Consider the following 55,307-nt stretch of genomic DNA (forward strand, 5'->3'; position numbering starts at 1 on the left):
GCAGGAGCAGGTGCTGGAGCTGCCCGAGCACGTCCTGCTGCTGCACTCCGCCGACGAGCCCGCCGTGTGGTACCTCGTGGTCGACGGCAGCATCGAGTACGTGCTGGACGAGGTGGAGAACCCCGACTGGCTGCGGTTCCTGCACGCCCTGGACGGCAAGCGGCCCTACGGCGAGCTGGTCGCCGCGCTCGGCGCCGATCCCGCCGCCGTGACCCCGCTGGCGGCCGAGGCCCTGGAGCTGGGACTGCTGACGTCGGTGGTCCGCGCGGAATGACCAGGCGTGGCCAGGTGCGCAACCCCGACACCGCCCTGGTGCAGGGCCCCTGGGAAGCGCTGGCGGCGAAGTCGGCCCTGCTCGGCTGCCTGGAGGGACTGGAGGAGCTCGGGCTGCTGCCCGTCGTCCACCTCGCCGTGACGTGTGCGGGGTCCGTCGCCCGCGGCTGGGCCAACGAGGGCAGCGACTACGACTTCAACGTGATCGCCACCGGACCCTGGCACGGGCCCGCCCTGCACGCCATCCCGGTGCCGCTGCGGCCGGCCTCGGTGCCCGTGGCGGTGGCGGACGTCGACGGACGCCGCTGGGAAGTCACGTACTGGCTCGACACCCAGGTGGACCAGATGCTGGCGAAGGTGACCTGGGAGCGGTTCGAGGAGCGCACCGTCGCCTCCGACGTGCTGACCGGGGCGGAGGAGCGGTTCCTGGAGCAGCTGGCCACCTGTCTCACGCTCAGCGGCACCTCATGGGTGCGCGGCCGGCGGCTGGAACTCGGGGCGACCGCCTTCCGCGCCTTCGTGACGGCACGTTCGCTCGCCGAGGCGGACGCCTCGATCGAGGACGCGCTCGGCCAGCTCGCCGCCGACGACGCCGACAGCGCCGTGCTGTCCGCCCGCAAGGCGTTCGGCCACGTGGTCGACGCACTCCTGGAGAGCCACGGGGCGTTCGGCTCCCGCACGCCCAAGTGGCGGGCCCGGCGGTTCCACGAGGTACGGCCCCGGCAGCTGTCGTACGAGGACTACTGGGCGGTGGAGACCATGCGCGACCTCCCCCACGACCGGCCCGGAGGCTGGGTCACCCGAGTCGTGCAGCTATGCAGAGATCTGTCGATCGATGTGGAGATTCACTGATGAGAGACCCGGAGTTGCAGCCGGACAGCGTGGTGCGCCGCCGGATGGAAGCCCGTACCCGCAAGTACCGCGGGAAGCTGTACATCGCCGTGCAGGACCAGGCCCTGGAACTGGACGACGTCGCCCAGGCCATCTTCCGCCGCATCGACGGCACGTCGACGCTGCGGCAGGTCGCGGCCGGGCTCGCGGAGGAGTACGGCGTCGGGGTCGACGAGGCCACCGCGGACACCGTGGACTTCGCCGTCCAGCTGCTCGGTCACGGAGTCGTGGAGGTCGTGGCGTGACCGCGGCCGCACGCGGGGGCTTCTCCGGGAAGGGCCCGGCATGTGCGGGACGGTAGGGATGTTCGTCGGCTGCTCGGCCCTGTCGTACTGTCCCCGGCGCCTGCTGCGCGCGCCGTCGCCCGATCCGGGGACGGCGCAGGGGACGGAGGGCGGCGAGACCTCCGCGGAGGCCGACGGCGCCGATCCGGCCGTCGCGAGCGGCGAGCCGGCCCCCTACCGCAGTCCCTTCCGCAGCTGGTACGAGCGCTCCAGCGTGCGCAGCGCCCCCCGGCGGCTGCTCGACGCCGATCCCCGCGACGGCGGTCCGGCACCCTGGCTGTTCCCGCCCGACCTGGTACCGGTCACCCGGCACCCGCTCGTCCGCGACCTGCCCGCGCCGCAGTTCCAGGAGGTGCTGGTCCAGCACCTGTACCGGTACCTGGACTTCACCGCCAAGCTCGAGTACCTGGTCGTCAACCGCACCGTGCTGGGCATCGCGCGCGGCACGGTGGGCGTCCCGGTGCCCGGCGAAATGCGCCTCGACGCCTACAAGATGTACTGCGACGAGGCGTACCACGCGCTGTTCTCCGCGGATCTCGCGGACCAGGTGCAGGCGGTGACCGGCACGACCCCCCGACTGCCCGGGGAACCCTTCTTTCTGCGGCGGCTGAGCCATCTGCTGGCCGAGCTGCCGGCCGGTGAACGGCCCCTGGCCGAACTGCTGTTCGTGATCGTCTCGGAGACCCTGATCTCGGCGAGTCTCGCCGAGATCCCGCAACGCGAGGCGGTGGCCCCCGCCGTCACCGGCACGATCCGGGACCACGCCCTCGACGAGGGCCGCCACCACGCCTACTTCGCACACTTCCTGCACCGCCTGTGGGCGCACCTCGAACCGGCGGAGCGCGAAACGGCCGGCCGGCTGGTGCCGGCGCTGATGGACGCCTTCCTGCGGCCCGATCTCGACGCGCTGCGCGAGGAACTCACCGCTTACGAGCTGACCGGCGACGATGCCGAGCAGGTCCTCGCCGAGGTGTACACGCCCGAGGTGCTGAGCAGCCACGCCCGTGCCACCTCCCAGCAGACCCGGCGCTACTTCCGGGAACTCGGCGCCTTCGAGAGCGCCGCCGCCCGGGACGCGCTGGCGGCGTACGGCCTGCTCGACTGAGGCGGGCCGGACCGGACGCCGGCCGGCTGCGCCCCGCCCACGGGCCGGCGGGCGGTGCCGGGTGTCCAGCTCCCCGGCACCGCCCGCCACACATCAGCCGCGGCGGGCCGCCGTCACCCGTTCGCCCCGTGCTCGACCACCGAGCCGTCCTCGCGCGTCAGCAACGGCATCTCGCCCTTCAGTACGGTCCGCTCGGTGACCGTCACCCGTGCCACGTCCTCCAGCGACGGCACGTCGTACATCACCGGCAGCAGCGCCTCGTCGAGGATGGCCCGCAGACCGCGGGCCCCGGTGCCCCGGCTGAGTGCCTGGTCGGCCACCGCCTCCAGCGCTCCGGGCTCGAAGGCCAGTTCCACGCCGTCCAGTTGGAACAGCCTGCGGTACTGGCGCACCAGGGCGTTCTTCGGCTCGGTGAGGATGCGCAGCAGCGCCTCCCGGTCCAGCTGGGCCACCGAGGTGACCATCGGCAGGCGGCCGATCAGCTCCGGGATCATCCCGAACTTCACCAGGTCCTCGGGGGTCACCTGGGCGAAGAGGTCGTCCGCCGCGGTCTGGTGCCGGGACCGGACGCTGCCGCCGAAGCCGATGCCCTTGGCCCCGACACGCGCCTCGATGATCTTCTCCAGACCCGCGAAGGCGCCGCCGACGATGAAGAGGATGTGCGAGGTGTCGATCTGGATGCCCTCCTGGGCGGTACGGCTGCGGCTGCCGGCGACCGCACCGGTCCCCCGCCCCGGCGGGGCGACGGTCACCACCGAGCCTTCGAGCACCTTCAGCAGAGCCTGCTGCACTCCCTCGCCGGAGACATCACGCGAGACAGCCGGACCGTCGCCCCGGCGGCCGATCTTGTCGATCTCGTCGATGTAGACGATGCCGGTCTCCGCCCGGCGCGGGTCGTGGTCGGCGGCCTGGAGGAGTTTCATCAGGATCGCGTCCACGTCCTCGCCCACGTAGCCCGCCTCGGTGAGGCCGGTGGCGTCGGCGATGGCGAAGGGGACGTCGAGAATCCGGGCCAGGGTCTGGGTGAGCAGGGTCTTGCCCGAGCCGGTGGGCCCGAGGAGCAGAATGTTGGACTTGGCCAGTTCGACGTCGTCGTCGTCCACGGCCGCGCCGCGCACCCGCTTGTAGTGGTTGTAGACGGCGACGGAAAGCGACTTCTTGGCGCGCTCCTGGCCCACCACATAGGTGTCCAGGAATGCCCGTATCTCACGTGGCTTCGGAAGGCCGCCGGCGAGACCTGCCTTTCGTCCCCCGTTTCTCGTTTCCGCGACCACTTCCGCGCACAGGTCGACGCAGCCGTCGCAGATGTGCACGCCCGGCCCGGACACGATCTTCAAGACTTCGTCTTGTCTCTTCTCGCAGAACGAGCAGGTGAGCTGAGTGTCACGCATGCCGACAACCGTCATTGGGTGAACTCCTTCGTGCGGTCGCGAAACATCGGGTGCGCGGAACACGCCCAACCCGCCCGTGGTATCGATCAATTGAGGATAGGCCAGCTCAATCGGGGGGCCTGGGTTGCGAATAGTGAGACGTCCGTCGCACGGCCCGCACAACTCTGGCAGGATGGAGGCGAGTTAATCAATGCGTCCGAGGAGTCACATGACCGCGGTATCCCGAGTCGTAGCCCGTGAAATCGTCGACAGCCGTGGCAATCCCACCGTCGAGGTCGATGTCACCCTTGAGGACGGCTCGTTCGGCCGCGCCGCGGTCCCGTCCGGAGCCTCCACCGGTGCCAACGAGGCCGTCGAACTGCGCGACGGGGACCGGTCCCGGTTCCACGGCAAGGGCGTGCGCAAGGCCGTCGACGCGGTCAACGGGCCCATCGCGGAGGCGCTGCGCGGCCTGAACGCCGTGGACCAGTACCTCGTCGACGAGACGATGATCAGGCTCGACGCCACGCCCAACAAGGGCGCCCTCGGTGCCAACGCGATCCTCGGTGTCTCGCTCGCCACGGTGAAGGCCGCCGCCGCGGCCCACCGGCTCCCGCTGTACCGCTACGTCGGCGGTGTCGGCGCGCGCACCCTGCCGGTGCCGATGATGAACATCATCAACGGCGGTGCCCACGCCGACAATCCGATCGACTTCCAGGAGTTCATGATCGCGCCGGTGGGCGCGGCGAACTTCGCCGAGGCCGTGCGGATGGGTTCCGAGGTGTTCCACACCCTGCGCAAGGCCCTGGCGGAGGCCGGCCACAACACCAACGTCGGGGACGAGGGCGGCTTCGCGCCCAACCTGCGCTCCGCCGACGAGGCCCTGAGCTTCGTGGTCCGCGCGATCGAGCAGACGGGGTACGCCCCCGGCGAGGACATCGTCCTCGTGCTCGACCCGGCCACCTCGGAGTTCTTCCACGACGGGGTGTACGACTACGCGGGCGAGGGCGTCAAGCGCTCGGTCGAGGAGCACATCGCCTACCTCACCACGCTCGTCTCCCGCTACCCGATCGCCTCCATCGAGGACGCGATGGCCGAGGACGACATCGAGGGCTGGAAGCAGGTCACCCGCGAGCTGGGCGGCAAGATCCAGCTCACCGGTGACGACGTCTTCTGCACCAACGTCGAGCGGCTGAAGGACGGCATCCGCGACGGCTACGCCAACTCCATCCTGGTCAAGGTCAACCAGATCGGTTCGCTCAGCGAGACCCTCACCACCGTGGAGACCGCGCACAAGGCCGGGTACACCGCGGTGATGTCGCACCGGTCCGGTGAGACCGAGGACACCACGATCGCGGACCTCGCGGTCGCCACCAACTGCGGTCAGATCAAGACGGGTTCGCTGTCCCGTTCCGACCGCACCTCCAAGTACAACCAGCTCATCCGGATCGAGGAGGAGCTGGGCTCGCAGGCCCTCTATCCGGGCAGCAGCGTGCTCCGGGTGCGCTGACACCGGCACTCCCCCTCACGACCGGCCTGCGGGCAGGCCCCGCGCCCGCCCGCAGGCCGTCACCGATCCGGAAGGCGGTCCCCCTCCATGCCCCTGGCCATCGGCTCGTACGAGAAGCTGGGCGTCCTGACCGACGGGGCGGACCTGCTCAACCTCGCCTGGACGCAGGACGAACGGGACCTGCTGGGCGCGGACGTCATGACGGTGGTGGCGCAGGAGCTGACCGCCGAGGTGGCCGAGGCCCTGCCGTACACCGGTGACTACATGGTCAAGGACCCGTACGGTGAGGGGGTACTCGGTCCGGTGGTCGCCGACTTCTTCGGGCGGCCCGGCTGGTCCGCGTCGGTGACCTGCGGCGCCGGGGTCGGTCCGCTGCTGCACGACCTGAGCCTGCTGGCCGCCGGGGCTACGGTGGAGGTTTTGACCGACGTCTACCCCGACCACCCGCACTGGGTGGCCAGGGCGGGCGGCCGCTGTGTGCCCTTCGGCGCCGGGCCGCCCGGTGACATCGTGCTCCTGGAGCGTCCCGCGCTCGCCGACGACCGCTTCGCCGGTCTCGACGCGGTGCGCGAGTTGTGCACGGACACCGCGGAGCGGGGTGCGGTGGTACTGATCGACGAGTCCAACGCCAACTACTGCCCCGCCGGGTTCAGCGCGGCGAACCTCGCCGCGGAGGTGTCCAACCTGATCGTCGTGCGCGGACTGTCCAAGGCGTACGGCCTCGGCGGGGTGCGTCTCGGCTACTGCGTCTCGTCCGCCGCCCTGACCGGGGCGGTACGCGGCGTGGTGGCGCCGCTCGGCGCCTCGTCGCTGTCGCTGCGCATCGGACGGCGCGTCCTCGGACTCGGCGACGTGACCTCCGGTCTGCGGGCCCGCATCGCGGCGAACAAGCCTTACGTACGTGACCTGTTGACGGCCGCCGGGCTGCCCGAGCCGGTCGCGGCGGCGGACGGCCTGCCCTATGTGATCTTCCCTGAGAAGCCGCAGGTGGTGGTGGAGTCACTGCTGTCCCGCGGTATCCAGGGCAAGGTGCAGCCGGTGTGGTCGGCCCGGACCGGCGCTCTCGTCGCGGTCGGCCGGCTCAGTGTCCCGCTCGCCGCACACCGGCTGGCCGAACTGGAATCCCGCCTGGACCGCACGGCCACTCCCTGAAGGGCTCACGGCACGCATGCGGCCCTCCTCGGGCTACTCGGCGGTGACGATGCGCCCGGCGGGGCGGGCTTGGAGGTCGGCGGGGAGCACGACGGACCTCCGGCTGCTTCCGGACACCTCCGTCGGATGCGCGGACCCGGAACTCGCGGGCTCAGAACTTGCTGACATGACGTGACTCCTCCGCGCTCTTGACGACGGTGGCGAGATCGGCGCCGCCCGCCGAGGCCACCGCGGCCGCGACGGCGCCCTCCACGAAGGGCACGTCGGCGATGACGACATCCGGGCGGCGATGGTCTTCGAGGACCGCACGCGCCGTCAGCACCGCGCTGCCCAGATCCGGCACCACCACGACTCCGGCCCCCCGGTCCGCCGCGCCGAGCGCCTCGCGGACACGGCGGTAACTGGTGCCCAGCCCGCCGTGGTCGTCACCTCCCGCGGCGACGACCGGCACGCGATCCGGCCCGATCTGCGCGACCAGCTCTGCCACGCCGTCAGCAAGCTTTACGCTGTGTGACACCAGGACGATGCCGACGGACGGGTTCATGAACGCGTAGCCTAAATATCAGAACATGATTCATCAATACAGAACCCACACCGGAGCATGAGGAAAAGAGCGTGGTGGTTGAGTCGGTCAGGCGTGCCGTCCACATCCTGCGGGAACTGACGGCCGCACCACGGCTGGGCGTCACCGAACTCGCCGAGCGCGTCGGCGTCTCGAAGTCCGCCGTCCACGGGCTGCTGCGCACCCTTGAGTGCGAGGGTCTGGTGGGGCAGGACCCCGAGTCCGGCAAGTACCGCCTGGGCCCGGCCCTGGTCACGTTCGGCAACGCCTACCTGGACACGCACGAGTTGCGCACCCGTGCGGTGACCTGGTCCGACCTGCTGGCCGCCCGGACCGACGAAGCCGTCTGGGTGGGCGTGCTGGTCCGGGACGAGGTGCTGGTGATCCATCACGCGCTGCGCCCGCAGGGAGGCGTGCAGGCGCTGGAGACCGGAGCCAGGCTGCCCTGGAACGCGTGCGCCCTCGGCAAGGCCATCATCGCCTTCTCCGCCCCCGAGGCGCGCAAGCGCGCCCTGGACGGGCCCCTGGACTCGCTCACCGGCCGGACCGTGACCGAACCGGCGGAGCTGACCGCCCAGTTGGAGCGTGCCCAGGACGTCGGCTACGCCCTGGAGAGCCAGGAGTCGACGCTGGGGGACGCCGGCATCGCGGCGCCCGTCTTCGACCGCACCGGGGCGGTCGCGGGCGCCATCGGGGTGGTCGGTCCGGTCGAGCGGCTGCTCGCCGAGCCGAACCGCGAGGCGCACGCGATCGCGACCCGCGAGACGGCACGGAACCTTTCGCGCGAACTGGGAGCGTCCCGCGCCACCGGACGCCAGACCATCGGCTGAACAGGACATCTCTCCCCTGAAACCCCTGCCGACCAGCGAAAACCGTCGATTGTCGGGCGTGGCCGTCCCTTGACAGCAGGGGTACGGAAATCTAACTTTCAGGTAATCGTTCAGCGATGGAGAACGGTGTTCTGATCGCGAGGATGAGTTGGCTCAGGTACCGCGTTCGTCATGACCGGGCGTGCACGGGTCTGACGACCGCTCGGTGCGAGCGGCCGCTCATGGTAGGGGGCGTCCTGAAGAGGCTGATCAACACGGCCGCGGCGTTAGCGTCCGACACGCTCACCGCGAGAGCGTCCGCCCACCCCGGCCCACGCCGTCCCGCCGGGACCCGGGTGGCCGGGCGCGCGGGCGGTCCGGCGTCCGTCTCGAGCGGGACGGCGCGCTCCACCTCGTCCATCTCCCGCCGGATCCGGCCTGGTTGCCCGCGGCCGCCGTACCGGGCACGGCCGGGCCGTCCCCCGTACAGACCCTCCCGCAGACGCCGGCCGGCCATGGCGTCAGCGAGTCGGGCGCGGCAGACGTGCCCTTCACCGTCCGCCGCGCCGGCTCCCACCTCCTCGACCTCTGCACGACACCCGTGAGCACCCCGGCACCGCACTGCGGCTGCCGCGGGTGGCACAAGCTGACGACCACACATGCACGGGAGGACGACCGTTGGACCCCGCACGGATACACGAGTGGCTGTGCACGACGGCAGTGCTGATCGACCAGGAGAAGGACCGGCTGACCGACCTGGACGCAGCCATCGGCGACGGTGACCACGGCGTCAACATGCAACGCGGATACGCCGCGGTCGTGCGGTCCCTGGAGGCGGGCGGAACGGACGGCGCGACGGCGGGCCGGCTTCTGGTCGCCGCGGGCGACACCCTCGTCTCGACCATCGGAGGGGCCTCCGGACCGCTGTTCGGCAACTCCTTCAAAGCCCTGGGCAAGGCCCTCGACGCACCCGGAGCGGAGACCGACACGCGCCGGCTCGCGGCGGCGCTCGCCGCGGCCCGTGACAGCATCCAGCGCCTGGGCGCCGCCCGGCCGGGCGACAAGACCATGTACGACGCGTACGGGCCGGCCGCCGACGCGTTCGCCCGCGAGGCCGCGGGCGGAGCCGGACTCGCGGCCTGCGCGCAAGCCGCGGCCACGGCCGCCGCCGAGGGGGCGCGCGCCACCGTGCCGATGCAGGCCCGCCGCGGCCGCGCCTCCTATCTCGGCCTGCGCAGTGTGGGCCATCAGGATCCGGGCGCGGCCTCGACCGCGCTGATCTTCCGTGCCCTTGCGACCGCCTTGGAGGCCAAGTGACCCGGTACCCGCAGACGGTCTCCCCGTTGCGACAGACACCCGCTCCCGGCGCCGCACGTCTGCCCGAGTCGCCGGGGCCCCACCCGCAGTCCCAGGCGACGACGCCGGGCGCGGGCCGTTTCGCGTGGCTCGCCCCCATGGTGCTGTGGCCGCTGGCCCGCCCGTACCTCCCGCGCCCCGCGGCGCGGCCACAGGGTGGCGGCACCCAACGCGCCGACGACGAGGCGATGTTCGCCGCGATCGTGTACGTCCTGGTGAGCGGGGTGCCCTGGCGGGCGTTGCCGAAGGCGTTCACCGTGTCCTGGCAGAACACGCACCGCCGTTTCACGCAGTGGAGCGAGGCCGGTCTGTGGAACCGCATCCGCGAGTCCTCCCGCAGGCCGCAGATGCCCGGTCACACCCGCCAGTGGGCCGACATCATCGGCGCCCTGGCCGAGGAGCGGCTGAACCGCACCGCGCCCGCCCCCGCCCGGAGCCCTCAGGCGCAGCCACGGCGCGGCGAGGGCCTCAACCCCCGCATCCGGCTGCATCAGCCGGGTGATCTCACGGTCCGTCTGTTCGGCCCGACCCGCGCCCCGGCGGAGGCCGCGGGCCAGGCATTGCGCCGGGTCCAGTGAGGGCCGCCGGGTGGAGGATGCCGCGGACAGCGCCGGCGATGTCCCAGGCGCCGCCGGGCCGACGCCCCGTCAGATCCGGTCCCCGCCGGGTACGTCCGACAGAGAGTGTGGTCCCTCAGCGGTGAACGCCCCTGCACCGATGTCCCTCACCGACTTCCGCGGCCGGCTCGACCGGGTGATGGCCGAGAATCCGCGGCGGCACGTCGTCGTGCTCGCGCTGGACGGCGTCAACCTCGCTGCGGCGCGCCCCTGTTGGCCGTCCGCCGACGTCCGGCTGATGCGTGCGGTCTCCCCGACGACGTCCTCGGCCTGCTGGCTCAGCTCCCTGACCGGTCTCGGCGTCGACGACCACGCGGTGCCCGGAGTGGTCTTCTCGGCGCCCTCGGGCGGCCCCGCGCTGGTCAACTTCCTCGACTACCACGGCGCCGGCCTGACCCCGGCCGCCGGCAACGTCTTCTCCGACGCGGCCCGGCACGGCCGTACGCCGCTCGCGGTGCTCGGCGACATGGAGCACTACGGTTCGGCCTGGCGCGACGCCCTGCTGGCACACGCCCGCCCGCTCGCGGGCCACTCCTTCTACACGGAGCACGGTGCCTACCGCAGGCGGACGTCCGCCGAGGTGGCCGCCCGCGTCCGCACGGCGGTCGAGGAGACACTCGCCCGGCACGGCGGCGGGCAGCCCTGTCTCCTGTGGTGCTACGTGGAGGTCGATCAGCACGTGCACCGGCACGGGTACGACAGCCACACCACCGACGTCCTCACGGCTCTCGGCGCGTTCGCCGACGCGCTGGTCGCGCGGGGTGTCGTGGTGGTGGCCCACGCCGATCACGGTCTGGTGCCCACGGTGCACGACCCCGCGCTCGCGGACCTTCTCGACCACATGGGACAGCGGCACGGCTTCACGATGGGCGGCGCCGGACGCATGCGCTGGCTGTATCCCGAGGACCGCGACGGCGGCGCCGGTCTGTCCGCCCGACTGCGCGCGGCGCTCCCCCGCGATGTGCGGGTCATGCCGGCGGACCGGGTCTTCGCGCCGGGCTCGGCCGCACGGGGCCGGGTCGGCGACGTCCTGCTGGTGGCGGAGGGGGAGAAGTTCCTCACCGATGCCGCCTACCGCTACGACCACGGCTCCTTCGCGCCCGAGGAGACCGACACACCCTTCGCCGTATGGCGCTGAGCACGGCCCGCGGTCACCCGTTTTTCAACCCAACTCCCCTGTCTCATGTGGCGGTTGACGGCACGAGCGGCTGTGCTGAACGCTGAGGCGAGTAATTTCCCAGGAGGTAGAGCGATGAGTACAAGTCTGACCGGTTGCCTGGAGGAGATGGATCGCCGCGGGCTCATACCGGCGGACTGCCTCGCGGTGTGCTGTGTGGGTTCGGTCGCCCGCGGCTGGTCCAACGAGTCCAGCGACTACGACTTCAACGTCGTCTCCTCCACCCCGTGGACCGGCGACAGCGCCCGTACCATCCCGGTACCGCTCCAGCCCGGTGTCGTCCCCGCGGTCGTGCTGCACGTGGACGGCCGGCGCTGGGAGATCAAGTACTGGCTCGACAGCCAGGTCCAGCAGATGATCGACAAGGTCAGCTGGGAACAGTTCGAGGCCGGCAACTCCACGGCCAAGGCGCTGATCGACGCCGAGGAGCTGTTCCTGGAGCGGATGAGCACCTGCCTCACCCTCAGCGGTGCCGCCTGGGCCGACGAGTGCCGGCGCAAGGTCGAGAAGTCCGCCTTCCGGGCCTTCGTGACCACCCGTTCGCTCGCCGAGGCGGACTCCTCCATCGAGGACGCCGGCGGCCAGCTGGCCGCCGGAGACTTCGACAGCGCGGTGCTGTCCGCCCGCAAGGCGCTCGGGCACACCGTGGACGCCCTGCTGGAGAGCAAGGGCAACTTCGGCTCCCGTACGCCGAAGTGGCGGGCACGCCGGTTCCGCGAGGTCCGGCCGGACGCGCTGTCGTTCGAGGAGTACTGGGCCCTGGAGACCATGCGGTCCTTCGACCCCGACCAGCCCCAGACCTGGGTCAACCTCGTCATTCAGCGATGCCGGGACCTGACCATGGAGGTCGAGATCTCATGACCGCCCATGAGGACGTCAGACCACTCGATCCGGCGACGGACCGGCGCTCCGCCTCCGCGTTCTGGCGGTACTGGACCGCGTCCACGATCAGCGGCACCGGTGACGCGATCACCACCGTCGCCCTGCCCCTGGTGGCGGTCGGTGTGCTGCACGCCTCCAGCCTCCAGGTCAGTTTCCTGACCGCGGCCCAGTACGCCGCCTGGATCGCCATCGGGCTGCCCGCCGGGGTGATCGTGCAGCGGCTGCCGTTGCGCGGTACGCAGGTCGCGATGGACCTCGTCCGGGCGGCGGCCCTGGTGTCGGTACCGGTGGCGGCCGCGTTCGGCGTCCTGCATCTGGCCCAGCTGGTCCTGGTGGCGCTGGTGATCGGCCTGGCGACGGTCCTGTTCGACGTGGGCAACTCCACGTTTCTGCCGTCGATCGTCAGCAAGGAGGAACTGACCGCCCGCAACAGCCTGACGTCCGCCTCGGTGTCGGCCACCCAACTGGGCGGGCCCTCCCTCGGCGGTCTGCTGGTACAGATCTTCGGCGGCGCGCTCACCCTCGTCTTCGACGTCGTCAGCTACGTCGTCTCCGCGGTGCTGCTGCGCACCCTGCCACGGCCCGCCCCCGTCCGGTCCGGGGGGCCGGCGGAGTCGATGGCGGGGCAGATCAAGGAGGGCTGGCGGTTCGTCACCCACCACAAGGTCATCCGCCCCTGCGTCGCCGCGGCCACGCTGGCCAACTTCACCTGCGGCGCCTTCATGGCGCTGCTCCCGGTCTTCCTGGTGCGCACGCTCGGCACACCGGCTGGGCTCGTCGGCGTGCTGATCGCCATGGAGGGGCTCGGCAGTCTCCTCGGCGCCACGCTCACCCCGCGGCTCGCCGGCCGCATCGGCAGCGCCCGCACCATCCTGGCCTCCACCCTGTTCGGCGCGTCCCTCGCGCTGCTGATGCCGCTCGCGGGAAGCGGCTGGGGGCTGCTGCTGTTCGCGCTCGGCAACCTGTGTTTCGGCGCGAGCATCGTCGTACTCAGCATCCTCACCCGCACCCACCGGCAGACGGTCACCCCGCCCGAGCTGCTGCCCCGCGTGATGGCCACGGTCCGGTTCATCTCCTGGGGGGCGGTGCCGTTCGGCGCGCTCACCGCCGGCGCCACGGCCAGTGCCCTCGGCAACCGGGGGGCGCTGTGGCTGATCTGCGCCCTCGCCTTCCTGACCCCACTGGCCGTGTGGACCAGCGGCATCCGCCGCATGCGCGACCTGACGTAAGCCGGTACGGCACCGGGCTCGTGTCCCGGTACGCGCACCGCGCCCACGTCAGCGCCGGATCAGCCCCAGGTCCGTGGCCGTCGCCACCGCGGCGGTGCGGGAGTCGACGCCCAGCTTCGTGTAGACGCGGGCCAGGTGGGACTTGACGGTTCCCTCGGTGAGGTGGAGGCGGTGGGCGACGGCCTGGTTGGAGAGGCCGCCGGCGACCAGGGTGAGCACCTCGGTCTCGCGCCGGGTCAGGGCGGCGCCCGGCGTGCGCAGCCGGTTCATGAGGCGCTCGGCGACCGTGGGGGCGAGGGTGGTGCGGCCGGCCGCGGCGGTGCGTACGGCGGCGGCCAGGTCCTCGGGCGGCGCGTCCTTGAGGAGGTAACCGGTGGCGCCGGCCTCGATGGCGGGCAGCGTGTCGGCGTCGGAGTCGTACGTCGTGACGACCAGGACGCGCGGCGCCCCCGGCCTGGCGGTGATCCGCGCGGTGGCCTCGGCGCCGCCCATGCCCTTGCCGAACTGGAGGTCCATGAGGACGACGTCGACATCGCCCCCGGCGGCGCGGGCGACGGCCTCCTCCGCGGTGGCGGCCTCGGCCACGATCACGAGGCCGGGCTCGGTCTCCAGCACCGCCCGCAGCCCGGCCCGGACCACCGGGTGGTCGTCGGCCAGGAGCAGGCGGATGGGGGTGCGCGGGGAGCTGTCGTCGGTCACGGGCGGGCCTCGAATACGGGTGTGGGCGTGCGGTCGGCGGGGGCGCCGAGCGGGAGCCGCGCGGCCAGGGAGGTCCCGTGGCCGGGCGCGGAGGCGACGGTCAGGGTGCCCCCGAGGTCGTGCATCCGGGCGCGCATGGCCGCCAGGCCGAAGCCGCCGCTCTCCGGGTCGGGCGCGGGCGGCAGCGCGGGGTCGAAGCCGGTGCCGTCGTCGGTGATGTCGAGGGCGATGTGGTCGCCGCGGTAGCCGAGGGTGATGTCGGCGCCGGTGGCGCGGGCGTGGCGCACGGTGTTGGCGAGGGCGGACTGGGCGATGCGCAGCAGGGCGACCTCGTGCGCCGTGGCCAGCGGGACCGGGGCGCCGGTGAGGTGGAACCGCACCGGAATCCGGTGATGGGTGCCGGTGGTGGCGCACAGCCGTGCCAGCGCGTCGGCCAGCGTGCTGCCGTCCAGGGCGGGCGGGCTGAGGGCGGCGACGAAGCGGCGGGCCTCGGCGAGATTGTCCACCGCGGCCTGCCGGGCCGCCGCCACATGGCCGGCGGCGGCATCGGGCCGGCCGGGCAGGGCGCGTTCGGCGGCGCGCAGCAGCAACTGGATGCTGGACAAGCCCTGGGCGAGGGTGTCGTGGATCTCGCGGGCCAGGCGTTCGCGCTCGGCCAGCACCCCCGCGGTGTGCTGGACCCGGTCCAGGTCGGCGCGGGTGGCGGTCAGCTCCTCGATCAGCCGCCTGCGCCGCTCGCTCTCCCGGTACAGGGCCTCGTACCCCCGTACCACCGCGACCGCGACCGCGGCGCCGAGCCCGGGCCCGATCACCATGGCCGCGCCGAAGGAGCCCTGGTGGGCGGCGAAGCCGCAGACGGCCGCCGCCGCGGTGGCGGCCACGGCCGTGATCTGGGCCCGGCGCGGCAGCAGATGGAGCTGGAGGAAGTACAGCGGGAACGCCACCCACACCGCGTCGGGGGACAGGACCAGCAGCACCAGCCATACGGCGCCCACCGCGGCGAGCCACAGCGCCGCTGCCCGCCGGGAGCGGCGGACGGCGGGCAGCGGGGGGCCGGCCGCGTAGGCCCCGGCGCAGGCCACGGCGGCGGTGACGACGGGCCAGGCGGCGGTCCGGCCGTCGGCCACCGCCCGCCAGGCGACCAGCGTGAGCAGGCCCACGACCAGCAGGTGCAGGCACCAGGACAGGGCCCGAGTGGTCGGGCTCGGAGCGGGGGAAGCGGTGTTCACAGTGCCTTACAGGCTACGAGAGGCTCCGGGCCAGCGGCCTCTGTCGAAAGGTGGAACCCGCGCACCGCCGTCCGGCCCGCGAAGTGCCGTCCGGCGCCGGACGCGCGCACGGCGGGCCGGCGGCGACGGTGGGGGCATACCGTTTCCACCGCCGGAGAGGACAGCGAGGCCGTGTTCGTCGCCTGGAGAGACCTGGGGTTCGCCAAGGGGCGCTTCGCCCTGATGGGAACCGTCGTCGTACTGATCACCCTGCTGGTCGGGCTGCTGTCCGGGCTGACGGCCGGACTGGGCCGGCAGAACGTGTCGGCGATCACCGGCCTGCCCGCCACCGAGATCGCCTTCCAGGCGCCCGCCCGCGGCCAGGGTCTGTCGTACGCCGACTCCACCGTCACCGCGGCGCAGTGGCGGCAGTGGGCCGCGGCCCCCGGCGTCGAGCGCGCCGAACCGCTGGGGATCGGCACCACCAAGGCCGGCGCCGGGCAGCGGACCGCCGGTGTCTCCGTCTTCGGCGTCCGCCCCGGCTCCTGCCTCGCCCCGGACGGCGGCAGGCTCGACGACCGTACGGCGGTGCTGTCCACCGGCGCCGCCGACGCCCTCGGCGTGACCGAGGGCGGCACCCTCACCCTCGCCGGGCGGCGGCTGACGGTCGCAGCGGTGCGGGGCGACGCCTTCTTCAGCCACACCCCGGTCGTCTGGACCAGCCTCGACGTGTGGCGCGGGACCGCCCCGCCCACCGGCGACGGGGAACGACCGGCCGCCACCGTCATCGCCCTGACCACCGGCTCCGGGGCCGACCTCGCGGCGATCGACCGGCGGGCCGGCACCAGGACCGTAGCCAGGGCCGACTCGCTGTCCGCGATCGGCTCCTACGCCTCCGAGAACGGCTCCCTCCAGCTGATGCGTGGCTTCCTGTTCGCCATCTCCGCGCTGGTCATCGGCGCCTTCTTCACCGTGTGGACCATTCAGCGGGGCGCCGACGTCGCCGTGCTGAAGGCCCTGGGCGCCTCCACCGCCTATCTGCTCAGGGACGCGCTCGGCCAGGCCGTCGTGCTGCTCGTCGGCGGCACACTGCTCGGCACCGGCGTCGCCGCCGCGCTGGGGGCGCTCGTCGTGGGCGGCGCCGTGCCGTTCGTCCTCTCCCCCGGAACCGTCCTGGTGCCGGCCGCGGTGACGGTCGTACTCGGTGCCCTCGGGGCCGCGCTGTCCGTCCGCCGCATCACCTCCGTCGACCCGCTGACCGCCCTGGGGAGCGCCCGATGAGCCTGTGCCTGAGCGACATCACCCTCACCTATCCCGACGGCGACACCCGGCTGACCGCCCTCGACCGGGTCGCTCTGGAGGTCCCTCGAGGCAGCCTGACCGCCGTGGTCGGCCCCTCCGGCTCGGGCAAGTCCAGCCTGCTGGCCGTCGCCGCCACGCTGATCACACCGGACAGCGGCACGGTGACCATCGACGGCGTCCGCACCGCGGGGCTGAGCCGGGCCGAGCTGACCGGGCTGCGCCGGGGACGGATCGGCATCGTCTTCCAGCAGCCCAATCTGCTGCCCTCGCTCACCGCCGCCGAACAGCTCCAGGTGATGGCCCACATCGACGGCCGCTCCCCGGCCAGGGCGCGCGGGCGGGCCATGGCGCTGCTCGACGCGGTCGGCCTCGCCGGGCAGGCCGGGCGCCGCCCCCACCAGCTCTCCGGCGGCCAGCGGCAGCGGGTCAACATCGCCCGCGCCCTGATGAACGACCCCACGGTGCTGCTCGTCGACGAACCCACCAGCGCCCTGGACCACGAGCGCGGCACCGCCGTCCTCGACCTGCTCACCCGGCTGACCCACGACCGGAACACCGCCACGGTCCTGGTCACCCACGACCACACCCACCTGGCGGTCGCCGACCGGATCGCCGAGGTACGGGACGGGCGGCTCGCGGCGCTGGAGTGCCGCAGCGAGGGGTGATGAGGCCGTGCTCGTCGGCGCCGGGGCGGCATACCGGCGGATCGAGCGTCGGTTCAGGTCGCCGGGGTGCCGGCCCGCTCCGTCAGATGGGCGGGGGGCTCGATGCCCTCGGGCAGCGCCGGGTCCGGCTCCAGGGCGCCCTAGGTGGCGCGCAGCGGGAGCACGCCGGCCCACAGGCCGAGTCGGGCGTCGTCGCCGTCGCCGTCGTCCGGGGCGCCGGTACGGATCTTGACGGACGCCTCGTCCAGGGAGAGGGCGAGCAGCGCGGTCGCCGCGAGTTCCTTGCGGCTCGGGCCGCGGGCGTAGTCCCACTGGCCCGGCGCGGCGTGCTCGGTGAGGCAGCGCAGGCCGGCGAGCTTCTCGCCGGGGTCGGCGACCAGGCGGGGAGTGCCGTAGACCATGGCGCTGCGGTAGTTGACGCCGTGCTCGAACACCGAGCGGGCCAGGACGAGTCCGTCGACGTGGGTGACGGTGACGCAGACCGTGGCACCGGGCGAGGCGACCAGGCTGCGGCCGGCGACCGAGCCGTGGAAGTACAGGGTTACGCCGTCGCGGCCGTAGACGGTCGGTACGACCATGAGCGTGCCCTCGACCGTGACGCCGAGGTGGCAGACGAAACCCGCGTCGAGTATCGCATCGAGCTGCCCCCGGTCCAGGCTGCCCTGCTCGCGCAAGCGGCGGTGACGGGTGCGCTCGGTGACCGGCAACTGGCGTTCCGGAGCGGGGGAGTTCATCGGCGCTTCCTCTGTGTACGGGCCGGGTCGTGGTCCTGCGGCGTGCGTGGACCATGAGGGATGGTACTGATTCCATCGCATGGCCGCCATAAAGCTTCTTAATTCGTTGTTTCAAGCGCGACTGACCGCGAAATCCCTTGCCCTCTGCGGAAATGTGCGACGCACCAGGTCGTCGGCCCGAATGGTGCAGGAACACCAGCCACACGCGGTGGCCCTGACCGGCCCGTTCACCGGACTCGTCTTCTGCCGCTCCGACGGCCGACCGCTCGGACCGCACCATCTTCCCGACCGGCTACACCAGCTGTCCGGGGAAGGCGATATTCCAGGATCACCGTCCACGACCTGCGCCACCTGGCCGCCACGATCGTCACCGCCGGTGTGCCGCCGGCCGGCTCCGCTTTCCCGCGCCGCCGGCCTTCAGCGTCATGGTCGACCGGCCACGGACTGGACGTGCGACCACCTTGCGACCACCAGGGCCCCGGACGCACGGAAGGCCGTCCTCCCATCAGCGAGAGAACGGCCTCCGACCTGCTCGAAGCATGGTCGGGACGACAGGATTTGAACCTGCGACCCCTTGACCCCCAGTCAAGTGCGCTACCAAGCTGCGCCACGTCCCGTCACGGTCTCACGCGGTGTGTCGCGTGATCACGCAGGTCAACCTTACCGTATGCGCTCGGGTGCCTGGTGACATCGGGGCCGGGGTCACTTGATGAGGGTGTTGGCGACGACCACGATCAGGCCGAGGAGGGCGTCGCCCAGGCCCATGAGGACGGCGGCGGGCCAGGGGCGGGCCGCCTTGCGGGCCGTGGTCAGGCCGAGGGTGAACAGGATCAGGATGTTCAGGGTGAAGGCGGGGTATTCGACGCCCTTGGCCGGCCACCATCCCCAGCCCGCGCCCGCGAGCAGGAAGACCGTCGGCAGGACGGCCGCGACCAGCGGCCACTCGTTGCGCAGGGCACGCAGGCCGTCCCAGCGGCGGTGCGGGGCGCGCTCGGCGATGTAGTGGGCGTAGCCGTGGGCCAGGGCGGAGGCCAGGGCGGTGACCAGCAGCCACAGGGCGTCGTAGCGGCGGGTCGCGGGGGTGCTGGCGCCGTAGCGGGTGAGGGCGGCGACCATCGAGCTGGCGAGGACGGCGCCGTAGACCCCGCCGAAGAGGAGCGCCTCGCGGGTGCTGTGCCCGCCGGGGCGCGGCCCGCCCCCCGCGTGTCCCTGGGCGTCCGCCGCGGTCGAGTCGGCCATGTCTTCCACGATCACCCCCGCCCCGCGCCGCCGCCAGTCCGCGCGGCCCGACGAAGTGTCCTGTGACCAGGCCCGATGCCGCACACTCTGTCGACGGCGGCCGGGGCGCGGGCGCCGTTAGGGTCGGGCCCATGACGCACAGCTTCGCGCTCCACATCCCCGACGCCGACCTCGAACCCGAGCCCCTCGACCCCGGACAGATCGTCTCCGGGAACCCCGAGGTCACCGGGAAGGTGGTCTGGGAGTCGCCGGACGGCCGGCAGCTCCGCGGGATCTGGCAGATCACGCCGGGCGTGGTCACCGACACCGAGGCCGACGAGCTGTTCGTGGTGATCAGCGGCTCGGCCACGATCGAGGTCGAGGACGGCCCGACACTGCGGGTCGGACCGGGTGACATGGCGGTGCTGCGCGCGGGCGACCGTACGACGTGGACCGTGCACGAGACGCTCCGCAAGGCGTACGCCATCAATCTGTAAGCGCCCCACCTGTGGGCCCGATCGGTAGGCGCCCTCCGAAACGGTAGGCGCCTCCCGAAACCGGCGAATTCGACGCCACGGCCCGTTCGGGGCGTTGACAGCACCGCCATGTCCGGACAAAGGTGGCCGGGTGCGGGGCGGCGGTCCCGTCCCGTGGTACCGGACGCGGAGAGGCGGACAGGGTGGAGGAGCTGGGTGTCGCCGTCGTCGGGTTCGGCTGGATGGGCCGGGTGCACGCGCGGGCGTACGCCCGTCTCCCCCACCACTACCCCCGGCTCCCGCTGCGGCCACGGCTGATCGCGGTCGCCGAGGAGGTGCCGGGCCGGGCCGAGGAGGCCGCCGAGCAGTTCGGGTTCGTCACCGCGACCCGCGACTGGCGGGAGGTGGCCGCCGATCCCCGCGTCGCGGCGGTGAGCGTCACCGCGCCGGACTTCCTGCACCGCCGGATCGGGGTGGCGATGGCGGAGGCGGGCAAGCACCTGTGGATCGAGAAGCCGGTGGGCCTGTCCGCCGGGGACGCCCGCGCCGTCGCGGAGGCGGTCGCGCGCGCCGGGGTGCGGGGCACGGTCGGCTTCAACTACCGCAACGCGCCCGCCGTGGAGGCCGCCCGCGAGCTGATCGCGGCGGGCGGGATCGGCGCCGTCACCCATGTCCGCATCCGGTTGTTCAGCGACTACGCCGCCCACCCCGACGCCGCCCTGACCTGGCGCTACGAGCGTGAGCGCGGCGGTCGCGGGGTGCTCGGCGATCTGGCCTCGCACGGCGCCGACCTGGCCCGCTTCCTGCTCGGCGACATCACCGCGCTCACCGCCGACACCGCGGTCTTCGTCCCGGAGCGCGCCCGCCCGAGCGGCGCCACCACCGGTCACACCCGCGCCCGCGGCGGCGAACGCGGCCCCGTGGAGAACGAGGACTACGTCGGCTGTCTGCTGCGCTTCGCCCGCGGCGCCCGCGGCGTCCTGGAGGCCTGCCGGGCCTCGGTCGGCGAGCAGAACGCCTACGGCTTCGAGGTGCACGGCACCAGCGGGGCGGTGTTCTGGGACTTCCGGCGGATGAACGAGCTCGCGGTCAGCCGGGGCGCCTCCTTCCAGGACCAGCCGGTGAGCACCGTGTATGTGGGGCCCGGTGACGGCGAGTTCGCCGCGTTCCAGCCGGGCGCGGCCAACGCGATGGGCTACGACGATCTGAAGGTCATCGAGGCCCACCGGTTCCTGCGCTCCATCGCCGAGGGCAGACCGTACGGCGCGACGCTCGCGGACGCGGTGCGCGGCGCGGTCCTCCTGGACGCGATGGCCGAGTCCGCGGCGAGCGGCAACTGGGTCGAGTTATAGGCAGGTAGTGCATCGCCCTTCGCGCTTACGCCCTTTCGTCCGAAACCTGAGGAGCGGCAAACACCCATGCGTATCGGAATCCTCGGCCTCGGCCGCATCGGTGCCTTCCACGCCGGGACCCTCTGCGGGCTCGGCGCCGTCGAATCGCTCGTGGTCGCCGATCCGTTCGCACAGGCCGCGGCGGCCGCCGCCGAGCGGTTCGGGGCCGAGGTCGCGGATTCGCCGGAGGCGCTGCTGGCCGCCGGCGTGGACGCCCTGGTGGTGGCGGCGGCCACGGACGCCCATCCCGCGCTGATCCGGGCCGGTGTGGCCGCCGGTGTCCCGGTCTTCTGCGAGAAGCCGGTGGCCCGCACGATGGCGGAGGGCGTGGCCGTGCTCGACAGTGTGCGCGGCAGCGGGGTGCCGGTCCAGATCGGCTACCAGCGCCGCTTCGACGCGGGCTTCGCCGCCGCGCGCGCCGCCGTGCGCGCGGGCGAGCTGGGGACGCTGCACCTCCTGCGCTGTACGACACTGGACCCGGCGCCGCCGCCGGCCGCGTACATCACCGCCTCCGGTGGCGTCTTCCGGGACTGCTCGGTGCACGACTTCGACGCCATCCGGTGGGTGACGGGCCGCGAGGTCACCGAGGTGTACGCGGTCGGCGGCAACCGGGGCGCCGACCACATCGCGCGGGCCGGTGACGCCGACACCGTGGGCGCGGTCCTCACCCTGGACGACGGCACGATCGCGCTTGTCTCCAACTCCCGCCACAACGGCCGGGGTTACGACGTCCGCATGGAGCTGCACGGCAGCGCCGACGCCATCGCGGTGGGTCTGGACGACCGGCTGCCGCTGCGCCCGGTCGAGTCCGGGGCCGCCTTCCCCTCCGGCGTCCCCCACGCCTTCTTCATGGACCGCTTCGCCGACGCCTACCGCGCCGAACTGGCCGCTTTCACCGAGGTGGTGGCCGGTACCAGGCCGTCTCCGTGCACCGTCGAGGACGCCCTGGAGGCCGGCTGGATCGCGGAGGCCTGCGCGCTCTCCCGCGCCGAGCACCGCCCGGTGCCGGTCGCGGAGGTGCGGCAGGCCTGACGCGCGCGGTACGGGGGCTTCGTCAGCCGCAGTACCGCACCAGCCACTCGTCCGCGTGATACCGGTCGCGGGCCGGGTCCGGCAGCGTGGCCGGGCTGGTCTCGACCGTGTCCTCGGGATGTATCCGCTCGGGCAGGGTGCCGAAGCGGTCCCGGCGCCGGGCCACCGCCTCGGCGGGTTCCGGTGCCGTCTTACGGGGTTCCGTACGGTGTGTCATCCTCGTCCTCCCGTCTGCGCGGGCGCCCCCCGTTCACCTGAACAACGCCCGCGTGCCCCCGGTTCGTTCCCGGCCGCGCCTGGCGCGAATCCGTCAGGGTTGCGCAGGAACAGCGTCCGTCAGGGGTGCGCGGGAACGGCGCCCGGCCCCGGCGTCACGGCCGGCAGTGCCGGACCAACTCGGCGAGGACGCGCGAGGGGTCGTACAGCGGGAGCGCGCCGTCGGCGACGACGCGTCGGGTGCCGGGGTCGACGGGGTCGGTCCGCGCCCACCGCGGGGTACCGATGCCGAACTCCACCTCCAGACCGGGGGCCAGGGTGTGACGCCGTTCGGTGATCGGCCCCCAGGCGCGGGTGCGGACGGGTGCGCCGAGGGTGAGTTCGGCGGTCCAGTCGGTCCGCTTTCCGCTGGGATCGGCGGCGCCGGTGAGATACGGCGCCGGATCGGTGGTCAGCAGGACGATGTCCACGTCGGAGCCGCAGCGGGCGGTCCCGCGTGCGTAGGAGCCGACGAGGAGGAGGCCGGTGATGTCCTCGCGGGTCGGCGCCCAGCGGACGAGGCGGGCGATGAAGTCCCTTACGTCCGCGAGGCGTCGGGGCGGGACGCCGGTCTGGTCCGGCGGACGCTCAGCCCCTTCCATACGCGTCGCCCCCACTTCTCACGCCCCGCAGGACCGCAGGAACCGCCGCGTCCGCACCGCGATCGGCAGCGGCTTGTCCGGCTCGCAGGGATACATGTCCTGCTCCACGATGGCGAAGAGATCCACCCCCAGCTTCTGCGCGGCCTCCAGCACAGGACCCAATTCCGGCAGTCCGTGCGGAGGTTCACGAAAGACGCCCCGCGCCACGGCCGGCCCGAAGGGCAGCCCCCGCGCGACGACGTCGGCGAGGACGGCCGGGTCGACCTGCTTGAGATGGAGATAGCCGATGCGCTCCCCGTACGTCTCGATCAGCCGCACGCTGTCGCCGCCACAGTAGGCGTAGTGGCCGGTGTCCAGGCAGAGGCCGACCGCGCCGGGGTCGGTCGCGTCGAGGAAGCGCGTGACATGAGCCTCGGTGTCGATATGGGTGTCGGCGTGCGGGTGGACGACGATGTCGAGGCCGTACGTCTCCTTCACCCGGCGGCCGAGCCACTCCATGCCCTTGGCGAGGTGGCCCCACTGCTCGGCGGTCAGCTCCGGCGGTTCCAGGATCTCGGCGGTCTTGTCGTCGCGCCAGAAGGACGGGATCACCACGAGGTGCCGGGCGTCCATCGCCTGGGTGAGCGCGGCGACTCGGGAGACGTGGGCCCAGGTGTCCGCCCGGACGGCGGGGCCGCGGTGCAGGCCGGTGAAGACCGTGCCCGCGGAGACCTTGAGGCCGCGGCGGTCCACCTCCTCGGCGAGCCGCGCGGGGTCGGTGGGGAGGTAGCCGTAGGGGCCCAGTTCGATCCAGGTGTAGCCGGCCTCGGCGACCTCGTCCAGGAAGCGGTCCCAGGGCACCTGCCGGGGGTCGTCCGGAAACCAGACGCCCCAGGAGTCGGGTGCGGAGCCGATCCGGATGCGGTCGAGGTCGTACGGCATGGTCAGGTGATCCCTTCGGGGGTGATGCCGGCGCGGACGTGAAGGGCGCTGCTGCGTCGGGTACGCGATACAAGTGCCCGCCAGGGCCACTGTCAAGTGTTTGTCCGGACATGGCCGTGTTCCAGAGTTTCACTGCGGGATCGCGGTAAAGCCATGATGCACCGTCCCGGCCGCCGCGTTAACCTCGCGCTTTCACGAGGTGGGCTGTCCGACAGGCGGTCAGGAAAGCAGAAAGTGCCTCTGACCAGCAAGAATGAGGATTGTCGAGGTCCTTGTTCCTGCCGCCGCCGGAGGCACTTCCCAGGTGAAGCACTCTATCGGGTCCTACCCGCGTGTCCGTGTCCAGGACGACGGCCGCCAGGTCGTCTCCCAGGCCGGTTCGGTCCTGCTCGTCGAAACGGTCCGCAAGACCGGTCTTGACCAGGCCATATCCCAGGCTCTGGCTCCCTGGCGGAAGCCGCGGGCCGTCCACGATCCAGGCAAGGCCCTCCTGGACGTCGCTCTGACGGTCGCACTGGGCGGGGACTGCCTCGCGGATGTCGCGATGCTGCGGTGTGAGCCGGCCGTCTTCGGCCCGGTCGCCTCCGACCCGACCATCTCCCGCCTGATCGACACCCTCGCCACCTCCGGCGAGAAAGCCCTGCAGGCCATCCGCTCCGCACGGTCCGAAGTCCGTAGTCGTGCCTGGTCGTTGGCTGGCAAGAACGCCCCGGACGCCCACGGCCAGGTCGTCATCGATCTCGACGGCGTCCTCGTGATCGCCCACTCCGACAAGGAGGACGCGGCCGCGACCTGGAAGAAGACCTACGGCCATCACCCGCTGACGGCTTTCCTCGACCACGGACCGGGCGGAACCGGTGAGCCCGTCGCCGCCCTCCTCAGGCCGGGAAACGCGGGTTCCAACACGGCAGCCGACCACATCACCACCGCCCAACTTGCCCTGGCCCAGCTGCCGAAGCACTACCGGCGAGGGAGGCAGACCCTGATCCGCACCGACTCCGCGGGCGGCACCCACGACTTCGTTTCCTGGCTCGCCCAGCGCGGACGATGGCTGTCCTACTCGGTCGGCATGGTGATCACCGAAGCGATCCACGAACACGTACTGAAGGTCCCCGCCTCAGCCTGGACCCCGGCCGTCGAGACCGACGGTGAGGCCCGTGACGGGGCCTGGGTCGCCGAACTCGCCGGCAAGGTCCTGGACGGCTGGCCGAAGGGCATGCGACTGATCGTCCGAAAGGAACGTCCCCATCCTGGCGCCCAATTGAGGATCACGGACGCGGACGGCATGCGGATCACGTGCTTCGCGACCAACACCCCTGACCGGCCGATCGCCGAGCTCGAACTCCGCCACCGCCTGCGGGCCCGGGCCGAGGACCGGATCCGGGCCGCCCGGGCCACCGGCCTGCGCAACCTGCCCCTCCACACGACAGCCCAGAACAAGGTCTGGCTCGAGATCGTCCAGATCGCCCTCGACCTGCTCGCCTGGATGCCCATGCTCGCACTCACCGGCAAGGCCCGACTCTGGGAACCCCGCCGCCTGCGGTTCCGCCTGATCTCCGCGGCCGCTCAGCTCGTCACCACCGGCCGACGCAGGATTCTCCGCCTCGCCCAACACTGGCCCTGGGCAGGCGAGATCACCGCCGCCCTCGAACGGCTCGCGCTCCTCCCCAGCCCCGGCTGACCAGCAACCTTCCACCGTCCCAACGACGACATCACCCGCCCCGGGCAGTGGAACCCGGCGCTCACCCGACGCGACAGCCGGGCCGCCGGCCTGCCCACCATCAGCTCCGGAAAGCGAAAGGGTCCACCGACTCCGCCGGCGGACCCTCATGCAAGATCGAGGTTAACCACACGCAAAGCCCGCTTATATGACTTACAAATTCACCCTCTTTCATCACCCGGTCGCACCCCGGGGTAGTGAAGAGGGCGCGCATTTCACGCCCCTTATCGGATCCGGCCAGAGGTGGGTCATAATTGGCCGGAGAATTCACCGGCATGGAAGTCGCACCAGCCGGGGGACATACTGGCGTCGTGCCACTCCGCTCCCGGACCGGATGGCCGGAAAGGCCACAACGGTGGATTCGGAAACGCTGCTTTCTTCGATGTTCACGGCCGAGGGTAAGGAAGACCCCTATCCGGCCCTGGCCGAACTGCGCCGTATCGCCCCCGTCTATTACCACGAGAAGCTCGACACCTACTTCCTGACCCGGTTCGCCGACTGCCAGCAGGTGCTGAGCGACCCCTCCTGCCTTACTCCCGATCTCACCTGGTGCGAAACGGAGTTGCCCGACTGGCGCGAGCATCCGGCCGCCGTGTTCTTCTACTCCTCGCTGCTGCGCGCCAACGGCACCGACCACATACGGCTGCGGCGGCTGGTGGCCGACCGGTTCAGCGCCCGCCGGGTCGCCGCCCTCACGGAGCGCATCGAGACCACCACCGCCACCCTCCTCGACCGGTTCGCCGACGCCACCCGCGACGGCGCCGCGGCCGATTTCCAGGAGCTGGTGGGATACCCGCTGCCGGTGGCCGTCGTGGGCGACCTGATCGGCGTGCCGCACGCGGACCAGGACCGCTTCCACCACTACGGGCAGGACGCCAGCCGGCTGCTGGAGCCGGTGCGCACCGACGAGGACTGGAAACGCGCCGACGAGGCGGTGACCGCCCTGCGCGGATACTTCGCCCGGCTGGTCGCCCTGCGCCGCCGCGAACCCGCCGACGACCTGGTCTCCGCGCTGCTCGCGGTGCGCGAGACCGGTGACGGCAGGCTAGGCGAGGGCGAACTGCTCGACCTGCTGCTGCTGGTGTTCGTGGCCGGCTTCGAGACGACCACCAGCCTCCTCGGGCTGACCGTGCACGCCCTGCTCAGCCACCCCGGCCAGCTGGCCCTGCTGCGCGAGGACCCCGCGCTGGTGCCCAACGCCGTGGAGGAGTCACTGCGCTGGGACACCCCGGTGCGGATGACGGAGCGGATCGCCACCCGGCCGCTGACCGTGGGCGGCGTCGCGATCCCGCAGGGCGGCAACATCACCACCGTACTCGCCGCCGCGGGCCGCGACCCCGCCCGGCATCCGGACCCCGACACCTTCGACGTCCTGCGGCCCGACATCCGGGTGCTCAGCTTCAGCGCGGGCGCCCACTACTGCCTGGGCGCGGCCCTCGCCCGTCTCGAAGGCGCCGCCGTCGTACGGCAGTTGCTGGCGCGCTTCCCCGGACTGGCCCACGCCCGGCGCCCGGTGCGCCGGGACAGCATCAGCATGCGGGCCTTCACCCGGCTGCCCCTGGTCACCTCGGGCTGAGCGGCCCCGTCCGGCCCCGGCCCACAGAAGGGACGTCCGTGAACTTCCTGCACACCGAACGCGCCGTGCTCGACCGGCTGCTCCCCGGACTGGACACCGCGCTCGCCGCGCATCCGCTGACCGATCTGGAGCGCGCGCCGAGCCCCGCGATCGAGGCGTTCCGCGCGGCGGGCGGGCCGGGACTGCTGGTGCCCGCCGAGCACTCCGGCGCCGGGGCCACGGTGCTCCAGGCGGTCCGGGCGCAGCGGGCCGTCGGCGCCCGCTGCCCGTCCCTCGCGGTCGCCACCACCATGCATCACTTCTCCGTCGCCGGGCTGGTGGAGACCGCGAAGCACGGCACCGGAATGGAGGGCCTGCTGCTGACCGCCGTCGCCAGGGAACGGCTGCTGCTGGCCTCCGGGTTCGCGGAGGGCAACACCGGCCAGAACATCCTGCGCCCGCACATCCGGGCCGAACTGCGGGGCGCACGCGTGGTGTTGAACGGCAGCAAGAAGCCGTGCAGCCTGTCCCGGTCGATGGACCTGCTCACCGCCTCCGTCACGCTCACCGGCGAGGACGGGGTGGCACGCCTCGCGGTGGCCCTGGTGCCGGCGAAGACCCCCGGACTGAGCGTGCGGCCGTTCTGGGGCAGTCCGGTGCTGGCGGGGGCCGAGAGCGACGAGGTGGTGCTCACCGAGGTGGAGCTCGATCCGCAGATGGTCGTCGCCACCGAGGTCACGGCCGACGCGGTGCCCGACGCGCTCAATGTCGCGGGCTTCCTCTGGTTCGAACTCCTGCTGGCCGCCGGGTACTTGGGGGTGATCAGCGGCCTGGTCGAACGGGTGCTGAGCAGACCCGGCGGCTACGGCGGCGACCCGACGCCGTTCCTGGTCGACGTCGAGGCCGCGATGCTCGCCGTGGAGGCCGTGGCGACGGCCATGGAGACCGAGGCATGGGACGACACACTCCTGGTGCGGGCGCTGCACGCCCGGTACGCGGCGCAGGACGCCATCGCCCGCACGACGCCCCGGTGCCTGTCCGCGCTCGGCGGGATGGCGTTCATCGGCTCGCCCGACGGCACGTACCTCGCCTCGGCCGCGACCGGGCTCGCCTTCCATCCGCCGTCGCGCGCCCGCATGGCCGAGCCGCTGCGGGAGCACCTCGACGGCGCCCGGCTGCGCATCGGCTGAGCGGCGCCGTGCGCAGGGGCTCTGGCCGCCGATCCCAGCCCCCTCGATCCAGCCCCCTCAACACCAGTCGCCGATCCACCCGCCGATCCCAGCCGCCGAGGAGGCATCCATGAGCCGAGAGCGCGGTGCGGTGCCGCGACCGGGCGGACCGTCGCCCGTGGCGGCGCGGGCGCCCTACCGGGTCGAGGTCGCGGGCACGGTCGGCGCCGTGCCGCCGCAGGTCTGGCGGAAGCTGGCCCCGGCCGACGACCCGCTGTGGTCCCAGGGCGTGTTCGCGGCGATGGAACGCGGTCGCCTCGGCCCCGCGGGCTACCGCTATCTGCTGCTGCGCCGGGACGGAGAGGTGGTGGCCGTACTGCCGCTGTGCCTCTTTCCGGCCCTGCGCCTGGACGACGTGGTGGGCCCACGCGAACGCCGGCTGCTGCGCCCGCTGCGCGCCGTGTGCCCCGGCCTGCTGGGGGTGCCCATGCTGTTCTGCGGCCACCTGCTGGGCCAGGGACACGTCCTGGGGGCCGGTCCGCTGCCACCGGAGGCCGTACGACTGCTCGTGTCGGCGGTCGGGGACGCGGCCGACCTGGCGGGGCTCGGGACCGTGGTGTTCAAGGACTTCGCCGACGCGGAACTCGCGCTGTTCCGCCCGGAATTGGAGCGCGCGGGGTATTTCTTCACGCGCAGCATGCCGGACACCGAACTGCGGCTCGGGTACGGCTCGTTCGAGGACTACGTCCGTGCGTTGCCGGCGAAACCCCGGCGCAACGCCCGCAGCAAGCTGCGCAAGTTCGCGGCCTGGCCGGGCGCGCGCATCGAGATCGTCGAGGACTTCACTCCCCTGCTGCCCGAGATGCTCGCCCTGTACGAGCAGGTGATGGAGCGCGCGGACCAGACGCTGGACCGGCTGGACGCGTCGTTCCTCGCCGCCCTCGCGGGCGCCGCCGAGCCCCGGCGGGCGCTGGTCGCCGCGTTCGAGGGCGAGCGGCTGGTGGCGTACCTGCTGTGCCTGTTCCGGGGCACCGGCGCGACCGGGGCGCGGATCGGCCTCGACTACCGGATCGCCCACGAGGCGCGGCTGTACCACGCGGTGCACTACGCGGCGATCCGGCTGGCCATCGAGTCGGGCTGCACGCATATCCGCTTCGCGCAGACCGCGTACACGCCGAAGGTGGAACTGGGCTGTCGCCTGGTCGCCCAGTCCTACGCCCTCACCCACCGGGGCCCGCTGCGCCGCGCCCTGCTGCGCGCCCTGCTGCCGCGCGCCCTGGACACCGCCCTGACGGAGGCCCTCGGTCCGCACGCCGAGCTGCTTCCCGCGCCCGAGAAGAGGACCTCATATGCCCCGAGTTGACGTGGAACTGCGCATCGCCGCCCCGCCCGACGAGGCCTGGGCCGCCGTGGCCGACGTCGAGTCCTATCCGGGCTGCATGGACAACGTGGAGTCGGTGACGGTGGTCGAGCGCGGCGACGCCCGGCATCGTACGACGGCATGGTCCGTCCATCTCAAGGGCTCCGTCCTGTGCTGGACGGAGGCGGAGGTGCTCGATCACGCGGCGCGGCGCTTCGACTTCCGCCAAGTCGCCGGTGACCTGGGCGACTTCTCGGGCTACTGGGCCGTGACACCGGCCGGCGCGGACCACAGCACGGTCTCTCTGCACGTCGACTTCGACATCGGCATCCCGCTGCTGTCCGACATGCTCAACCCGGTCGCCTCGGAGGCCCTGCGGGAGAACGCGGCACAGATGCTGCGGGCGCTGGAGCGGCGGCTGGAGGGGCGGCGACGGGTGGATTCGCCTGGGGGCGGAGCGGACGTGGACGCGGGGGTGGGGCGGTGACGGAGAGCGCCGAGGCGGCGACTGAGCCCGGTGGGCGTGGGGGCGGGACGGTGACGGGGGCTGAGGGGACCACCGAGGCGGCGGGCAGACCCGGCGGATGCGGGACGGCGGCCGCAGGTGGCGAGAGTCCCGAGGCGGCGGCTGAGCCCGGTGGGCGTGGGGACGGGGCGGTGAGGGGCGGCGGCGAAGGCGCCGTGGCGGCGGGCCGGCCCGGTGGGCGTGAGGGCGCGACGGTCACGGGCGGCGACGGAAGCACCGGAGCGGCGGCCGAGGCCGGTCGGCGTGGAAATGCGGCCGTGTCCGGAGGCGGCGCGGGTACCGCAGCGGCGGGAGAGACCGGCAGGCGCAAAGGCGCGACGCAGACGGCAGGCGGCGAGAGTCCCGAAGCGGCAGGCGAGCGCAACGGCACCGCCGGGAACGACGACGGCACAAGGGACCCAGCCGCGACCGAGCCCCATCGACGGGGGGATGCGGCCGTGTCCGGAGGTGGTGCAAATGCCGCAGCGGCGGCCGAGGTCGGCGGCGGCGGGGGGAAAGAGGGCAGGGCGGGTGGTGAACTCCGTAATGCGCAGCGGACGTTCGATCTCATCCGGCGCCACTTCTCGCCCCGGCTCGCGCTGACCGGGAGCTTCGCGGGGCGGGGTGCCGTGGAGGTGGGGGCCGAGGGGTGCCGGGTGACCCTCTCCGACGGTCGCAGCGTGCTCGACTTCGGCTCCTACGCCGTGCCGTTGCTCGGCCACCGGCACCCGGCGGTCGTGGCGGGCGTGCGCCGGGCGCTGGACACCCTGCCGACCGCCACCCGCAGCCTGGCCAACCCGGTGACGGCGCGGGCGGCCGCCACCTTGGTGGAGTACTTCGAAAGCGCCCTGCCCAAGGTGTACTTCGGGCTGAACGGCGCCGACGCGGTGGAGGTGGCGGTCAAGCTGGCCCGGCTGGCATCGGGGCGGGGCCGGATCCTCGCGGTGCGCGGCGGGTTCCACGGCAAGTCCACCGGCGCGCTGGCGCTCACCCACAGCCCGCTGTTCCGCGCCGGGCTGCGCGGCAGCGTGATCGACGTGGCACACGCGGACCCGGAGGACACCGGGGCCGTCGAACGCGCCGCCGTGTCGGGCGAGTTGGCAGCCGTCGTCTTCGAACCGGTGCAGGGCGAGAACGGCGTCGTACCGCTGCCCGTGGCCGTGCTGCGGCGCTGGTGCGCGGACGCGCGGCGGTACGGCGCGTTCGTCATCGCCGACGAGATCCAGTGCGGGCTGCGGCGCTGCGGCGAGCGGTCCCTCGCCCTCGCCGAGGGGCTGCCCGTGGATGCGGTGCTGGTGGGCAAACCGCTGGGCGGCGGCGTCGTACCGCTGTCGGCGGTGGTGTGCTCCGAGGAGTTGTACGCGCCGCTGGAGGCGGACCCGTTCCTGCACTCGGCGACGTTCGGCGGTCATCCGCTGGCGTGCGCCGCGCTGCCCCCGGCCCTGGCGGCGATCGAGCAACTCGCCGCGCACGGCGAGGTGTTGTCCGGCGCCCTGTCCGAGGGGCTGACCCGGCTGCGCGGGCGGCACGCCGACGCGGTGCGTGAGGTGCGCGGGCGTGGGCTGCTGTGGGGCCTCGACTACGCCACCCCGCATCTGGCCGGCGAGGTCGTCCTCGGCCTGGCCGACGCCGGCCTCCTGGTCTCCCCCTGTCTGAGCCGCCCCACCACCGTGCGGCTGCTGCCCTCGCTCGCCTGCGGGCCGCCGGAGGTGGCGGAGGCGCTGGCCGCCCTGGAGCACGCCACGGCCACGGCCGCGGCCCGGTGCGCCGAGAGATGACCACGCCGCCCGTCCGCGCCGTGCCGACGCCGAAGGAGAACGGAACGCCCATGCCCACCCGGACCCGTGAACAGCTCGGCCTCCTGCTGCGTACCGTCGTCTGCGATGTGGTCGGTACCGAGCCGGAGGACCTCCACGACACCACCCGCCTGGCGGACGACTTCGGGATCGACAGTCTCGAACTCATGGAGATCGGCTCCCGGTTGGAGACGGCCCTCGGACTGCCCATCGCGGTAAGGGACTTGACGGCCGCCGAGACCCTGGGCCAGGCCGTGGACCTGCTGGAAGCCCGGCTCGCGGAGCCACGGTGAGCGGCCGTGACGCACACGGCCGCTTCCGGGTGGCCGTCACCGGCATCGGGGTGAAGTCGCCCGCGGGCAACACGCCCGAGGAGGCGTTCCGGACGTTCCTGGCGGCCAAGTCCACCGCGGCGACGGTCGACCGGCTGGTGGCGGAGGCCGTGCCCGTGGCCTTCGCCTGCCTGGTACCGCCGTTCGAGCCCGAGGCGTATCTGACCCGGCGCGAGGCCCGGCAGATCGACCGGGTCACCATGCTGGCGCTGTGCGCGGCGGCCGACGCGGTGACCGACGCCGCGCTGCCCGGCGAACTGGCCCCGGAGCGCACAGGGGTGCAGCTCGGCACCGGCATCGGCGGGCTGCCCAGCATGGAGGCGACCGCGCTGGACCACGGCGGCTTCCCGATGGGCATGCCGGTGCACACCGTGCCGCGGACCATGACCAACTCCCCGGCGTGCCGGATCGCCATGCGGTTCGGGTTCCGCGGCTCGTGCACCACGTACGCCACCGCGTGCGCCAGCGGCACCACCGCGCTCGGCGAGGCGGCCCGCAAGATCCGGCACGGCGAGCTGGACGTGGCGCTCGCGGGTGGCGCCGACGCGCCGGTCACGACCGTCATCATGAGCGGCTTCGCCCGGATGCGGGCGGTGTCGCTGCGCAACGAGGAGCCCTGGCTGGCCAGTCGGCCCTTCGCCGCCGACCGGGACGGATTCGTGGTCGGCGAGGGCGCGGCGCTGCTGGTGCTGGAGCGGTGGGACCTCGCGGTGGCGCGCGGGGCGCGCATCCACGGGGAGATCACGGGCTACGCGGACAACTGCGACGCCTTCCACATCGTGGCCCCGCACCAGGACGGCTCGGTCGCCGCGGCCTGTATGCGCTCGGCGCTCGCCGACGCGGGGCTGTCGCCCGCGGACATCGGTCATGTCAACGCGCACGGCACCTCCACGCTGCTCAACGACCGGGCCGAGGCCGCCGCGATCGACCGCTGCTTCGCCGGGCAGTCCCCGCCGGTCACGGCGCTGAAGGGCGTCACCGGTCATCTCATCGGCGGTTCCGGGGCGTTGGAGGCGGCGCTGGCGCTGCGCTGCGCGTCGGCGGGCCTTGTCCCGGCGATCGCCAACACCCGTACCAGCCCGGAGGCGGACCTCGTGGACCTGGTCACCGGCGCGTCCCGGACCGTGGGTCCGGCGCCGGTGCTGTCCAATTCCTTCGGTTTCGGCGGGCAGAACGCCTGCCTCGCCCTCTCCCCCGCCCCCTGATCCTCACGCCCGCTCGGAGACGGAACCATGCGCATCCTCGTCACCGGTGCCACCGGTGTGATCGGCACCGAGACCGTCGACACCCTGCGCGCGGCCGACGCGCCGCCGCATGTGCTGGTGCGTACGGCACGGCGCGCGACGGACGCGGACATCGTGCCCTGGCCGCTCGGGCGGGGGCCGGCACCGGCGCGGCTCGGCGGCCCCTGGGACGTCATCGTGCACACCGCGGCCTCCACCCGCTGGACGATGACCCGTGCCGAGGCGCTCGCCGCCAACGTGGACCCGCTGCGCGCGGTCCTCGCCCTCGCCGGCCCGAACACGCATCTGGTGCATGTGTCCACGGCGTACGTCGCCGGTGAACGGACTGGCGCCGTAACGGAGTTCGACGGCTATCGCAACGGCTACGAGTGGTCCAAGGCGGTGTGCGAGGAGGTGGTGCGCACCGAGCACTCCGGGCCGCTGACGATCGTGCGCCCCCCGCTGGTCGTGGGCAGGCGGCGCGACGGCGGGATCGCCCGCTTCTCCGGGCCGTACACGCTGCTGCACGCCTTGGTGTCCGGGCTCGCCGCGGTCGTCGTCGGCGACCCGGAGGGGTTCGCGGAGATCAGCCCGGTGGACGAGGTGGCACGGGCGGTCGCGGGCGCGGCCCTCGGTGCTCCGCCTCCCGCTTCCCGCACCGAGACCGTGGCGGCCGGCCCCGCGAGCCTGCGGCTGGCCGCCCTGATCGACGTGACCTGTACGGCGCTCAACGCCTTCCGCGCCGCCCACGGCGCCCCGCCGATCGCCCGCCCCCCCGATCGTCCCCCCGGACACCTGGACCCGCTTCTTCCTCCCCCTCGCGGACCGCTACCTCTCCCCCTTCCAGGCCGAGGCCGTCAAGCTGCTGGCCATGTTCCAGAGCTACACCAGCATGGCCGCCCCCTTCACCCCGACGCATCCCGTCCGGGACCCGGCCGCCGCGATGGCGACGGCGGTCCACCACTGGGCCGCCCGGAAGCCTCGTCTGGCCCTGGCGGAGCCACGACCGTGGACGCTGCACGTGTGAGGTGTGTGAGAGGGCGCTCACGCCGAAGGGGATCCGCGGCCGTGGCCATCCGCGGCCGTACGGTCCTGCCGCCTCCGCCCTGGCAGCGGACCGCTCGCCGGTGGTGCACTCTCCCGCCGGGGCGCGGGGATGCTCGGGCCGGTCCCGGCCCCGGTCCCGTCGCGGCCGGCCGGCCGGAAGGGGCGCAGCCAGGCGCAGGCCGTCGCCATGCCCAGGGCGCCGACGACGAGTGCGGCCCGCGGGCCGGCGGTGGCGCTCAGCCACCCGCCGAGCAGGCCGCCGACGGGCGCCGCGCCCATGACGATCATACGGATCGAGGCGTTCATCCGGCCGTACAGGTCCGCCGGGGTCAGTGAGGTGCGCAAGCTGCGCTGTGTGACGTTGAAGACGATGACCGTGGCGCTCATCACGAAGTGCGCGACGGCGATGAGGGCCGGGGCCAGGCCCTGCGGTGCCATGGCCGCGGCCGGGACGATCGCCGACGCGGCCCCGGCAGTCGCGAGCGACCCGGTCAGCGCCAGCGGGACCCCGAGCCGGTCGGCGGCGCGGGTGGCGGCCAGGGCCCCGGCGAAGGCTCCCGCCCCGGAGGCGGAGAAGACCAGCCCGACCTGGAACGGCGTGAGCCCCACCGTGCGGGTGACGAAGACGAGGAAGGCGGGTTCGCTGAGGAACAGGGCGCCGGGGCGGTCGATGACGACCCGGATGGACTCCCGCCGGGCGTGCTGCACGGCGTTGGCCACCAGTTCGGAGACGATCAGCGCCCCGTCCTCGGCCAATGCGTCCAGCCCCCAGACGGCACAGGCGGTACGAAGCAGGCGCCGCGCGGTGGCTGCGCTCTCGGGCTGCCTCGGCAGGGTCTCGCTGTACCTGGGGTGCCCGGTCCGGCGGCCCTGGGTTGTAGGTTGCGGCATGTCGGTCTGCTTCCTTCAGATCGGCCAGCCCCGGGGCCGTTCGCGCGGTCGCCGGGGCGCTCGCATTCAGGTAACCGGGGTGCGTGATCACGCGGAGGAGCCAACCAGGGGGCCGGAGAGGGGCCACACTAGAGACGGAAGGGGGCCACCATGAGCGACACCCCCGAGCGACGCCGCGCGTTCGGCGCCTACCTCGCCGGTCTGCGGCGGCGCTCCGGCCGCTCGCAGCGGCAGTTCGCCGCCGTGCTGTGCGCCGTGTCCGGCGCACAGTCGATCACGCGGAACGAGGTCTCCCGGTGGGAGCGTGGGGAGCGCATCCCGGACGTGTGGCTGCCCACCTTCGCCCAGGTGTCCGGCGTGCCGCTGCGCGATCTGGAGCAGGACGCCGCGTACGCCCGGGGGGATGCTCAGGCTCCCCTTCCCGGGGTCACAGCCACCCTCGCGGACCTGCTGCCCGACGGAGACGCGCTGGAGCCCCTGGCGACCCCCTGTGGCCGTCGAGTCGGCGCCACCACGGTGCACAGTCTGGCGGCTCGCGTCCACGGTCTCCGGCTCGCGGACGATGTGCTGTCCGGCGGTGACCTGATCGCCCCCGCCTTCCGTGAGCTGCGCGCCGCCGTCCGCCTGTACCGCGAGTCCGAGCACTCCGAGGAGACAGGGCGCGGCCTGCTCGTGCAGATCGGGGAGTTGGGCCAGATCGCCGGATGGATCGCCTCGGACGCCGGTCGGGGTGAGGACGCGGAGCACGCCTACCGACTCGGGCTCTCGGCCGCCCGCCAGGCCGGGGATGCGCCGCTGGTGGCACAGCTCGCGGGCAGCCTCGCCTACCACCTGACGAACAGCGGCCGGGAACGGGAGGGCCTGGAACTGGCGAAGGCAGCCGTCGCCGAGGGCGGGCCGGACGCTCCGGCCACAACCCGCGCCCTGTTCCTGGACCGCGTGGCGTGGGCGCATACACGTGCCGGGGAGGCACAACCGGCCCTGCGGGCGCTCGGGGAGGCCCACGCCGCCCTGGACGCCACGGACGGCCCTCCCACACCGACCTGGGCCTACTGGGTAAACCGCGAGGAGCTGGAGGTTATGGACGCCCGGGTGTTCACCGAGCTGCGCCGCCCGCTGCGCGCCATGCCGCTGCTCCAGGACGTGCTGGGACGCTACGACGCACGCGAAGTGCTGGCCGACTATGGGCACTTGTTGCTCGCCTAGGGGTACGCCACTCGTTTCCGGTCGGTAAAGCCAGCAAAGCGCCCTCAGCGAAGGAGCCGAGAAAAGATGAGCGTCTTGGGCATGTCCCGATCGGCGCTCAGCGCCTCCCACGTGGCCTCACCCGGCTTCGGCGCTGCCGTGGCCCATCAGCGCGCCGCCCCCTCGCCTTCCACTTCCGGGGGTGCTTCCCCGGCGACCTGGACGAGTACGGGTCCTCGCACGCGCACGACCCCTCTTCGGTGACCCGGTGGCAGGGGAAGAACTTGACGCCCTCGCCCGCGAGCAGCCGGGTCGCCGCCAGCAGGCCGTCAGGGTCCACCAGAGCGCCGTTCCCCGCCTGCTGCTCGAACTGCTCGGCTGCCCTTGATCAACAGCATTTGTGCGGAATGGTGAGACGGCACCTCTGGAAACGATCGAGAGGGGCCCCGAAGGACCCCTCTGACCTTGTACTTCACTGTCGGGACGACAGGATTTGAACCTGCGACCCCTTGACCCCCAGTCAAGTGCGCTACCAAGCTGCGCCACGTCCCGATGCGCTGACTCGCGGTGGACCGCGTGATCACGCGAACAGAACTTTACCGCACGTGCGGGGGTGCGCGGAAAGAGGGCCGGGGCGGGGGGAGAATCGGCGGTATGACGCATGCGGGTGGAGCCGGGGAGCGGGACCGGGACGCGGAGGGGCGGGCCCGCAGTGCGCGGCCGCGGGACGGGCTCGGGCGGCCGTTGGCGTACGGCGCGCAGGGGGTGCCGCGGCAGCCGGAGGGCGTCGTCCGGGCGCCGCGGGAGACGGTCGCCGAGGCGCAGGCGCTGCTCGACGCGGGCAGGCCGTTCCACGCGCACGAGGTGTTCGAGGACGCCTGGAAGTCGGGTCCCGCGGACGAGCGTCCGCTGTGGCGGGGGCTGGCCCAGCTCGCGGTGGGGCTCACGCACGCGGCCCGCGGCAACGCGGTCGGCGGGGCGCGGCTGCTGCGGCGCGGGGCCGGCGCGGTCGAGGAGTGGGAGCGGGGCCGGGGCGAGGACCGGCCGTACGGGATGGACCTCGCCGGGGTCGTCCGCTGGGCGCGGGAGCTGGCCGGGCGGGTGGAGGAGGGGGGCGGCCCCGTGGACGCCGTGGTGGAGGCGCCCCGGCTCGGGCCCTGACGGCCGCGCGCCGGTGCCATGCCCATACCTTCCGTGCGGAGGCGGTGGACGCGTTGTCAGTGGCGTACGGCAGACTCGGTGGCGTGCGAGAGATTCATGTCATCGGTATCGGCGCGGGCGACCCCGAGCAGCTGACCCTCCAGGCGGTAAGGGCGCTGCGCGGCACGGATGTGTTCTTCCTGCTCGACAAGGGCGAGGAGAAAAGCGATCTCACCCAGTTGCGCCGGGACATACTCGACGCGCATCTGCCCGAGGGGTCGTACCGGGTGGTCGAGGCCCGCGATCCCGAGCGGGACCGCACGGCGGGCGGGTCGGCGTACTCACCGGCCGTCGGGGACTGGCGCAGCGCCCGCGCCGGTATCTACGAGCGGCTGATCGCCGAGGAGTTGGGCCCCGAGGAGACCGGCGCGTTCCTGGTGTGGGGCGATCCCGCGCTGTACGACAGCACGCTCGGGATCCTTCAGGAGGTGCTGGCGCGGGGCGCGGTCGCGTTCACGTACGACGTGGTGCCCGGTGTCAGCAGTGTCTCCGCGCTGGTCGCCCGCCATCGCACCGGTCTGAACCGGGTCGCCCGGCCGGTGCAGATCACCACCGGGCGGCGGCTCGCCGAGGGCTTCCCGGAGGGGGTGGACGACGTGGTCGTGATGCTCGACGCCCACCAGGCCTTCCGGCGGTACGCGGACGAGGACATCGACATCTACTGGGGCGCCTACATAGGCACCCCGGACGAGATCCTCGTCTCCGGCCCGCTCGCCGAGGCAGGCCCGGAGATCGAGCGGGTGCGGGCCCAGGCGCGGGAGCGCAAGGGGTGGATCATGGACACGTATCTGCTGCGCCGCAACCCTGACCGGCGGTAACCGGGTCCAGCCAGCGCAGCACGGCCGTCACATCGGGTACGGCGGTCACCCCCGCGGGCAGCGCCGGGCGGCGTACGACCACCACGGGCAGCCCGAGTTCCCTGGCGGCCGTGAGTTTCGCCGCCGTGGCCTCGCCCCCGCTGTCCTTGGTGACCAGCACGTCGATGCGGTGCGCGCGCAGCAGTTCCCGCTCGCCGTCGACGGTGAACGGGCCGCGGGCGAGCAGGACTTCGGTGTGCGGCGGCAGCGGCGGGTCCGGGCGTTCCACCGAGCGCACCAGGAAGTGCCGGTCGGTCAGGTGGGCGAAGGCGGCCAGGCCCAGGCGCCCGGTGGTGAGGAACACCCGGCCGCCCGGGCCGGCCAGCGCCTCGGCGGCCGCCGCCAGGGACGGGACGTCGTACCAGCGGTCGCCCGGTACGGGCCGCCAGCCGGGGCGGCGCAGCACCACCGCCGGGACCCCGGCGGCCGCCGCCGCGCGGGCCGCGTGCGCGGTGATCGAGGCGGCGAACGGATGGGTGGCGTCGACCAACGCGTCCACCCGGTGCGCCCGCAGCCACCGGGCCAGCCCCTCGGCTCCCCCGAAGCCCCCGGTCCGCACCTCCCCCGGCACCGCTTCCGGCCGGGCCGTGCGCCCGGCCAGGGAGGTGGTCACCCGGAACCCGGCGGCGTGCGCGGGGTGCGCGACCAGCGCGGCGGCGAGACGGCGGGCCTCGGCGGTACCGCCGAGGACGAGGACGTGCCGGGGCACCGGCGGGCGCGGGGCCGGGCCGGACGCCGAGGACGGCGAGGACTGCGGGGCCTGGGCGGGCTGCGGGGACATGCGGCGAGCCTACGAGGTGGCCCTAGCCCACGAGGAGTTGGATGCCGCCCAGCACCGTCGCCGCGATCACCAGCCGATCGAAGAGGCGCTGGTTGATCCGGTGTACGGCCCAGCGGCCGAGCAGCGCGCCGGGGACGACGAACAGGACGAGCGCGGCGTCGAGGAGCAGGGAGCGGGTGTCGATCAGGCCGAGGGCGGCGCTGAAGGGGACCTTGGAGACGTTGACGATGAGGAAGAAGAAGGCCGAGGTGCCGAGGAAGCCCAGTTTCCGGAAGCCGGCGGAGAGCAGGTACATGGACATCACGGGGCCGCCCGCGTTGGCGACCATCGTGGTGAACCCGCCGAGCACGCCGTACGAGCGGGCCTTCAGGCGGCCCGCGCGGGTCGTGACCGCGTCCGGCGCGTCGTCGTCCGCGCCCGTGTTCTCGCGGCGCCGGCGCCACAGGGTGACGCCGGTCATCAGCAGCAGGATCGCGCCGATCGAGGTCCGTACGACCCCGTCGTCGGCCCCCATCAGGAACAGCGTGCCGATCACCACGCCGACCGCGACGGCCGGGAACAGCCGCCACAGGGTGGGCCAGTGGGCGTGCCGCCGGTAGGTGAGGACGGCCAGCACATCACCGGCGATCAGAAGGGGCAGCAGGATGCCGGTGGAGGCGCGGGCGGGCAGGATCGCCGCGAACACGGCGAGGCTGATGGTGTTGGCGCCGCTCACCGCGGTCTTGGAGAAGCCCACCAGGAGGGCGGCGAGGGCGAGGGCGGCGAACTCCCAGCCGGATATGTGCCAGTGCGTCAACATGTTCATGCGGGGCCCGATGCTATGCATGAGCACCGGCCCCGCACAAAGGCGCCGGGGCCGTCAGCTCGCGAACCGCGTCCGCAGTTCCCGCTTGAGCACCTTCATGCTCGGGCCGAGCGGCAGCTCCTCGGTGAACTCCACGCGCCGCGGGTACTTGTGGCGGCCCAGGTGCTCCTTGGACCACTCGATGACGGCGGCCGGGTCAGGGGCGCCGCCGGGTGCCGGGACGGCGATCGCGCAGATCTCCTCGCCGTGCAGTTCGTCGGGCAGGCCGATGACGGCGACCTGGGCGATGCCGGGGTGCCGCACCAGGACCTCTTCGACCTCGCGCGGATAGACGTTGTAGCCGCCGCGGATGATGACGTCCTTCTTGCGGTCGACGATCGTGAGGAAGCCCTGTTCGTCCTTGGTGCCGAGGTCGCCGGTGCGGAACCAGCCGTCGATCAGGACCTCGGCGGTGGCCTCCGGGCGGCCGAGGTAGCCGGAGAAGACGTTGTGGCCGCGGATGACGACCTCGCCCAGCTCGCCGGGCGGCAGCAGTTCGATCCGGCCCTCCACCTCGGCGCGCGCGATCTCCGCGTCGACGCCCCACAGCGGGTGGCCGATGGTGCCGGCCTTGGTGCCGAAGACCGGCTGGTTGACGGTGGCGGTCGGCGAGGTCTCCGACAGGCCGTACCCCTCGTAGATCCGCGCGCCGAACGCGGCCTCGAACCGTTCCAGGACGGCGACGGGCAGCGAGGCGCCGCCGGAGATGCACACCCGCAGCTCGGGCAGCGCCTCGGCGTCCGCGGCGGCCGCCGCGAGCGCGACGAACATGGTGGGCACGCCGTGGAAGGTGTTGACCTTCTCCTTCGCCATCAGCGCGATCGCGCGGGCCGCGTCGAAGCGTGGCAGCAGTACGAGGGTGGCGCCCGCCCGCCAGGTGGCGTTGAGCGAGACGGTCTGCCCGAAGGCGTGGAAGAGGGGCAGCGCGCCCAGCGCGATGTCGTCGGGGCGGACGTCGTTGGCGTCGAAGGCGCTGACGGTCGCGTTCATCACCAGGTTGAAGTGGCTGAGCACGGCGCCCTTGGGGATGCCGGTGGTGCCGCTGGTGTAGAGGATCACGGCCGGGTCGTCGGCGGCCCGTGTGACGTACGCCGGCAGCGGCTCGGCCGCGGCGGCGAGGGCGTCGAACTCCGCGCCCAGGGTGACCGCCCGGACGCCGAGGGCGTCGGCGGCGGCCCGGCCGGCCGGGGCCTGCGCCGGGTGGACGAGGAGCAGCGTGGCGCCGCTGTCCTTGAGCACGTGCTCGATCTCGCCCGGCGAGAGCAGCAGGTGTACGGGTACGACGACACCGCCGGCCGCGGCGATGGCGTAGTAGGCGAGCGGGAACTCCGTGGTGTTCGGGGCCATGAGGGCGACCCGGTCGCCGGGGCGTACGCCGAGGCCGGTGAGCGCGCCCGCGCCGGCCAGCGCCGCCTGCCATGCCTCGCCGAAGCTCAGCCGCCGCTCCCCTTCCACGAGTGCGGTGTGGGCCGGACGGCGCCTGGCGTTCTCGGCCAGGATGGCGGCGACGGACAGAGTTGCCATGGAGTGCGGCTCCGTTTCCTTGCTGCGGCCCGGCGCGCCGGGCCGCTCGTACGATCGTCCCTCGGCGGGAACCCCCCGTGGCAAGAGGGGCTCCCGCGTCGGATGGTTGTCAGGGCCGTCAGAAGGGCGTCAGTCCCTTTCGACCAGCACCGCGCTGCCCTGGCCCACGCCCACGCACATGGTGGCGAGCCCGCGTTCGGCGCCGGTGCGGCGCATGCGGTGCAGCAGGGTGGTCAGGATGCGGGCGCCCGAGGAGCCGAGGGGGTGGCCGAGGGCGAGGGCACCGCCGGTCGGGTTGATCAGCTCGGGGTCGATGCCGAGCTGGTCGACGCAGGCGAGGACCTGGGCGGCGAACGCCTCGTTCAGCTCGGTCTCCTGGAGGTCGCCGATGAGCCAGCCGGCCCGCGCGAGCACCTTGCGGGTGGCGGGCACCGGCCCGATGCCCATGACGTCGGGGTGGACGCCCGCGGAGGCACCGGCGACATACCGGCCGAGGGACTCCAGCCCCAGTTCGCCGAGTGCTTCCTCGCTGACCAGGAGCAGGCCGGCGGCGCCGTCGTTCATCGGTGAGGTGTTGCCCGCGGTGACCGTGCCGCCCGCGCGGTAGACCGGCTTGAGGCGGGCCAGCTTCTCCAGGGAGGTGTCCTCGCGGATGCACTCGTCCTGCTCGACCACGATGCCGTCGGGGCGTTCGACGGGCAGGATCTCGTCGGCGAAGAGGCCGTTCTTGCGGGCGGCGGCGGCGAGTTGGTGGCTGCGCAGGGCGAAGGCGTCCTGCCGCTCACGGGAGATGCCGTGCCGGGTGGCGACCTCCTCGGCGGTCTCGCCCATCGCGAGCACCCCGTGCAGGTCCTTCATGGCGGGGTTGGTCAGGCGCCAGCCGAGCCGGGTGTCGGCGGTCTCCATGCGGTGCGGCAGGGCCTCGTCGGGGCGGGGCAGCACGAAGGGGGCGCGGCTCATGGACTCGGAGCCGCCGGCGATCACGATGTCGGCCTCGCCCGCGGCGATGGTGCGGGCGGCCGTGGTGACGGCTTCGAGGCCGGAGGCGCACAGCCGGTTGACGGTGGCGCCGGGAACCGACTCGGGCAGGCCCGCGAGCAGGACGGCCATCCGGGCGACGTTGCGGTTGTCCTCGCCGGCCTGGTTGGCGGCGCCCCAGTAGACGTCGTCGATCCGGGCGGGGTCGAGCGTGGGCACGTCGGCGACCAGCCGGCGGATCACGGCCGCCGCCAGGTCGTCGGGCCGGACGGGCGAGAGGGCGCCGCGCAGCTTGCCGATGGGGGTACGGCGGGCTGCCGCGAAGTGGACGGGACGCACGGCTTCGACTCCTGACCTACGACGGTGTGGATCAGCGGACCGGAACAGCGCTTAATTAGCACTGCTAGTTTTGGACTATAGACCCGGAGACGGGCCGCTGGGAAGATCCTCCCGGACCGTACCGAGGCAGTTGGAGGAGAGATGCCCCACGTTCGCGCGCACGTCGTCGACGGCACCCGCGGTGAACTCGCCGTCCGCGCCTGGCCGCATCCCGCTCCCCGCTTCCTCGCCCTGCTGGTGCACGGGTACGGCGAGCACGCGGGCCGGTACGACGGACTCGCCGCCGTCCTCACCGCCCAGGGCGCCGCCGTGTACGCGCCCGACCATATGGGGCACGGCCGGTCGGCCGGGGAGCGGGTGCTGATCGAGGACTTCGCGGACGTGGTCGCCGATGTGCACCGCGTGGCGCGGCTCGCCCGCGCGGCGCATCCGGGGCTGCCGCTGGTCCTGGTCGGCCACTCGATGGGCGGGCTGATCGCGGCCCGCTACGCGCAGCTGCACCGCGCCGAGCCGGCCGCGCTGATCCTGTCCGGGCCGGTGATCGGCGACTGGGAGCTGCCGGGGCGGCTGCTGGCGCTGCCGGAGATCCCGGACACCCCGATCAGTCCGGGCGCGCTCTCCCGCGATCCGGCGGTGGGCGCCGCGTACGCCGCCGATCCGCTGGTCTGGCACGGGCCGATGAAGCGGCCGACCCTCCTGGCCTTCGTCCGGGCCCTGGACGCCGTGGCCGAGGGCGGTGACGCGGGCGGGCTGCCGGTGCTGTGGCTGCACGGCGACGACGACCGGCTGGTGCCGCTGTCCGGGAGCCGGCCCGGCGTCGAACGGCTCGCCGGCGGCGCGCTCACCGAGCGGATCTTCCCCGGCGCGCGGCACGAGGTGTTCCACGAGACGGTGAAGGACGAGGCGTTCGCGGAGGTGACGCGGTTCCTGGACCGGGTGCTGGAGCGCTGAGGCAAGGCACTCGTCAAGAACCGGCGCCGAGGCGCTGAGCAGGGCTGTTTGCGTCCTCCGACGCGGGGCACCCGCCTTTTCGGACGAGATCAAGCTCCATGGAAGGGGACGCACGCACCATGACCGTGGTGAAGAGCACGCTGCCCGAGAAGGCACTCAGGGTCACGGCGACCGCGCTCCAGGACACCCTGGTGGACCTGCTGGGCCTGTCGCTGATCGGCAAGCAGGCGCACTGGAACATCGTCGGCCCCCGGTTCCGCTCGATCCACCTCCAGCTGGACGAGGTGGTGGCGACGGCCCGTGCCCACTCCGACACGGTCGCCGAGCGTGCCGCCGCGCTGGGCGTGTCGCCGGACGGCCGGCCCGAGACGATCGCCGCGACCCTCGCGCTGCCCGGCGCCAAGGACGGCTGGCTGAAGGACACCGACGTGGTCGAGCTGATGGTCTCCGCGCTGGAGACGGCCATCGGGCGGCTGCGCGAGCGGATCGCGGCCACGGACGAGCCCGACCCGGTGACGCAGGACCTGCTGATCGCGATCACCGCCGATCTGGAGAAGGAGCGGTGGATGTTCGCGGCGGAGAACCAGCCGCACTGACACCCGCAGCAGATGGATCCGAGGAAAACTCCGAGGGAAAGGGGAGCCCTATGGCCGACGCCCTGGAGACCGAGGCGCTGTGGGAGGACTTCCACCGCGTGGTGAACATGACCTCGGCGGAGCTCGCGGCCTGGCTCAGGGTCCGCGACGCCGAGGAGAGCACGGAGCCGCTGCCCGACGAGGCGGGCACCGCCACCGGGCGGCATGTACTCGCCATCCTCCAGAAGCGCCGCACCGACCTCACCGACGACGACGTCCGCGTGATGTACGAGGTCGTCGACACCGTCGGTGACCTGGTGGACATGGAGAACGAGCCGGAGCCCGAGTTGGCGCCGGAGGACACCCGGCGGCGGCACCGGCTGATGACGCTGGGCCACGATCCGCTCAAGCCCTGACGGCGACCGCGGCAAGGAGTGGCGGCCATGAACCGGGACGAACGCGTCGTACGGGAGCTGGTGTCCGCGCACGGGCGGACGTACGCCGAGGAGGCGGGCATCAAGCTGGCGGACACGCCGCAGCCGCTGTACCGGCTGCTGGTGCTGTCCTTGCTGCTCAGCGCCCGGATCCGGGCCTCGGTGGCGGTGGCCGCCGCCCGCGCCCTGCACGAGGACCGGCTGGACAGTCCGCGTCGGATGGCCGACGCGGACTGGCAGCGGCGGGTCGACGCGCTGGGCCGGGGCGGCTACCGGCGCTACGACGAGCGGACCGCCACCCAACTCGGCGACGGCGCCGAGCTGTTGACCGAGCGCTGGGGCGGTGATCTGCGCCGGTTGCGCGAAGAGGCGCACGGCGACACGGGGAAGCTGAAGCGGCTGCTCCAGGAGGAGCCGGGGATCGGGCCGGCCGGCGCCGACATCTTCCTGCGCGAGGCGCAGCGCGTGTGGCCGGAGGTCGGCCCCTATCTGGGCGGCAAGGCGCTGGACGGCGCGCAGCGGCTCGGTCTGCCGAAGGACCCGGAGAAGCTGACGAAACTGGCCGGCGAGACCGAACCGGCCGTGCTGGCCGCCGCGTTGGTGCGGGCGGCGCTCGACAAGGACGTGGCCGAGGACTGCCTCCAGCGCGTGGCGTGACCGTGCCATCCGCTGTCCGGTTCCTCACGGCGGGGTGGGCCGGAAGCCAGGCGAACTGACCCCGCTCGTCCGGGACTTACAGACCGAGCACCCGGCTGATCGTCCGCAGGACGCCGTTCTCGTTGTTGGACGGGGCCAGATGGCGGGCGCGCGCCACCACGGCCGGGTGGGCGTTGGCCATGGCGAAGGACCAGTCGGCGGCGTCCAGCATCTCCAGGTCGTTGAGGTAGTCGCCGAAGACCATGGTCTGGGCGGGGGTGATGCCCAGGGTCCGCTGGAGGGCGCGCAGGGCGGTGCCCTTGTTGGCGGTCGGGGCCATGACGTCGACCCAGTGCTCGCCGGAGACCACGACCTGATGGGTGGCGGCGAAGGAGGCGAGCGCGGGGGCGGCGGACCGTTCGGCGGAGTGGAAGTCGTAGACGGCGACCTTGATGAAGTCGTCGTCCACCGCGGTGACGTCGTCGACGACGCGGTGCTCGACGTAGTAGCGGCGCACCTCGGCGAGGAACGCCTCGTCGCTCCGCTCCACGTAGGCCGCGCGCTTGCCGCAGACCACCGCGCCCGCGTCGCCGCCGGCCGCGTTGAGCCGTCGCACCGCCTCCGCGACCGCCGTCGCGGCCGAGCGTTCCAGCGGGACGGAGCCGAGTTCGGCGCCGTCGCGGACCACATAGGTGCCGTTCTCGGCGATGAAGACCATGCCCTCGGCGACGCCCGCGAACTGCCGGGCCAGCGTGGCGTACTGGCGGCCGCTCGCGGGGCTGAACAGCACGCCGCGCCCGCGCAGTTCGGCGAGCATCGGCCACAGTCCCGGCGGGATCCGCTTGTCGTCGTCCAGCAGGGTGCCGTCCATGTCGGTGACGATCAGCCGGATGTCCGCGGGGCCGGCCGGGAGGCCGGGTACGTCGAGGAGGGGCGTGGGTATGGCGGACATGTCCTGCTTCCGGCCGGGGTCAGGGTACCCGCCCAGTGTCCCTCATGGGGCGGAACGTCCCCGAACCGCCCCGAACCGCCGACCGCGCGCGGTTCGCGGGACAGCGCGATCGGCCGACGGCACAATGTCGGCGGGCACCCGCACGGGAGAGGGGCAGACGACGTGACCGACGGTGACGCTGTGACCACCGGAGAGCGGCTGGACACGTCCGTGGCGCACAACGCGCGGGTGTGGAACTACTGGATCGGCGGCCGCGACAACTACGAGGTCGACCAGCGGGTCGGCGAGCGGGTCGCCGGGATGTTCCCGGTGATCCGGCAGGTGGCCCGCGCGGACCGGGAGTTCCTCGCCCGCGCGGTGCGCCACCTCGTGGCCGGGCAGGGCGTCAGGCAGTTCCTGGACGTGGGCACCGGCCTGCCGACCGTGGAGAACACCCACGAGATCGCCCAGCGCATCGCCCCCGAGTCACGGGTCGTGTACGTGGACAACGACCCGATCGTGCTGGTGCACGCCCGCGCGCTGCTGACCAGTTCCCCCGAGGGCGTCACGGACTACGTGGACGCCGATGTGCACGACCCGGACGCCATCCTGCGGCGCGCCGCCGACACGCTCGACCTGGAGCGGCCGGTCGCCCTGATGATGCTGGGCATCCTCAACTTCGTGCTGGACACCGGGGAGGCCCTGGGCATCGTGCGGCGGCTGATGGACGCGCTGCCCGCCGGCAGCCATCTGGTGCTGACCCACCCCACCACCGACCCCGAGGTGGGCGGGGCGGGCAACGCCGCCGCGATGGAGTTCTGGAACGCCCACGCCACCCCGCCGATCACCGCCCGCAGCCGCGCCGAGATCGCCGCCTTCCTCGACGGCGTCGACGGCCTGGAGGTGGTGGAGCCGGGCCTGGTGCCCTGCTCCCAGTGGCGCGCCGGGCCGGGCGCCGCCCCGGTGCCGCAGCTCGGCGCGGTCGCGGTGAAGCGCTGACCCCGCCGAAGGCGTCTCCCCACCTGAACCACCGGACCACCGGCCCCGCCCCGCCTGAACCACCCGCCCCCACCGGGCCCCGCCCGCAAAGGACACGCATGACCACTCTCGCCGACCCCGTGCCCGGCGGCCGTCCGGCCGATCTGCGCCGGGTCGCCGCTCTGACCACCATGCTGGCCGCGCAGGACGTGCGGGGCATCGTGCTGGCGTATGTGGACACCGCGGGCGTCACCCGGGTGAAGACCGTCCCCACGGCCCGGCTGGAGGCCGCCGTCTCGTGGGGTGTGGGGATGTCCCCGGTGTTCGACACCTTCCTGGCCGACGACTCGATCGTCAGCACGGACGTCCTCGGCTCCCCCGACGGGGACCTGAGGCTCTACCCCGATCTGGACCAGCTGGTGGCGCTGGCCGGGCAGCCCGGCTGGGCGTGGGCGCCGGTGGACCGGATCACGCAGGAGGGCGAGCGGCACCCCGGCTGCGCCCGCACCTTCCTGCGCCGCATGGTCACCGAGGCGGCCGAGCGGCACGGGCTGGCCTTCAGGGCGGCGTTCGAGATCGAGTGGGCACTCGGCCTCGGCTCGGCGCCCGCCGGGGAGTTCGTACCGGCGGTGTCCGGACCGGCGTACGGCGCGATCCGCCAGGTGGAGCTGGGCGACTACCTCGCCGATCTGCTGGCCGCGCTGGACGCCCAGGACGTGGACGTCGACCAGGTCCATCCCGAGTACGCGGCCGGGCAGTTCGAGCTGTCGGCGGGTGCCCTGGACCCGGTGGCGGCGGCGGACCGCAGCGTGCTGGTGCGCCAGACGATCCGGGCGGTGGCCCAGCGGCACGGGCTGCGGGTGTCGTTCTCCCCCGCGGTCCTCGCCGGGAGCGTCGGCAACGGCGGCCATGTGCACCTGTCCTGCTGGCGCGACGGCGTCAACCTGCACGCGGGCGGCGCGGGCCGGTACGGCCTGACGCCCGGCGCGGAGTCCTTCGCGGCCGGGATCCTGGCCCGGCTGCCCGCGCTGACCGCGATCAACGCGCCCAGCCCGGCCAGCTATCTGCGGCTGCGGCCCTCCCAGTGGGCGGGCGTCTTCACCGCGTGGGGCCGTGAGACCCGTGAGGCGGCGCTGCGGCTGGTCACCGGCAGCGCGGGCCGGCAGCGGCAGGAGGCCAACCTGGAGGTGAAACCCGTCGACCTGGCCGCCAACCCGTACCTGGTGCTCGGCTGTCTGATCGCCGCGGGACTCGACGGGTTCGCGGCCGCGCGCCCGCTGCCCGCGGAGATCACCGGCGACCCGGCACGCTTCGGCGCGGACGAGGCGGCGAGGCTCGGCGTACGACGGCTGCCGGCCACGCTGCCGGAGGCGGTGGCGGAGTTCCGCGCGGACGAGGTGCTGCGGGCCTCGCTCGGCCCGGTCCTCGCGGACGCGGTGAGCGCCGTACGGCTCGGGGAGGCGGCCGCCGTCGAGGGGCTGGACGACGAGCGGGTGGCGGCGGCCTACCGCTGGGCGTACTGACCATGGCGTCCACCGGTCCCCTCCACGAGGCGCTGGACGCGCTGGAGCTGGTGGACCACCACTGCCATGGCGCGGTGACGGCCGACCTGTCCTTCGAGGGGTTCGAGTCGCTGCTCACCGAGGGCGAGGCGTGGCCCGGCGTCTCGCCCTTCGACAGCCCGGTGGGCATCGCCGTACGTCGGCACTGCGCGCCCCTGCTGGACCTGCCCCGGCACGCGCCGCCGGACGCGTACGTGGCCCGGCGCGCGGAGCTGGGGTGGCGGGAGGTGAACCGGCGGTTCCTGACGGCGGCCGGTGCCGGGGTGTTCTGCGTGGACACCGGATACTCCCCCCAACCGCTCACCTCTCCCGCCGAGTTGGCCGCGGCGTCCGGTGCCGCCGCCTGCGAGGTCGTACGCCTGGAGCGGATCGCCGAGGAGGTGGCCGCGCGCGGTGTGGAGGCGGGCGAGTACGCGGGCGTCCTGCGCGCGGCCGCCGAGGAGGCGGTGCGGCGGCCGGGGGTGGTGGCGGTGAAGTCGGTGGCCGCCTACCGCACCGGGTTCGCCCTCGACCCGCGACGGCCCCCGGACGCCGAGGTGACCGTGGCGGCACAGCGCTGGCTCACCGCCGGCGGCCGGCTGGCGGACCCGGTCCTGGTACGGCAACTGCTGTGGCTGGCCGTCGACCTGGGGCTGCCGCTCCAGTTGCACACCGGTTTCGGGGACGCGGACGTACGGCTGCACCGGGCCGACCCCGCGCTGCTCACCGACTGGCTGCACCGCGTCGCCGGCACCATCCCCGTGCTGCTGCTGCACTGCTGGCCCTATCACCGCCAGGCCGCCTATCTGGCCGCGGTGTTCGAGCGGGTGTACCTGGACGTGGGGCTCGCGCTGCACCACACCGGTCCCACGCGGGCGCGGGCGGTGCTGGCGGAGGCCCTGGAGATCACCCCGTTCCGCAAACTGCTGTACAGCTCCGACGCCTACGGTGTGGCGGAGTTCCACCACCTGGGCGCCCTGTGCTTCCGCCGGGGCCTCGCCGAGCTGCTGCACGAGCGCGTGGAGGCCGATGAGCTGTCCCTGTCCGACGCCCTGCGGATCGCGTCCTGGACGGGCCGCGACAACGCCCGCCGGCTCTATGGGCCGCCCGTATCCGAACCGGCCCGCGATCCCCGCGGCCGCCCCACCCGGAAAGTATGATCAAGCAATGTCTGACATGACCGAGACCACGCCCGGCTGGCTGACCACGGACGAGCTGGAGATGGCCAGGGCCCGGATGCCGATCCTATACGTCGAGGCCGTGCCCGTGCGGGTCGACGACAGCGGCGAAGTCACCAGCATCGGACTGCTGTTGCGCATCGGCCCGGACGGCACGGTCAGCCGGACCCTGGTCTCCGGGCGGGTGCTGCACCACGAGCGGGTCCGCGACGCGCTGCTGCGCCATCTGGAGAAGGACCTCGGCCCGGTGGCGCTGCCCCGGATCCCGGCCTCGCTCCAGCCCTTCACCGTGGCCGAGTACTTCCCGACGGCGGGCATCACCCCGTACCACGACCCGCGCCAGCACGCGGTGTCCCTCGCCTACGTCGTCCCGGTCACCGGCGACTGCCGGCCCCGCCAGGACGCCCTGGACCTGGTGTGGTTCAGCCCCCAGGAGGCGGCGTCGGAGGTGCTCCAGAGCGAGATGCCGGGCGGCCACGGCGCGCTGCTGAAGCAGGCGCTGGCCCATGTGGGCCTGGTGTACTGAGCCCGGGCCCGGTAAGACACGGACAACAACCGCACAAGAAGCCGCAAAAACAATGGCAAAGGAGGCTGGGGGCGGGTCCGTCGCGCATGCGAGGGTGCGGGGCATGAGCACAGAGCACGTCCTCGATCACCGGCCCGACGGCCGCATACACGCGCGCCTGTGGGAGAGCGCGAGCAAGGTGCCGGAGGTCACCGTCTACTTCTGGATCGTCAAGGTCCTCACCACCGGCATGGGCGAGACCGCCTCCGACCTGCTGGCCAAGGTGCTGGGCCCGATCCCCGCGGTCGGCCTCGGCGGCCTCGCGTTCGCCGCCGCGCTCGCGCTCCAGTTCGCCGTCCGCCGGTACGTGGCGTGGATCTACTGGACGGCCATCGTCATGGTCAGCGTGTTCGGCACCATGGCCGCGGACGTGCTCCACGTGGGCCTCGGTGTGCCCTACACCCTGTCCACCCCGCTTTTCCTCGTCGCCCTCGCGGCCGTGTTCGCGCTCTGGTACGCCAGTGAGCGCACCCTGTCGATCCACACCGTGCGCACCCGCCGCCGCGAGGTGTTCTACTGGGCGGCCGTGCTCGCCACCTTCGCCCTGGGCACCGCGGCGGGTGACCTCAGCGCGAGCATCGGCCTCGGATACCTGGGCTCGGTCGTCCTGTTCGCGGTGGCCATCGCGGTCCCGGCCCTCGCCCACCGCGGCGGCGTCCTCGGCGCGGTGACCGCCTTCTGGGCGGCGTACGTCATCACGCGCCCGCTCGGCGCCTCCCTCGCGGACTGGATGGCCGACCCGACCGGGCGCGGGGGCCTCGGCTGGGGACTGGGCCCGGTCACGCTGTCGTGGACCGTGGCGATCGTCGCGTTCGTGGCGTTCCTGGCGGTGTCGCGCCGGGACAGCCGGGCCACCGCCTGACGGTCACCGCCTGACGCCGCCGGGAAGGCCGTCGGCGGCAGGGCCACTGAGGGTGGGCCACTCATGAGGAGGGCCCCGCGGAACACGTTCCGCGGGGCCCTCCGGTCGTCTCATCCGGTCCAGGTCAGCTCATCGCTCCCGGACGGAAGCGCCGGTACAGGGCCACGCCGCCGACCAGCGAGGCGGCGCCCGCGAAGGCGGCCGTGAGGGTGCCGTCGGCACCGGTGTGGGCGAGGGTGCCAGCCGGCTGGTGCACCGCCGCGGACGGCTCCGGGGCCGTGTGCGCGGGCGGTACGTGCGGGTGGGACGGCGGCACGGTGTGCGCCGGCGGGGTGAGCCGCGGGGGCGTCACCGGCCGCGTGGCGTGGGTGCTCGACGTGTTCTCGGCGTGGTTGCCGAAGACGGGGTTGAGGAGCCCCACCACGTTGACGCTGTCGCCGCTGATGTTCACCGGCAGGTCGACCGGCAACTGGATGCCGTTGCCGGACACGGCGCCCGGCGAACCCTTCTCCGCCGAGGCGGCCGTGGCCCCGCCCCCGTTGGCGGCGCCGCCCTTGGTGGTGCCGCCGCCGCCCGTGTTGGCGCAGCTGTTGCCCATCGCGGGGTTGAGGAGCCCCACCACGTTCACCGTGTCCCCGCACACGTTCACCGGGACGTGCACCGGCAGCTGGATCCCGTTGCCGGAGATCAGCCCCGGTGAGCCGACCGCGGCGCCGTCCGCCGAGGAGTCGGCGTACACCGGCCCCGCCACAGCGATCGCGCCCGAGGCGGCCGCGAGGGCGATCACACCGTTTCGGGTAACCCGTTTCATAGGTTCCCTGCCTTCCAGACTTGATCGCGGGCACTCGCCCGCGCGGAGGTAAACGCGGGGAAAAACAGGTGAGTTATGGGTTGTCAATCATTCGGCCGGTATATGCCACCATCGCCGCCCTCCGGGGTGTTCGGCTGTTGATATCACCAAGACGCCGATAGGATCGCCACGTGATCGAACTGGCGGAAATCATCAGGGAGTTGGGACAGGAGCTGAACACCGCCCTGACCGACGGACCGACCGGGGCCGTGCGGTTGGAGCTCGGGACCGTCGAGATCGAGGCGGACGTCGTGGTGAGCCGCAGGGGCGGGGCGGGCGGCAAGGTGCGGTTCTGGGTGGCGGAGGCCGGTGCCGAAGGGCAATTGGAGTCCTCGCGCACCCAGCGGATCCGCCTCACGCTGCACCCGAAACTCGTCGCCCCGGACGGCACGCACGTGAAGGTGCTGATCTCGGGGGAGGAAGAAGAGGGAGAGCGCTGACGCGAAGCGCCGATGCGGGGCGGCCCCCGCGCGGTCCCGACACCCTGACGGGGCGGGACGGGTGGCCGTACGCTGGTCGGCACCGCCGGTGGGAAACAACCGGCGGCAGGTGACGATCGGAGGTCACGGGGGTGGAAGGGCGGAACCCCGCGCGGGTTCGCAACGAATTGGTGGCCGGCGTCGTCGACGTGCTCCAGGCATCGGCCACCCTGCGGCACCCGGCCAGTGCCGACCTGCTGGTGACCATGCTGAGCCAGGAACTGGGCACACCCGTCGAGCCGTTGCAGAACAGGACGCTGCGCCCGTATCTGCTCCAGCTCGTGGAGGTGTGCGCGCGGGTCCCCGACGGGCTGCCCTGCCTGGTGCGCTGCCTCGGCTATGTGGAGGAGCAGTCCGTCACCGTGCTGGCGCTGCGCCGCCTGGTGGACGAGTGGGAGGCGGTCGACTTCTTCGACGGCGCCGATCTGCACCCGCTCCGCCCGGACCTGACGGAGCTGCGCTCCGCGGCCACGCTCGCGGCGATGGCGCGCCGCGCGAGCCGCTCCCGCACCCAGGAGCTGCCGCCCTGGTGCGACACGGGCTGGGCGGTGTTCTTACGCCTGGCCGGCGGCAACTCGGCGGCGCGTGAGCTGCCCGTCAGCATGGCGTTCCTGTCGCTGGCCGCGGACCAACTGGCCGAGGACGGCCTGCGGGAGGCCGCCGAGCGGCTGCGCCGCTGGAACCGCCGGCAGGCCCGCGTCTGGGGCTTCGAGGACCAGATGGCCGAGTGGCAGCGCGACAGCATCACCGATCAGCCGGCCTCGCTCATGCCCGCTTATCTGATGATCCAGTTCGAGCCGGACGGGGTCGATCCCGACCGGTACTACCTTTCGCACTGGCGCCAGTCGGACGCGGAGAGCTGGCACCCGGTGCCGGGCGAGACGCTGCATCTGCACCGCGACGACCTGCCGGCCGAGGTGGACTCGCTCATCGAGCAGACCGAAGAACGCTGGTCGGATCTGCGGCAACCCGTCGTACTCGAATTCATCCTTCCGTGGGAACTGCTGGGGGAACCTGTCGAGTGGTGGCACAAGGAGGCGGCCTCCGGCTCGCCCACTCCCCTGGTGATGGACTACACGGTCCTCATCCGCAGTTTCGAACGGCTGCGCAAGGCGGCCTGGCACCGGACCTGGCACAACAAGTGGCGCCAGTTCAAGGAGCGTCCGGCGGAGACGCACTCGTACTGGAACCGCCCCGGCCACTCGCACTTCCACCTGGAGCGGGAGCTCAAGGAGGACGAGCAGGCCGTCTGCCTGGTGCTCAGCGAGCCGCCCGGCACGGGCTCCGCCGCCAGCCGCCAGGAGTACCTGGCGGGGCTGAGGGCGGGTGTTCCGGCCATGATCTGGCACCGCGGCGACTGCTCGGACCCCGCCTTCAAGGAGGCGGTGGCCGAGATCGTGCAGGACCGGGGGCTGGCCGGACTGCTGGAGCGGACCGGACGTTGGCGCAAGGAGGCACTGGCCATGGGGCCGGAGGGGTGGGACAACCATGTGGGGCGCCATCTGGCGATCCTGCTCGACGATCCGGAGCGCAAGCCCGAGCCGCCGGGGCCGGCGCACGTGCCGGTGAAGCCGTGAGGCGGCCGGCCGGGTCCCCGTGTCCACCGACCGTCCGCGCGTTGTGAGTGGGGTGCCCGACATGCACCAGCGTGATTCCACCGGCCCGCGTCCGTTCCGGGTCCGCCGCCCTGCCTCCGGCGTGCTGCGGCGTACACCGTCCGCGTGCTTCCGTGCGTCCTTGCTTCGGGGGTGCCCACGCTGCGAGGCTTGGTGCGTGGATGTCACGCATGCCTGGAGTCTGCGGGACTCCACCGCACTCTCACCGTCACTACGGCGCCTTGAGAGCACCCATGCACGATGACGACGAACAGCGAGGGGCCAGGGCCGCGCGGGCCCGCCGGGAGGCCGCCGGTGTGCTGAGCCGGCTCGGCGGCGAGGACGGGACCCGCCCGGTGGAGGCCGTGCTCGTCGTCGACGCGCATCCCACGATGCGGGTGTGGGACGAGGCCGTCGAGGGCGATCTGGCCGGGGAGCTGGAGCGGTCCGGGCGGTTCGTGCGGGTGCGGCTGGTACGGCTGCTGGGAACCGACGAGACGGACCCCGCGCAGGCGCGCACCCAGGAGCCGCTGGGCGCGCCGGACGCGGGCGTGCGCCGGGTGGTGCTGGTGCTGACCGACGGCATCGCCACCGGCTGGCGCCTGGGCACCGTGCATCCGCTGCTGCGGGCGTGGGGGCGCGCGCAGCCGGTCGCCGTGGTGCAGCTGCTCCCCCCGCACCTGTGGTTCCGCACCGGGCTCGACGT

56 protein-coding genes, 2 tRNA genes and 3 pseudogenes (2 of these 61 running past the window's edge) are annotated in these 55,307 nt (G+C 73.1%); 42 read left to right on the forward strand and 19 right to left on the reverse strand.

The window, feature by feature from the left end; genetic code table 11:
• The 4 genes in view from asnB to ACE4Q9_RS04275 are tightly spaced (at most 40 nt apart) and all read left to right on the forward strand, a layout consistent with a single transcriptional unit that may run on beyond the window.
• Positions 1-274, forward strand: the final stretch of a protein-coding gene (gene asnB / locus ACE4Q9_RS04260) for an asparagine synthase (glutamine-hydrolyzing) (RefSeq protein ID WP_397982870.1). The gene continues 1,925 nt to the left of window position 1, outside the view; only the last 274 of its 2,199 coding nucleotides appear in the window; the start codon falls outside the window, past its left edge; it ends in the stop codon at positions 272-274.
• Positions 271-1,125, forward strand: coding sequence for a hypothetical protein (locus ACE4Q9_RS04265; protein WP_397982871.1), 855 nt, complete (start codon positions 271-273; stop codon positions 1,123-1,125). Before asnB ends, ACE4Q9_RS04265 begins: the two co-directional genes overlap by 4 nt.
• Positions 1,125-1,409, forward strand: coding sequence for a PqqD family protein (locus tag ACE4Q9_RS04270; RefSeq protein WP_397982872.1), 285 nt, complete (start codon positions 1,125-1,127; stop codon positions 1,407-1,409). Before ACE4Q9_RS04265 ends, ACE4Q9_RS04270 begins: the two co-directional genes overlap by 1 nt.
• 40 nt (positions 1,410-1,449) lie before the next feature.
• Positions 1,450-2,553 carry a diiron oxygenase gene (locus ACE4Q9_RS04275; RefSeq protein ID WP_397982873.1) on the forward strand — a complete coding sequence of 368 codons (1,104 nt, stop codon included), beginning with the start codon at positions 1,450-1,452 and terminating at the stop codon, positions 2,551-2,553.
• 113 nt (positions 2,554-2,666) lie between these two features.
• On the opposite strand, the gene clpX is transcribed toward ACE4Q9_RS04275, so the two are convergent.
• On the reverse strand, positions 2,667-3,959 hold the full coding sequence (clpX, locus tag ACE4Q9_RS04280; protein ID WP_397982874.1) for an ATP-dependent Clp protease ATP-binding subunit ClpX: 1,293 nt from the start codon (positions 3,957-3,959) through the stop codon (positions 2,667-2,669).
• Positions 3,960-4,152: 193 nt separating this feature from the next.
• Here clpX and eno point away from each other — a divergent pair, with 193 nt between their 5' ends.
• Entirely contained in the window at positions 4,153-5,433 is a 1,281-nt protein-coding gene (eno, locus tag ACE4Q9_RS04285) for a phosphopyruvate hydratase (protein ID WP_397982875.1), read from the forward strand.
• Positions 5,434-5,520: 87 nt separating this feature from the next.
• Positions 5,521-6,585, forward strand: coding sequence for an aminotransferase class I/II-fold pyridoxal phosphate-dependent enzyme (locus ACE4Q9_RS04290; protein ID WP_397982876.1), 1,065 nt, complete (start codon positions 5,521-5,523; stop codon positions 6,583-6,585).
• 151 nt (positions 6,586-6,736) lie between these two features.
• Here ACE4Q9_RS04290 and dhaM read toward each other — a convergent pair whose 3' ends face one another.
• Complete coding sequence (dhaM, locus tag ACE4Q9_RS04295) at positions 6,737-7,129, reverse strand: dihydroxyacetone kinase phosphoryl donor subunit DhaM (RefSeq protein ID WP_397982877.1); 393 nt, start codon at positions 7,127-7,129, stop codon at positions 6,737-6,739.
• Positions 7,130-7,200: 71 nt separating this feature from the next.
• Between dhaM and ACE4Q9_RS04300 the strand changes: the two genes are divergently transcribed.
• From ACE4Q9_RS04300 to ACE4Q9_RS04325, 6 genes are all read left to right on the forward strand, one after another.
• Positions 7,201-7,977 (forward strand): IclR family transcriptional regulator, encoded by a 777-nt coding sequence (locus ACE4Q9_RS04300; protein WP_397982878.1) that lies wholly within the window; start codon positions 7,201-7,203, stop codon positions 7,975-7,977.
• Between the two features lie 657 nt (positions 7,978-8,634).
• Complete coding sequence (dhaL, locus tag ACE4Q9_RS04305) at positions 8,635-9,273, forward strand: dihydroxyacetone kinase subunit DhaL (protein ID WP_397982879.1); 639 nt, start codon at positions 8,635-8,637, stop codon at positions 9,271-9,273.
• 26 nt (positions 9,274-9,299) lie between these two features.
• Positions 9,300-9,890: a transposase gene (locus ACE4Q9_RS04310; RefSeq protein ID WP_397982880.1), complete on the forward strand. Its 591-nt coding sequence runs from the start codon at positions 9,300-9,302 to the stop codon at positions 9,888-9,890.
• A gap of 139 nt (positions 9,891-10,029) precedes the next feature.
• Positions 10,030-11,067, forward strand: coding sequence for an alkaline phosphatase family protein (locus ACE4Q9_RS04315; protein ID WP_397982881.1), 1,038 nt, complete (start codon positions 10,030-10,032; stop codon positions 11,065-11,067).
• 114 nt (positions 11,068-11,181) lie between these two features.
• Complete coding sequence (locus tag ACE4Q9_RS04320; protein WP_397982882.1) at positions 11,182-11,967, forward strand: hypothetical protein; 786 nt, start codon at positions 11,182-11,184, stop codon at positions 11,965-11,967.
• Positions 11,964-13,217 (forward strand): MFS transporter, encoded by a 1,254-nt coding sequence (locus tag ACE4Q9_RS04325; protein WP_397982883.1) that lies wholly within the window; start codon positions 11,964-11,966, stop codon positions 13,215-13,217. The genes ACE4Q9_RS04320 and ACE4Q9_RS04325 overlap by 4 nt, the downstream gene beginning before the upstream one ends.
• A 48-nt stretch (positions 13,218-13,265) precedes the next feature.
• On the opposite strand, the gene ACE4Q9_RS04330 is transcribed toward ACE4Q9_RS04325, so the two are convergent.
• Both ACE4Q9_RS04330 and ACE4Q9_RS04335 read right to left on the reverse strand, forming a co-directional pair.
• Positions 13,266-13,916 (reverse strand): response regulator, encoded by a 651-nt coding sequence (locus ACE4Q9_RS04330; protein WP_397982884.1) that lies wholly within the window; start codon positions 13,914-13,916, stop codon positions 13,266-13,268.
• Entirely contained in the window at positions 13,913-15,145 is a 1,233-nt protein-coding gene (locus ACE4Q9_RS04335) for a sensor histidine kinase (protein ID WP_397982885.1), read from the reverse strand. The genes ACE4Q9_RS04330 and ACE4Q9_RS04335 overlap by 4 nt, the downstream gene beginning before the upstream one ends.
• Positions 15,146-15,316: 171 nt before the next feature.
• Between ACE4Q9_RS04335 and ACE4Q9_RS04340 the strand changes: the two genes are divergently transcribed.
• Positions 15,317-16,405 carry an ABC transporter permease gene (locus tag ACE4Q9_RS04340; protein ID WP_397982886.1) on the forward strand — a complete coding sequence of 363 codons (1,089 nt, stop codon included), beginning with the start codon at positions 15,317-15,319 and terminating at the stop codon, positions 16,403-16,405.
• Entirely contained in the window at positions 16,402-17,091 is a 690-nt protein-coding gene (locus tag ACE4Q9_RS04345) for an ABC transporter ATP-binding protein (protein ID WP_397982887.1), read from the forward strand. The genes ACE4Q9_RS04340 and ACE4Q9_RS04345 overlap by 4 nt, the downstream gene beginning before the upstream one ends.
• Positions 17,092-17,144: 53 nt before the next feature.
• On the opposite strand, the pseudogene ACE4Q9_RS04350 reads toward ACE4Q9_RS04345, so the two are convergent.
• The 3 genes and pseudogenes from ACE4Q9_RS04350 to ACE4Q9_RS04360 form a co-directional block, all read right to left on the reverse strand.
• Positions 17,145-17,825: pseudogene (locus ACE4Q9_RS04350) on the reverse strand (pyridoxamine 5'-phosphate oxidase family protein).
• Positions 17,826-18,365: 540 nt separating this feature from the next.
• Positions 18,366-18,442, reverse strand: a tRNA-Pro gene (locus ACE4Q9_RS04355).
• An 85-nt stretch (positions 18,443-18,527) separates the two neighbouring features.
• A complete protein-coding gene (locus tag ACE4Q9_RS04360; protein WP_397982888.1) occupies positions 18,528-19,064 on the reverse strand; it encodes a hypothetical protein in 537 nt (178 codons plus the stop codon).
• Positions 19,065-19,195: 131 nt separating this feature from the next.
• Between ACE4Q9_RS04360 and ACE4Q9_RS04365 the strand changes: the two genes are divergently transcribed.
• The 3 genes from ACE4Q9_RS04365 (at position 19,196) to ACE4Q9_RS04375 (ending at position 21,942) form a co-directional block, all read left to right on the forward strand.
• The gene (locus tag ACE4Q9_RS04365) at positions 19,196-19,540 is read left to right on the forward strand and encodes a cupin domain-containing protein (protein WP_397982889.1); all 345 of its coding nucleotides are present in this window, start codon (positions 19,196-19,198) and stop codon (positions 19,538-19,540) included.
• A gap of 182 nt (positions 19,541-19,722) precedes the next feature.
• A complete protein-coding gene (locus ACE4Q9_RS04370) occupies positions 19,723-20,871 on the forward strand; it encodes a Gfo/Idh/MocA family protein (RefSeq protein WP_397982890.1) in 1,149 nt (382 codons plus the stop codon).
• Between the two features lie 66 nt (positions 20,872-20,937).
• Positions 20,938-21,942 (forward strand): Gfo/Idh/MocA family oxidoreductase, encoded by a 1,005-nt coding sequence (locus ACE4Q9_RS04375; RefSeq protein WP_397982891.1) that lies wholly within the window; start codon positions 20,938-20,940, stop codon positions 21,940-21,942.
• Between the two features lie 22 nt (positions 21,943-21,964).
• Here the strand turns inward: ACE4Q9_RS04375 and ACE4Q9_RS04380 are convergent, their stop codons facing one another.
• The 3 genes from ACE4Q9_RS04380 to ACE4Q9_RS04390 all read right to left on the reverse strand — a co-directional run bounded on the left by ACE4Q9_RS04380 (position 21,965) and on the right by ACE4Q9_RS04390 (position 23,720).
• Positions 21,965-22,159: a hypothetical protein gene (locus ACE4Q9_RS04380; protein ID WP_397982892.1), complete on the reverse strand. Its 195-nt coding sequence runs from the start codon at positions 22,157-22,159 to the stop codon at positions 21,965-21,967.
• A 154-nt stretch (positions 22,160-22,313) separates the two neighbouring features.
• Positions 22,314-22,799, reverse strand: coding sequence for a nucleotidyltransferase family protein (locus ACE4Q9_RS04385; RefSeq protein WP_397982893.1), 486 nt, complete (start codon positions 22,797-22,799; stop codon positions 22,314-22,316).
• A gap of 18 nt (positions 22,800-22,817) precedes the next feature.
• Entirely contained in the window at positions 22,818-23,720 is a 903-nt protein-coding gene (locus ACE4Q9_RS04390; RefSeq protein ID WP_397982894.1) for a sugar phosphate isomerase/epimerase family protein, read from the reverse strand.
• A gap of 304 nt (positions 23,721-24,024) precedes the next feature.
• On the opposite strand from ACE4Q9_RS04390, the gene ACE4Q9_RS04395 reads away from it, so the two are divergent.
• From ACE4Q9_RS04395 to ACE4Q9_RS04440, 10 genes and pseudogenes are all read left to right on the forward strand, one after another.
• Positions 24,025-25,401 (forward strand): IS1380 family transposase, encoded by a 1,377-nt coding sequence (locus ACE4Q9_RS04395; protein WP_397982895.1) that lies wholly within the window; start codon positions 24,025-24,027, stop codon positions 25,399-25,401.
• A gap of 421 nt (positions 25,402-25,822) precedes the next feature.
• A complete protein-coding gene (locus ACE4Q9_RS04400) occupies positions 25,823-27,016 on the forward strand; it encodes a cytochrome P450 (protein WP_397982896.1) in 1,194 nt (397 codons plus the stop codon).
• Between the two features lie 38 nt (positions 27,017-27,054).
• Entirely contained in the window at positions 27,055-28,185 is a 1,131-nt protein-coding gene (locus tag ACE4Q9_RS04405; RefSeq protein ID WP_397982897.1) for an acyl-CoA dehydrogenase, read from the forward strand.
• Positions 28,186-28,294: 109 nt separating this feature from the next.
• On the forward strand, positions 28,295-29,527 hold the full coding sequence (locus tag ACE4Q9_RS04410) for a GNAT family N-acetyltransferase (protein WP_397982898.1): 1,233 nt from the start codon (positions 28,295-28,297) through the stop codon (positions 29,525-29,527).
• A complete protein-coding gene (locus tag ACE4Q9_RS04415) occupies positions 29,514-30,011 on the forward strand; it encodes a type II toxin-antitoxin system RatA family toxin (protein ID WP_397982899.1) in 498 nt (165 codons plus the stop codon). Before ACE4Q9_RS04410 ends, ACE4Q9_RS04415 begins: the two co-directional genes overlap by 14 nt.
• 476 nt (positions 30,012-30,487) lie before the next feature.
• Complete coding sequence (locus ACE4Q9_RS04420; protein WP_397982900.1) at positions 30,488-31,807, forward strand: aspartate aminotransferase family protein; 1,320 nt, start codon at positions 30,488-30,490, stop codon at positions 31,805-31,807.
• 50 nt (positions 31,808-31,857) lie between these two features.
• On the forward strand, positions 31,858-32,118 hold the full coding sequence (locus tag ACE4Q9_RS04425; protein WP_397982901.1) for an acyl carrier protein: 261 nt from the start codon (positions 31,858-31,860) through the stop codon (positions 32,116-32,118).
• Positions 32,115-33,362 carry a beta-ketoacyl-[acyl-carrier-protein] synthase family protein gene (locus ACE4Q9_RS04430; protein WP_397982902.1) on the forward strand — a complete coding sequence of 416 codons (1,248 nt, stop codon included), beginning with the start codon at positions 32,115-32,117 and terminating at the stop codon, positions 33,360-33,362. The genes ACE4Q9_RS04425 and ACE4Q9_RS04430 overlap by 4 nt, the downstream gene beginning before the upstream one ends.
• A 27-nt stretch (positions 33,363-33,389) precedes the next feature.
• Positions 33,390-33,938 (forward strand): annotated as a pseudogene (locus ACE4Q9_RS04435) (SDR family oxidoreductase); the annotation flags it as partial.
• 313 nt (positions 33,939-34,251) lie between these two features.
• Positions 34,252-34,407, forward strand: coding sequence for a hypothetical protein (locus tag ACE4Q9_RS04440; RefSeq protein ID WP_397987352.1), 156 nt, complete (start codon positions 34,252-34,254; stop codon positions 34,405-34,407).
• A 17-nt stretch (positions 34,408-34,424) separates the two neighbouring features.
• On the opposite strand, the gene ACE4Q9_RS04445 is transcribed toward ACE4Q9_RS04440, so the two are convergent.
• Positions 34,425-35,111: an MFS transporter gene (locus ACE4Q9_RS04445; RefSeq protein WP_397987115.1), complete on the reverse strand. Its 687-nt coding sequence runs from the start codon at positions 35,109-35,111 to the stop codon at positions 34,425-34,427.
• A pseudogene (locus ACE4Q9_RS04450) lies at positions 35,088-35,318 on the reverse strand (ATP-binding protein); the annotation flags it as partial. The pseudogene ACE4Q9_RS04450 and the gene ACE4Q9_RS04445, both read right to left, overlap by 24 nt.
• Positions 35,319-35,468: 150 nt before the next feature.
• On the opposite strand from ACE4Q9_RS04450, the gene ACE4Q9_RS04455 reads away from it, so the two are divergent.
• Positions 35,469-36,524, forward strand: coding sequence for a helix-turn-helix domain-containing protein (locus ACE4Q9_RS04455; protein WP_397982903.1), 1,056 nt, complete (start codon positions 35,469-35,471; stop codon positions 36,522-36,524).
• A gap of 457 nt (positions 36,525-36,981) precedes the next feature.
• Here ACE4Q9_RS04455 and ACE4Q9_RS04460 read toward each other — a convergent pair.
• Positions 36,982-37,055 (reverse strand) — tRNA-Pro (locus ACE4Q9_RS04460).
• Positions 37,056-37,157: 102 nt separating this feature from the next.
• Between ACE4Q9_RS04460 and ACE4Q9_RS04465 the strand changes: the two genes are divergently transcribed.
• Entirely contained in the window at positions 37,158-37,664 is a 507-nt protein-coding gene (locus ACE4Q9_RS04465) for a DUF309 domain-containing protein (protein WP_397982904.1), read from the forward strand.
• Between the two features lie 83 nt (positions 37,665-37,747).
• Positions 37,748-38,521: a precorrin-6A synthase (deacetylating) gene (gene cobF / locus ACE4Q9_RS04470; protein ID WP_397982905.1), complete on the forward strand. Its 774-nt coding sequence runs from the start codon at positions 37,748-37,750 to the stop codon at positions 38,519-38,521.
• Here cobF and ACE4Q9_RS04475 read toward each other — a convergent pair.
• From ACE4Q9_RS04475 to ACE4Q9_RS04490, 4 genes are all read right to left on the reverse strand, one after another.
• Positions 38,478-39,269 (reverse strand): cobalt-precorrin-6A reductase, encoded by a 792-nt coding sequence (locus tag ACE4Q9_RS04475; protein WP_397987116.1) that lies wholly within the window; start codon positions 39,267-39,269, stop codon positions 38,478-38,480. The genes cobF and ACE4Q9_RS04475 overlap by 44 nt on opposite strands.
• A gap of 94 nt (positions 39,270-39,363) precedes the next feature.
• The gene (locus ACE4Q9_RS04480; protein WP_397982906.1) at positions 39,364-40,146 is read right to left on the reverse strand and encodes a sulfite exporter TauE/SafE family protein; all 783 of its coding nucleotides are present in this window, start codon (positions 40,144-40,146) and stop codon (positions 39,364-39,366) included.
• A 54-nt stretch (positions 40,147-40,200) separates the two neighbouring features.
• A complete protein-coding gene (locus tag ACE4Q9_RS04485) occupies positions 40,201-41,709 on the reverse strand; it encodes a long-chain fatty acid--CoA ligase (RefSeq protein ID WP_397982907.1) in 1,509 nt (502 codons plus the stop codon).
• A gap of 129 nt (positions 41,710-41,838) precedes the next feature.
• Positions 41,839-43,026, reverse strand: a complete 1,188-nt coding sequence (locus ACE4Q9_RS04490) for a thiolase family protein (RefSeq protein ID WP_397982908.1) — start codon at positions 43,024-43,026, stop codon at positions 41,839-41,841.
• Between the two features lie 141 nt (positions 43,027-43,167).
• Here ACE4Q9_RS04490 and ACE4Q9_RS04495 point away from each other — a divergent pair, with 141 nt between their 5' ends.
• From ACE4Q9_RS04495 to ACE4Q9_RS04510, 4 genes are all read left to right on the forward strand, one after another.
• Positions 43,168-43,977, forward strand: a complete 810-nt coding sequence (locus ACE4Q9_RS04495) for a lysophospholipase (protein ID WP_397982909.1) — start codon at positions 43,168-43,170, stop codon at positions 43,975-43,977.
• Positions 43,978-44,096: 119 nt separating this feature from the next.
• Positions 44,097-44,573 carry a Dps family protein gene (locus ACE4Q9_RS04500; protein WP_397982910.1) on the forward strand — a complete coding sequence of 159 codons (477 nt, stop codon included), beginning with the start codon at positions 44,097-44,099 and terminating at the stop codon, positions 44,571-44,573.
• A gap of 50 nt (positions 44,574-44,623) precedes the next feature.
• The gene (locus ACE4Q9_RS04505) at positions 44,624-44,968 is read left to right on the forward strand and encodes a DUF3140 domain-containing protein (protein ID WP_397982911.1); all 345 of its coding nucleotides are present in this window, start codon (positions 44,624-44,626) and stop codon (positions 44,966-44,968) included.
• A 27-nt stretch (positions 44,969-44,995) separates the two neighbouring features.
• A complete protein-coding gene (locus ACE4Q9_RS04510; RefSeq protein WP_397982912.1) occupies positions 44,996-45,643 on the forward strand; it encodes an endonuclease in 648 nt (215 codons plus the stop codon).
• Between the two features lie 76 nt (positions 45,644-45,719).
• Here the strand turns inward: ACE4Q9_RS04510 and ACE4Q9_RS04515 are convergent, their stop codons facing one another.
• A complete protein-coding gene (locus ACE4Q9_RS04515; RefSeq protein ID WP_397982913.1) occupies positions 45,720-46,574 on the reverse strand; it encodes a Cof-type HAD-IIB family hydrolase in 855 nt (284 codons plus the stop codon).
• Between the two features lie 180 nt (positions 46,575-46,754).
• Here ACE4Q9_RS04515 and ACE4Q9_RS04520 point away from each other — a divergent pair, with 180 nt between their 5' ends.
• The 5 genes from ACE4Q9_RS04520 to ACE4Q9_RS04540 all read left to right on the forward strand — a co-directional run bounded on the left by ACE4Q9_RS04520 (position 46,755) and on the right by ACE4Q9_RS04540 (position 51,677).
• Entirely contained in the window at positions 46,755-47,552 is a 798-nt protein-coding gene (locus ACE4Q9_RS04520) for an SAM-dependent methyltransferase (protein WP_397982914.1), read from the forward strand.
• A gap of 98 nt (positions 47,553-47,650) precedes the next feature.
• Positions 47,651-49,054: a glutamine synthetase gene (locus ACE4Q9_RS04525; RefSeq protein ID WP_397982915.1), complete on the forward strand. Its 1,404-nt coding sequence runs from the start codon at positions 47,651-47,653 to the stop codon at positions 49,052-49,054.
• Positions 49,055-49,056: 2 nt separating this feature from the next.
• Positions 49,057-50,232 (forward strand): amidohydrolase family protein, encoded by a 1,176-nt coding sequence (locus tag ACE4Q9_RS04530; protein ID WP_397982916.1) that lies wholly within the window; start codon positions 49,057-49,059, stop codon positions 50,230-50,232.
• 16 nt (positions 50,233-50,248) lie between these two features.
• On the forward strand, positions 50,249-50,776 hold the full coding sequence (locus ACE4Q9_RS04535) for an NUDIX hydrolase family protein (protein WP_397987117.1): 528 nt from the start codon (positions 50,249-50,251) through the stop codon (positions 50,774-50,776).
• 103 nt (positions 50,777-50,879) lie between these two features.
• Complete coding sequence (locus ACE4Q9_RS04540) at positions 50,880-51,677, forward strand: hypothetical protein (RefSeq protein WP_397982917.1); 798 nt, start codon at positions 50,880-50,882, stop codon at positions 51,675-51,677.
• Positions 51,678-51,801: 124 nt separating this feature from the next.
• On the opposite strand, the gene ACE4Q9_RS04545 is transcribed toward ACE4Q9_RS04540, so the two are convergent.
• Positions 51,802-52,464, reverse strand: coding sequence for a chaplin (locus tag ACE4Q9_RS04545; protein WP_397982918.1), 663 nt, complete (start codon positions 52,462-52,464; stop codon positions 51,802-51,804).
• 194 nt (positions 52,465-52,658) lie between these two features.
• Here ACE4Q9_RS04545 and ACE4Q9_RS04550 point away from each other — a divergent pair, with 194 nt between their 5' ends.
• The 3 genes from ACE4Q9_RS04550 to fxsT form a co-directional block, all read left to right on the forward strand.
• Complete coding sequence (locus ACE4Q9_RS04550; RefSeq protein WP_397982919.1) at positions 52,659-52,967, forward strand: trypco2 family protein; 309 nt, start codon at positions 52,659-52,661, stop codon at positions 52,965-52,967.
• Between the two features lie 131 nt (positions 52,968-53,098).
• Entirely contained in the window at positions 53,099-54,583 is a 1,485-nt protein-coding gene (locus ACE4Q9_RS04555) for a hypothetical protein (RefSeq protein WP_397982920.1), read from the forward strand.
• Between the two features lie 272 nt (positions 54,584-54,855).
• Positions 54,856-55,307, forward strand: partial view of an FxSxx-COOH system tetratricopeptide repeat protein gene (gene fxsT, locus ACE4Q9_RS04560; RefSeq protein ID WP_397982921.1) — the start only. The gene runs 3,517 nt beyond the window's last position; only the first 452 of its 3,969 coding nucleotides appear in the window; its start codon is at positions 54,856-54,858; the stop codon falls past the right edge of the window.

Origin of the sequence: Streptomyces sp. AM6-12, assembly GCF_044327085.1 — a bacterium.
Taxonomy (GTDB): domain Bacteria; phylum Actinomycetota; class Actinomycetes; order Streptomycetales; family Streptomycetaceae; genus Streptomyces.

Coding starts and splice junctions, on each gene's coding strand:
- ACE4Q9_RS04455 (WP_397982903.1), top strand. CDS start 35,469: ATGAGCGACACCCCCGAGCGACGCCGCGCGTTCGGCGCCTACCTCGCC.
- ACE4Q9_RS04415 (WP_397982899.1), top strand. CDS start 29,514: ATGCCCCGAGTTGACGTGGAACTGCGCATCGCCGCCCCGCCCGACGAG.
- ACE4Q9_RS04465 (WP_397982904.1), top strand. CDS start 37,158: ATGACGCATGCGGGTGGAGCCGGGGAGCGGGACCGGGACGCGGAGGGG.
- ACE4Q9_RS04425 (WP_397982901.1), top strand. CDS start 31,858: ATGCCCACCCGGACCCGTGAACAGCTCGGCCTCCTGCTGCGTACCGTC.
- ACE4Q9_RS04320 (WP_397982882.1), top strand. CDS start 11,182: ATGAGTACAAGTCTGACCGGTTGCCTGGAGGAGATGGATCGCCGCGGG.
- ACE4Q9_RS04290 (WP_397982876.1), top strand. CDS start 5,521: ATGCCCCTGGCCATCGGCTCGTACGAGAAGCTGGGCGTCCTGACCGAC.
- ACE4Q9_RS04480 (WP_397982906.1), bottom strand. CDS start 40,146: ATGAACATGTTGACGCACTGGCACATATCCGGCTGGGAGTTCGCCGCC.
- ACE4Q9_RS04275 (WP_397982873.1), top strand. CDS start 1,450: ATGTGCGGGACGGTAGGGATGTTCGTCGGCTGCTCGGCCCTGTCGTAC.
- ACE4Q9_RS04515 (WP_397982913.1), bottom strand. CDS start 46,574: ATGTCCGCCATACCCACGCCCCTCCTCGACGTACCCGGCCTCCCGGCC.
- ACE4Q9_RS04500 (WP_397982910.1), top strand. CDS start 44,097: ATGACCGTGGTGAAGAGCACGCTGCCCGAGAAGGCACTCAGGGTCACG.
- ACE4Q9_RS04270 (WP_397982872.1), top strand. CDS start 1,125: ATGAGAGACCCGGAGTTGCAGCCGGACAGCGTGGTGCGCCGCCGGATG.
- clpX (WP_397982874.1), bottom strand. CDS start 3,959: ATGACGGTTGTCGGCATGCGTGACACTCAGCTCACCTGCTCGTTCTGC.
- dhaM (WP_397982877.1), bottom strand. CDS start 7,129: ATGAACCCGTCCGTCGGCATCGTCCTGGTGTCACACAGCGTAAAGCTT.
- ACE4Q9_RS04535 (WP_397987117.1), top strand. CDS start 50,249: ATGACCGAGACCACGCCCGGCTGGCTGACCACGGACGAGCTGGAGATG.
- ACE4Q9_RS04440 (WP_397987352.1), top strand. CDS start 34,252: ATGTTCCAGAGCTACACCAGCATGGCCGCCCCCTTCACCCCGACGCAT.
- ACE4Q9_RS04375 (WP_397982891.1), top strand. CDS start 20,938: ATGCGTATCGGAATCCTCGGCCTCGGCCGCATCGGTGCCTTCCACGCC.
- ACE4Q9_RS04400 (WP_397982896.1), top strand. CDS start 25,823: ATGTTCACGGCCGAGGGTAAGGAAGACCCCTATCCGGCCCTGGCCGAA.
- eno (WP_397982875.1), top strand. CDS start 4,153: ATGACCGCGGTATCCCGAGTCGTAGCCCGTGAAATCGTCGACAGCCGT.
- ACE4Q9_RS04530 (WP_397982916.1), top strand. CDS start 49,057: ATGGCGTCCACCGGTCCCCTCCACGAGGCGCTGGACGCGCTGGAGCTG.
- ACE4Q9_RS04345 (WP_397982887.1), top strand. CDS start 16,402: ATGAGCCTGTGCCTGAGCGACATCACCCTCACCTATCCCGACGGCGAC.
- ACE4Q9_RS04485 (WP_397982907.1), bottom strand. CDS start 41,709: ATGGCAACTCTGTCCGTCGCCGCCATCCTGGCCGAGAACGCCAGGCGC.
- ACE4Q9_RS04325 (WP_397982883.1), top strand. CDS start 11,964: ATGACCGCCCATGAGGACGTCAGACCACTCGATCCGGCGACGGACCGG.
- ACE4Q9_RS04360 (WP_397982888.1), bottom strand. CDS start 19,064: ATGGCCGACTCGACCGCGGCGGACGCCCAGGGACACGCGGGGGGCGGG.
- ACE4Q9_RS04380 (WP_397982892.1), bottom strand. CDS start 22,159: ATGACACACCGTACGGAACCCCGTAAGACGGCACCGGAACCCGCCGAG.
- ACE4Q9_RS04510 (WP_397982912.1), top strand. CDS start 44,996: ATGAACCGGGACGAACGCGTCGTACGGGAGCTGGTGTCCGCGCACGGG.
- ACE4Q9_RS04525 (WP_397982915.1), top strand. CDS start 47,651: ATGACCACTCTCGCCGACCCCGTGCCCGGCGGCCGTCCGGCCGATCTG.
- ACE4Q9_RS04265 (WP_397982871.1), top strand. CDS start 271: ATGACCAGGCGTGGCCAGGTGCGCAACCCCGACACCGCCCTGGTGCAG.
- ACE4Q9_RS04365 (WP_397982889.1), top strand. CDS start 19,196: ATGACGCACAGCTTCGCGCTCCACATCCCCGACGCCGACCTCGAACCC.
- ACE4Q9_RS04495 (WP_397982909.1), top strand. CDS start 43,168: ATGCCCCACGTTCGCGCGCACGTCGTCGACGGCACCCGCGGTGAACTC.
- ACE4Q9_RS04505 (WP_397982911.1), top strand. CDS start 44,624: ATGGCCGACGCCCTGGAGACCGAGGCGCTGTGGGAGGACTTCCACCGC.
- ACE4Q9_RS04390 (WP_397982894.1), bottom strand. CDS start 23,720: ATGCCGTACGACCTCGACCGCATCCGGATCGGCTCCGCACCCGACTCC.
- ACE4Q9_RS04410 (WP_397982898.1), top strand. CDS start 28,295: ATGAGCCGAGAGCGCGGTGCGGTGCCGCGACCGGGCGGACCGTCGCCC.
- ACE4Q9_RS04385 (WP_397982893.1), bottom strand. CDS start 22,799: ATGGAAGGGGCTGAGCGTCCGCCGGACCAGACCGGCGTCCCGCCCCGA.
- ACE4Q9_RS04315 (WP_397982881.1), top strand. CDS start 10,030: ATGTCCCTCACCGACTTCCGCGGCCGGCTCGACCGGGTGATGGCCGAG.
- ACE4Q9_RS04540 (WP_397982917.1), top strand. CDS start 50,880: ATGAGCACAGAGCACGTCCTCGATCACCGGCCCGACGGCCGCATACAC.